Source organism: Clostridium sp. AF50-3, assembly GCF_003477445.1.
GTDB lineage: Bacteria > Bacillota > Clostridia > Lachnospirales > Lachnospiraceae > Otoolea > Otoolea fessa.
Window position 1 is genome coordinate 1 of the sequence record NZ_QUDH01000021.1, and the last position, 56718, is coordinate 56718.

The following is a 56718-nucleotide window of genomic DNA, read 5'->3' on the forward strand; positions in this document are numbered from 1 at the left end:
TGGAACCGAAAGTGCCGTAAGAAAACGTGGTGGCAGCAGGAATTTGCCGTATTTAAATGCGAAGCCACGGCAAATTCCGTTACTGGGCACGTATGCGTGAACAGTAACACAATTGAAACACGTTTTAGCGTACACTCCGCATTCCAATATTGACAAGAACAAAATCCCGGTGTTACGATATAGAAAACTGAAAAACTGCATGAAATGACGATATTCGACTGAAAATTTCATGCTTATGAAAAAGAGAAAGGAAGTCCGTGAAAATGATTCTAAGGGCGAAGTATTTAATTACCGGAGATGGCAGAACCTGTTTGCAGGATCAGGCGGTGTATCTGGATAAAGAGGGAAAAATCGGCTGGATAGGAGACGCTGCGGAAGCGGCGGGGCGCTACCCGGAAGAGATGGTAAAGGATTACGGCGAGGCGACGATCCTGCCGGGACTGTTTGATATGCATGTGCATTTCGGCTACTACTACAGCCAGCCGGATCTGGATAATTATGACGATTATATGGTGGCATACTATGCGCTGGAGCAGGCGAAACAGTCGCTGCGGCTCGGTATCACGACGGTGCGCGATCTGTCCTGTCCGCCCAATCTGATGAAGCAGCTGCGCCTGGCAGGTCAGAAGGGATATGTGACGGTCCCGCGGATCATCCATGCGGACGCAGGTATCTGCATGACCGGAGGACACGGACATCAGGATGGGGTCGAGGAGGCGGACAGCCCGTGGGGCGTGCGCGCCGCTATCCGAAGACAGCTGCGCGCGGGAGCTGACTGGGTCAAGATCCTGACGAGCAACCGCGGCGATATTCCGGAATTTACCCAGGAAGAACTGGATGCAGCGGTGGATGAGGCGCACCGCCAGGGGGTGAAGATCGCGGTTCATTCGGGTACGCAGCCGTCGATTCAGATGTGTATTGACGCGGGATTTGACACGATCGAGCACGGAACCTTTTTAACAGAGGCGCAGGCGCGCCAGATGGCGGAAAAAGGAATCGCGTGGACGCCGACGATCACGGCGTACACATATTTGTATGAGCAGACAAAGCAGATGATCGAGGCGGGTGTGGACATGGACAACCCGATCGCCGCCAGAGCCGTTCACGATCAGGCATTTTTCCAACCGGCGTTTGAGGCATACCGGGATAATTTTAAAAAGCTCTATGACACAGGGGTCACGGTGCTGGCAGGCAGCGATATGGTACTTTACAAGGCACCGCCGCTTCCGATTCATCAGGAACTCGGCTATATGGTAGACTATGGAATCACGCCGGTGGAGGCAGTGAGAACCGCAACATACAATGCGGCGAGCGTGCTTGGAATCGAGAAGGAGACGGGTAGCCTGAAAGAGGGCCTGGCGGGGGATCTGCTGGTTGTAAAGGGAGATGTCTCAAAGAATATTCGTGCGCTGGATGATGTGCTGGAAGTGTATCTGGCAGGAAAAATGGTGTATACGGTGTAAAAGATATGAAAAAGCTGTCTTTTTCAGAAGTGCAGGAGTTTTTGTTTCCTGAGATGGGAAAACCAAAAAGAAAATAAAAACATCTTGAAATTCTAAAAGAGACAGCTTTTATTATGTATCTATACCGCGCAGACTGTTTAAAATACGACTTCATTCCCATGAACAAACGGATTCGGCGTGTGTACGGTCAGAATCTTAACGACACGGTTTGTGTTGTTGACCCAGTCATGCGGGGTCTGGGAGTGGATCTGGATGCTGTCGCCCGGATTCAGGCAGTATTCGCTGCCGTCCAGATATACGGTCAGGATACCCTCCAGAACGTAGATAAATTCTTCACCGTCGTGCTGATTCATCTCAAGCTGGTTTTCAGAGCTTGTGGTGGCAGACGGCATCAGGTGGAAGATACGCGGAAGACAGGCAAATCCCTGTGCATTTCCATTGACCAGGTACTGTACGATCTGGGGGTTGATCTGGGAACAGTGCATGGCAAAACTCCGGCTGACCGGGGATTTCTCCTGATCGGCGGAGGAGTCAAAGAACGAAGACAGACTGACTCCGAGAATCGTAGCAAGCTTTGCCAGAGAGTCGATTGCAATCGAAGAGAGACCGCGCTCCAACTGGGAAAGAAAGCCGATGGACAGACCGGACTCTTCGCTGAGCTGTTTCAGTGTGTATTTTTTTGCGGTACGGAAGGCTTTTACCTTGGCACCGATGGTAACATTATGATCCATAGATATATCCCCCTTGCGGCATCATTCTTTAATATAATATATTCACTATACAGGATTTTTGTTGGAACGTCAACCAAAGGGGTAGTTTTGACGGGTAAATTTAATTCGAAATGGAACGATTTTTTGGGAAAAGACCAAAATGGGCGGCGGATTTGGAGAAGTGAATCAGTGAGCGGATAGATGGGGGAGAAAATGGGATAGAGAAAACAGGTGGACAGAAAATAAAAACAGGGGGAGAAACAGAATGAAGGAAATAGTACGTGCTTCGATCGAGGATTGTTCCCAGATCGAGCGCTTCCGTTTGGTGACTCGTCTGGGGAATGCGATTCTTTCCAATGGCGGGGAGGTATTCCGGGCGGAGCAGGCGATGGAGTATGCGGCGCGGGCGCTGCGTCTCGAAGCATTCAATGCGTATGTGATTGCAAATGGGATTTTTTCAAATGTGGTGATTGACGGGCGGTTTTATTCCAGCCGTATCTGCCATGTGCGCTGGCACCTACGATTCTATGCCGGGTGGATGCCTTGAACGATTTGTCGAGAAAGATTGCGGCGGGTAAATGTGGTCCTTATGAGATGCGGATGCGCCTTGAGCAGATTGAACAGATGAAAGTGATCGAAAATCGGGGAAAGGTTCTGGCGGCAGGAATTGGAAGCGCTGGATTTTGTTACCTGTTCCAGGGCAGCCTGCGCGATACGGCGGCGGCATTTGTGACGGGCGTGCTGCTGTATTTGTTCCTTTTATACGCAGCTCCGCGCTTTTCCTCGTCCCGGATGATGCAGACGATCATGACGAGCAGCGTGCTTGCATTGTGCTGTTGTTTTCTGTGCTGGATCGGGCTGGGAGAAAGCCTGGATCATGTCATGATCGGAGCTGTGTTCACGCTGGCGCCAGGGGTGCCGCTGACTAATTCGATCCGGAATTTTTTGGAAAATGATTATTTATCCGGTCTGATCCGTTTTGTAGACGCCTTTTTGACGGCGGGCTGTATCGCGATCGGAGTTGGTGTGGCACTGCGGTTCTGGATGTTTGCGATGGGAGGTATGCTCTGATGGAAATGGCAGGGGAAATTCTGGGGCAGCTTCTGGCGGCCTGTGTCGGAACTGCCGCCTTTTCGGCGCTGTTTGGAGTTCCGAAGAAGTATTGGCTGGATTGTGGTATCTGCGGGGCAGTCGGCTGGGGCGTGTATCTGGCGGTCATGGCAGCTTATCAGACGCCGATCATCGGGACCTTCGCGGCGAGCGCGGTTTTGACGATGCTGTCGCGCTGTCTGGCGGTACAGCGGAAAGCGCCGACGCTCCTCTTTCTGGTCTGCGGCATCTTCCCGCTTGTGCCCGGAGCGGCGATCTATTATACCGCCTACAACTTTTTTATGGGGCAGGAAGCGCTGGCGCTTCAGTATGGTATGGATACAATCAAGATGGCGGTCGCAATCGGGCTGGGGATCGGAGCGGCATATTCGCTTCCGGGACATCTGTTTGGATGGAAGTGGGAGATAGAGGTGTGGGAACCTGAGAAAGAGGGTAAAAAGTAGCCGCGGTTTACTTTTCCTTTAAAATATAGTAGAATACCCTCATACTATTAAGAAAAATATGATCAGCTGCGGCAGGCGTGGGGTGTTCTGCGGGCTTGATGGAGGGGACAGACATCGATATGGACAGTAAATTTTATGAGCCAGAAGTTCTGAAACAGCTGCAGGGAGAGATTCTGTCGATTCTGGATGATTTTATCCGGATCTGTGAAGACTATCATCTGGAATATTTCGGGATAGCCGGAACGGGAATTGGTGCGCTGCGGCACAAGGGATTTATTCCCTGGGACGACGATATCGATATTGCGATGCCGCGGCGGGATTTTGAGCGCCTGCTCCGGATCGTGGAAAAGAAGATGAGCGACCGGTATCTGGTTCTCAATGCAGAGCGATATCCCAATTATCCGCTGATGACGACCCGTCTGGTGAAGAAGGGGACGGTGTTTGTTGAGGAGGTTATGAAGGATGTGGACTGTCCGTTCGGCATCTTTCTGGATCTGTATGTGCTTGACAATGTGGCGGACAACCCGGTTCTATACCAGATTCAGTCGTGGACGGCATGGTTCTGGAGTAAGCTGATGATTCTGCGGGCGATTCCGCGTCCGACGCTGCAGCAGCGGGGCATCAAGGCGAAGCTTATCTGGGCGGTCTGCGGGATGGTCTACAAGGCGATGAAGCTGCTCCATATCTCGCCTCAGTGGCTGCGGATGCGCTGTGAGCGGGTCTGCCGTAAATACAATAAATACCGGACACGCCGGATGGCATTTCTGCCGGACACAAGCCCATACTGGAATGTCGTGGATCGGACGCGCTGTTATCCGCTCCGGAAGCTGGAATTTGAGGGCAGACGCATGAATTTCCCAGGAAATATCGAGGAAATGCTGACAAAAATGTATGGCGATTTCATGCAGCTTCCGCCGGTTGAAAAACGCAAAACACACACGCCGAGCCGGCTGGAATTTTCAAAGGAAGAGATACTGTAGTGGTAAAATATTTAGCGAACGCCCTGATCGGTGGAGACGGGCAGATTGAAAAACGAAATATGAGCTGGAATATGATAGGGAGCTTTCTCTATGCACTGGCGTCCATGGTGCTGACGATCGCGGTCATCCAGATTGTCGGCGAGGATGAGGGCGGTATCTTCTCCTTTGCGTATTCTACATTTGGTCAGCATATGTTTATGGTGGCCTATTTTGGCATCCGCCCGTTCCAGATCACGGATACGAGGCGGCGGTTTACGTTTGGCGAATATCTGCGGCTGCGCCTGATGACCTGCGGCGCGGCGCTGGTAGCCGGGCTTTTTTATGTGACGGTGATCAACCGGGACTATGCCTTTGTCAAGGCGGCGACGGTGTTTTTAATGGTCGCGTACAAGGTGATCGACGGTTTCGCGGACGCTTACGAGGCAGAATTTCAGCGTGATGGACGCCTGTATCTGACGGGCAAATCAAACGCATTCCGGACGGTTTTATCGGTCGGTGTCTTTTTAGGCAGTTTGAATGCGACCCACAACCTGGTTGGCTCCTGCCTGGCGGCGGTACTGGCGCAGCTGGCGGGCGTGTGCCTGTTTGATTTTTCGGTAATCGGTCATCTGCCGCAGGTGGACTGGGAGGTCCGCTCCGGGCGTGTCGGGCTGTTGTTTAAAGAAAATGTAGTCCTGTTTTTATCGGTTATTCTGGATTTTTATGTTTTTTCTGCCGCGAAATATGCGATCGAGGGCAATATGGCGGACAAGTATCAGGCGGTATTCGGTGCGATCTTTATGCCGACCAGCGTCATCAATCTGGTGGCAGGCTTCGTCATCCGCCCGTATATCACGAAACTCTCGGATCAGTGGGAGCGGAATGCGCTCCCGGAATTTGCCGGGACGGTAGGCCGGCTGGCGGCAATCATCGCGGCGCTTACGGCGCTGGCAGTCGGGGGTGCCTGGATTCTCGGAATCCCGGTTCTCTCAATGTTATATCCGAAGATTGCGTATATGCTGCGGGAATGCCGCCTGGCGCTGGCGTTTATCATTCTGGGCGGCGCGTTTAATGCGTATGTGAATCTGTTTTATTATGCACTCATCATTATGCAGGAGCAGAAACGAATTTTTCTGGGTTATGTCGGTGTGACGGCAGCGGCGCTCCTTATTTCTTCGCCCTGTGTACGGGCGGCGGGACTGCTGGGAGGATCGCTTTCGTATCTGCTTTTGATGGCGGCACTGACTGCCTGCTTTGGACTGACGTCGCTTGTGATGTACCGGAGACGGGTACGCGGGATATAGAACTTGTTTAGAATGTACTCTCGGAGTCTTTCTGCACTTGCTTTTGTGGCTGATTTTCCGCCAGCCGCACCCGAATTTCATCAACGTACGCACCGCGTACGCCTCAGAAATTTGGGCACAACTGACAAAAAATCATCTCACAAAATCGAGCACAGAAAGATTTCGAGAGTACATTAGATAGATTTGGAGGAAATGTATGATTAATTTTGCGGTAGGACCGGTTCAGATGGACGAGGAAATCCGGGCGATCGGGGCGGAAGAAGTGCCATATTTCCGCACACCGGAATTTTCTGCAATTATGAAGGAAAATGAGCGCCTGATGAAGCAGTTCACGGGGGCGCCGGAGGATGCGAGGGCGGTTTTCCTGACAGGTTCGGGCACGGCGGCGATGGAAGCGGCAGTCATGAACCTTTTTACAGAGCGCGACCGCGTGCTGGTCGTAAACGGCGGCAGTTTTGGCGCGCGGTTTGCGAAAATTTGTGAGATCCATGAAGTTCCTCATGAGGAGATCCAGCTGGAGAGCGGACGGGCGCTTCGGGCAGAAGACCTGGCACCGTATGAGGGAAAAGGATTTACCGGATTTTTAGTCAATGTCCATGAGACTTCCACGGGCGTTCTCTATGATATGGAGCTGATTTCGGACTTTTGCAGACGAAACCAGCTGATTCTGGCGGTTGACGCGGTCAGCTCGTTTCTTGCCGATCCATTTTGGATGGGAAAATGGGGCGTTGATCTGGTGCTGACCGGTTCTCAGAAAGCGCTGGCACTTCCGCCGGGACTCTCGATTCTGGTGCTGGGGGCGCGTGCGATCGCGAGAGTGCAGGAGACGGTGGTCCGCTCGATGTATTTTGATCTGCGCGACTATCTGAAAAATGGCGAGCGGGGGCAGACGCCGTTTACACCAGCGGTCGGAGTGCTTTTACAGCTTCATAAACGGCTGACGATGATCGAGGAAAAAGGGCTTGCGGCAGAACAGGCACGGATCCGCTGTCAGGCGGAGGATTTCCGAAGCAAAATAAAAGATCTTCCGTTTGAGATCGTTTCCAATTCTCTCTCGGCGGCATTGACGCCGCTTCACCCGACGGGCGTGGACAAAGAGGGGAAAACGGTCTCAGCGCATCGGATTTTTGAGATTTTGAAGGATGAATACGGCATCTGGATCTGCCCGAACGGCGGCGCGCTTGCCGACACGGTGTTCCGTGTCGGTCATATCGGCGCATTGACGCCGGAAGACAATGACAGCCTGATTGCGGCATGGAAAGATATGCAAAGGAGGGGACTTCTGTGAAAGTATTGATTCTGGCAGCGGGACGGGGAACCCGGATCTCGCGTTATCTGTCGGGAAAACCAAAATGTACGGTGGATATCGGCGGCGGGCAGTGCCTGATCGAGTACACGATTGACCTGCTTCATTCCCGCGGCATCCAGGATATCGGCATCGTGCTGGGCTATGAGGCGCAGGTGATCCGCGAGGTCTTGGCAGACAAGGGAGTTTCCTTTTTCTACAACCCGTTTTACGATGTGACAAACAGCATCGCGTCTGCATGGTTTGCGAAGGAGTTCCTGACAGGGGACGATCTGCTGATCATGAACGGTGACGTATACCTGGAGGAAAAATTGCTTGACCGGATCCTCGCGCAGGGCAGGAGCCCGGTGATGTTTGCGGACGAGAGCCGCCGGGAGACAGCGGATTATAAGTTCTTCTATGAAGATGGAATTTTGAAAAAATATGGAAAAGAGCTGACCGGGGATGATGTGACGGGCGAGTACATCGGAATCGGACGGTTTTCAGCGGCATTTATGCCGGAATTTATCTGCCGGATGGAGGAGATGATCGACCGCCAGGAGCACGGCGTCTGGTGGGAAAATGTTGTTTACAGCATGACCGGGCAGCAGCCGGTCTATGTCGAGGACGTCAGCGGGCATTTCTGGGCGGAGGTTGATTATATTGAGGATTATGAGCGCATCCTGGAACACAGGGGCGTGGAGAAGATAGTGCGCTAGAGCGCTTGATTTGAAAGACAAAACACGGTTCACGGGTAGGCGCTTTTGGAACCGAAAGTGCCGTAAGAAAACGTGGTGGCAGCAGAAATTTACCGAATGTAAACGGGAAAAATAAGGGAGAAGTACAGATGCAGTTTAACAGGCATTTTATCAATCGAATAGAGAAAAAAGATGTGCTGCGGCTGCTTCTGGCGCTTGTGGCAGTCTTTGTGATCGGTGTTCTGGGCGAGTTTGTCTGCAATTTCCCGGCGCTCCGGGCAAATGGATGGACGCGGCAGGCGACGCGGACGATCGCTCTGGACGAGGTGCAGGTGAGCGGATTTGAGCGGTTAGAGACAGAAAAAACAGAGGTGCTGCAGCTTTCGGATGCAAGCGGTTATCTTCACATTCCACTGGACGGTAGCTATGTCAGCCAGTTTCTCTACCACTATGATTACGATGGTCTGTTAAATGCCACCGTCCGCCTCGGTTACCGCAACATCTACGGCGAGCAGCGGGAGCACGACGCAAAGATGGTCATGGACCGCAACTGCCGGGTGCTGAAATTTTCTTCGGTTCCGGTGAATGGGAAGCTGGACTACGTGGATCTTCTGATTACGCGGGAGGATCTAGACGAAGAAGGGATTTCCTACATGAATTTTGGCGGGATGCCGCTTGCACTGACCGGGTTTGCGACGGTGGCGCGGGCAGGTATCAACTGGTACCGGCTGGGACTTTTCTGGTGTGCGGCGGCGGTTTTGATCGCACTTCTCTGTTTCCGGGATTTCGTGGCAAAGCGCATCGAGGTTGGATTTCTGCTGATCTCCCTGACGTTTGGAACAATATTTTCACTGTCGCTCCCGGCAAATAAGGTGAGCTGGGATGAGGAAGTGCATTTCGCGCAGGCATTCTGGATGGCAAATTACCGGACGCCGGTGCAGGCGGAACCGGCGCTTTTACAGGAGTTTACGACGGGCGTAGATACCTGGCCGTACAATCAGCCGGAGAGTCGGGACGAGCAGGCGGCGCTCACTTCGTATCTGAATCAGAATGCGGGTTACCGGCACGGTGAACATCTCTGGAGTACGGATCTCAACAAAACGACGATGACCGGATATGTGGGTTCGGCGCTGGCGCTGAAAGCGGGAGGGCTGCTTCATATCCCATTTGGAATCCTGTATAGCTGGGGAGGCTGGGAAATCTCTATGTCTATGCGGCAGTTTTGTATTTTGCCATCAAAAAGACACCGGTCGGCAAGGCGATCCTGGCATTTCTGGCGCTGATGCCCGAGCCGATGATGCTGGCGGGGGCATATTCCTATGACCCGACCGTCACGGCATTTTTGTGGCTGTCTTTCGCGGGCATTCTGGAAGCGGCGCTTGGCGGGCGGAAAATGGACTGGAAAGCGTATGCGCTTATCGTGCTTACCTTTGTCTGGGGCTGCCGCGTCAAGGCGGTATATGCGCCGCTAATTCTTCTGGGACTGATGATTCCGGCAGAAAAGTTCCGTTCTAAACGGGAAATATACCTGATGAAGGGTGGATTTATCGTGATCTGCGGTCTGATGATGTTATCCTTCATCCTGCCGGTTCTGATCGCGCCGCGCGATATCGGGGATACGAGAGGTGACAGCACCAGCGAGAAAGGGCAGATGGCGTACATTCTGGGACAGCCGCTTGCCTACGCGTGGGTGCTGATCTGCAACCTGTTCCGGACGCTTCCGTCCTATGTGCTGGGCGAAAATTCCCTGGGACTTCTGGGACACACGGGAACGATGTCATTTCCGTGGGCGCTGTACGCCGGTTCGGCGGCCGTTATCCTCACAGCCGGGCAGCCATTTTGTGGAAAACGTCTGTCAAAAAAACAGAAGCTGTGGATATTTATACTCTGCGCGGGAACGGCAGTGCTGGTCTGGACTTCGATGTACATCGCATTCACCAGACCGGGTAATACCTATATCGACGGCGTACAGGGGCGCTATTACCTGCCATTTCTGCCGCTTGTCTGGTTGGTTTTAAACCCGGATCGGGTAATGGTGCGGATGGAGAATAAAAACTATCATGCGCTGGTGTTAGGGGCGGCGGCGCTGATTCTGGCGGCAACGGTTTATCTGGATATCTGGATGAAGTTCTGCCGGTAAGCATAAGCAAGCTAGAAGAAGGCAAAGGTTACTGTATACGGGTAGGCACTTTTGGAACCGAAAGTGCCGTAAGAAAACGTGGTGGTAGCAGGAATTTGCCGTATTTAAATGCGAAGCCACGGCAAATTCCGTTACTGGGCACGTATGCGTGAACAGTAACAGGCAAAGATGTTTGAAACGTTAAAATCGATCATAAGTCTGGTAAAAATAAATTCAAGCAGGTACCGCTCTTGAAAAACGAGAAGGCAGAAGTGCGGCATGAAAGAGCGAGAGAGAAAGGGAACGAGATGCAGCAGGAAATCATTCATACATTTGCGGTCTGTGCATACAAGGATTCGCCGTATCTGGAAGAATGTCTGCGTTCGGTGACGAGACAGACGGTCAAATCGGAGGTGATCTGCTGTACCTCGACGCCGAGCAGCTATATCCGGGAGCTGGCAGCGCGGTATCAGGTGCCGCTCTATGTGCGGGACGGGGCGAGCAATATCCGTGAGGACTGGATGTTTGCCTATGGAAAGGCGCAGGGGCGTTTCGTCACGATCGCCCATCAGGACGACCGATACCGCAGCGATTATGCCGAAAAGCTTTTAAAGGCATGGAAGAAATATCCGGATCTGCTGCTGTTTGCGAGCGATTATCTCACGATCCGCATGACGGAGAAAGAGGGAAAAATGAAAGCCATTCCGGAGCCATTTAACATGGTCTGGCTGGTAAAAAAGATACTGCGCCTGCCGCTGCGGCTTCGTTTCCTGGCAAACCGCACATGGATCAAGCGGAGCAGTGTCTGGTTTGGCAATTCAATCTGCTGTCCGTCCTGCACGTACAATAAAGAACAGATTGGGGACGATATGTTCCATTCGGAGTATGATTTTGCGCTGGACTGGGACAACCTTTACGAGCTGGCGGGCAAAAAGGGACGTTTTATCTGTTCGGAAAAACCGTTGATTGCCTACCGCGTTCATGCGGCGGCGACGACGAAAGCCTGCATCGAGGACAACCGGCGCCCGGCGGATGAGATGGCGATGTTCCGGAAAATGTGGCCGGACTGGATGGTAAAGATTCTGATGCATTTTTACAGAAAAGCCTATAAGGAGTACGAAAAATGAGAAAAGCCGATGTGATTATACCTACGTTCAAACCGGGGGATAAGCTGGAAAAACTTCTGCGGCGGCTGTTGGAACAGAGTGTGCCGGTGGGCCGTGTGATCATCATGAATACGGAAGAAAAGTACTGGGATGCTGAGCGGTTTGAGTCCTTATTTGAGGGGGAAGATACAAAGCTGACCGTGTGCCATATCCGCCAGTCGGAATTTGACCATGGAAGGACGCGCCATGAGGGAATTTTGAAATCAGATGCGGATGTCTGCATCTGCATGACGCACGACTGCGTGCCGTATGACCGGAATCTGGTGAAAGAGCTTCTGGAGGCGCTGGATGCTTCGGAACGTGTGGCGGCAGCATATGCGAGACAGCTTCCGGCGGCGGACTGCGGTGTGATTGAACGGTATACGAGGGACTTTAATTATCCGGCGGTGAGCCGTCTGAAAGGGAAAGAGGACGAGGACGAGCTGGGAATCAAGACGTATTTCTGTTCCAATGTCTGCGCGGCATACCGGCGGGATATTTACCTGAAGCTTGGCGGATTTACGAAGAAAACCATTTTCAACGAGGATATGATTTTTGCCGGACACGCGGTGGAAGCCGGGTATCAGATTGCCTACGCGGCGGACGCGCAGGTCATCCATTCCCACAATTATACGGCGATGCAGCAGCTGCACCGGAATTTCGACCTTGGCGTATCGCAGGCGGATCACCCCGAGGTGTTTGGGCGCCTTCATTCGGAGGGCGAGGGAATCCGTCTGGTGAAGAAAACAGCGAAATGGCTGGTGGAAAATGGTCATGTGCTTCTTCTGCCGCAGCTTGTGATGGCGAGCGGAAGTAAATATGCCGGGTACTGGCTGGGAAAGCATTATAAAAAGCTGCCGGAGGGGCTGATTCGAAGCCTGACGATGAATCCGGCATACTGGGAAGGAGAAGTGGGCGATGGAAGATAAGGCGTTATTGTCCACAGAAGAAGCTTCTGGGGCGGAAAAAGCCGAACTTTTGATAGTCATACCGGCGTACAACGAAGCCGAAAATATAGAGCGGGTTGTGAACCATCTGACTGCCAATTTTCCGCAGTATGATTATGTGGTCGTCAATGACGGATCGCGCGATGAGACGGCGGCGATCTGCCAGAGAAATGGATATAATCTGTTGAACCTTCCGGTCAATCTGGGACTGGCGGGGGCATTTCAGGCGGGACTTAAATATGCCGACAAGTACGGATATCAATATGCGGTCCAGCTCGATGGAGACGGACAGCACCGTCCGGAGTATCTGGAATCCATGATCAAGAAAATGGAAGAAGGTTACGATATCGTCATCGGTTCCCGGTTTGTCGGGGAGAAAAAGCCATTTACGATGCGGATGCTTGGAAGTAATCTGATCGAGATGGCGATCCGCTTCACAACGGGTGTCAATATCAAGGATCCGACCTCGGGAATGCGGATGTTCAGCAAGCGCATGATCCGCGAATTTGCATCGGGGCTTAACTACGGTCCGGAGCCGGACACCGTTTCCTACCTGATCCGCCAGGGCGCGCGGGTGGCGGAGGTGCCGGTCATCATGGATGAACGGATTCTGGGAGTCAGTTACCTGACACCGGTCAATGCGATGCGGTATATGCTTAAAATGCTGATTTCGATTCTGTTAATCCAGAATTTCAGAAAGAGGAGGTAGCGCCATGACGCCAACACTCAGAGTTGTCCTGATCGTCGTGTCGATCCTGACAACCTTTATGATTATGCGGAAGATCCGGCAGTCAAAACTCCAGATCGAGGATTCGATTTTCTGGCTGGGATTCTCGTCCATTCTCATTGTGTTCAGTATCTTTCCGGGGCTGCCGGATCTTTTGGCGGAGCTGGCGGGAACGTACACGACTGCCAATTTTATCTATCTGGCGGTTATTTTCCTCCTGATTGTGAAAATGTTCCATATGTCGATCAAACAGTCGCAGCTGGAGACGAAGATCAAGGATCTGGCGCAGAAGATTGCGCTGGATGAAAATGAGCGAGGGAAAGAGGCACAAACATCTGTAAAAAAGGTTGTCAGCCAGAAAAACGAATGATATAGTTAAAGATGGCACAGCCGAAAAGGATGATGCCAGTTACGTATTGAAAAATGAATTGAAATACCTGCATAAGAAGGAGATAGAAAAATGGGAAAGATTAAAGTAACACCATGTGACATCAAGGGACTTTATGTAATTGAACCGACTGTTTTCAAGGACGAGCGCGGTTATTTTATGGAGACATACAATCAGAACGATTTCCATGAGGCGGGACTCGACATGGTATTTGTACAGGACAACCAGTCTATGTCTGTCAAGGGCGTTCTGCGCGGACTTCATTACCAGAAACAGTATCCGCAGGGCAAGCTGGTGCGTGCAGTGCGCGGTACCGTATTTGATGTGGCGGTAGACCTTCGTACTGGTTCTGAGACCTACGGAAAATGGTTTGGCGTGGTTCTTTCCGCGGAGAACAAGAAGCAGTTCTACATTCCGGAAGGATTTGCACACGGCTTCCTGGTACTGTCCGATGAGGCAGAATTTGCATACAAATGTACCGATTTTTATCATCCTGGCGATGAGGGCGGTATGGCATGGAACGATCCGGAGATTGGCGTTGAGTGGCCGATCGAGGAAGGCATGGAGTTGATTATTTCGGAGAAAGACCAGAAATGGGGCGGCTTCCGGGATGCATTCAAATTTTAAGAATGGAGTTAGGATAGAATGCGGGAACTGATTTCCCTGTTTCGGGAACTGATAGGAAAAAGAAAATTGGTCACCGAGCTTGCCAAGGCGGATTTCCGCAAGCGCTTTGTCGGCTCGTACTTTGGAATTGTCTGGATGTTTATCCAGCCGATGGTTACGATCGCGATCTATGCGTTCATCTTCGGTGAACATGGCATGAAAAATGCGCCGCCGGTTCCGGGGGCGACCTATGTCATCTGGCTGACGCCGGGTATCATCCCGTGGTTTTATTTCAGCGAGATTTTAAATACGGGCACAAACTGCCTGCAGGAGTACCATTATCTGGTTAAAAAGGTAGTATTCCAGGTGGAGATGCTTCCGGTTATCAAGCTTATCTCCTGTTTCCTGGTACATGCCTGCTTCCTGATCATTATGGCGGGGCTGTACCTGATTGACGGGCGTATGCCGTCTGCAACCTGGATTCAGGTGTTATACTATTCCTTTGCGGCGTCGATGCTTGGACTGGCGCTTACCTATTTTACCAGCGCCGTGCAGGTGTTCTTTAAAGATATGGCGCAGATCGTCGGCATCTGCCTCCAGTTCGGCATGTGGCTGACCCCGATCATGTACGACGAGGCAATCTTCACCAGCCGCGCATCCTGGCTGGAGTGGGTATTCAAGCTTAATCCATTCTACTACATCGCCGCAGGCTACCGCGACAGCATGCTTACGGGAAGCTGGTTCTTCGAGCGGCCGACGATGACGATTTATTTCTGGGTGGTAACATTTATTTTGATGATAATAGGACTGAAGGTATTCAAAAAACTTCGTCCCCATTTCTCAGACGTACTGTAGATGGGAAGGGAGCTGCTGTAGATGGTGTTGACAGCTATTGGATTATCGAGATGCGAACAACGATAATCTGAGAAGCTGCCAGTGCCGCCTCCGGCAGCTCCCTTCTGCGACAACTTATCAATAGGAGTTTACATAAAATGGTTTTCAGTTCAATCATCTTCCTATGGGTTCTTCTCCCCTGCATCCTGCTCCTCTACTACGTGAGCCCCAAACCGTTCAAAAACGGCATCCTGACCGTATTCAGCCTCTTTTTCTATGCCTGGGGCGAACCGCGGTATGTGGTGCTCATGATTTTTTCGGTTCTGCTCAACTACGGTTTCGGGCGTCTGGTGGAGAAATTCGGGAAAAAGAGATGGCTTTTGGCGCTCTGCGTGACGCTCAATCTTCTGCTCCTCGGCTATTTTAAATATTACAATTTCCTCGCCGAGGTGCTGAATCCGCTGCTTCGCGGGTTTGATATAGCGCTTCCGGCGATTCAGGTGACGCTGCCGATCGGAATTTCCTTCTATACCTTCCAGGCGCTTTCCTACGTGGTGGATGTGTACCGGGGCGAAAATCAGGCGCAGAAAAATCCGCTCAACATGATGCTTTATATTTCCTTCTTCCCGCAGCTCATAGCGGGACCCATCGTGAAATACCATGACATCGAGGAGCAGATCGAAAACCGGACCGTCACGCTGGAGGGCTTTTCTTACGGCGTGAAACGCTTTATTTTCGGTCTGGGAAAGAAGGTCATCCTGCAAATACCTTTGCCGAGGTGGTGGACGCGGTCTACGCGTATCAGGCGGCGGATGTGAGCCAGGCGATGCTCTGGCTGACGGCGCTTCTCTATATGCTGCAGATTTATTTCGATTTTTCCGGCTATTCGGACATGGCGATTGGGCTTGGAAAAATGTTTGGCTTTACATTTATTGAAAACTTCCGGCTGCCGTACACAGCGACTTCGATCCAGGATTTCTGGCGGAAATGGCATATTTCCCTCTCCAGCTGGTTTAAAGAGTACGTGTACATTCCGCTCGGCGGAAACAGGAGGGGCACGGCGCGGACGTATGTCAACCTTTGGACGGTCTTTCTGCTGACCGGCATCTGGCACGGAGCGGGCTGGACGTTCATTTTCTGGGGCATTTACCATGGCTTTTTCAACGTGCTGGAGCGCTGTTTTCTGGGAAAATGGCTGAAGCAGGAGAAATTCCGGCCGTTGGCGCATATCTATGCGGTGTTTGTCGTGCTGATCGGCTGGATTTTCTTCCGCGCGGACACGATCGGGCAGGCATTTTCCTTTATCCGGTATATGTTTGTGCCGCACAGCGCAGTCGTTTTGATGGAACGCTACATGAACCGGAAACTCTGGATGTTTCTGGCGGCGGCGCTGCTGGCATGTGGTCCGGTGCAGTGGTTTTGGATGAAATGGAAAGGGCGCGTGCTGGCGCAGGATGGCTCGGTGACGGTCGCAAGCTGGATCGGCTACATGGCGATCCTGTGGTTTTCCATTTTGCTGCTTGTCAACAATACATACAATCCATTTATTTATTTCCGTTTTTAAAAGCGCTGTAGAAAGCATGCTTGCCTGTGCAATGAGAACATAAAAATGAAAGCATGGGCGGCAGGGCGTGAAAGTACAGAAAGATGGATTCATGCAGGGAGAAGAAAACGAGAGATATGAATCGAGAGACAGGGACAAAAATACTTCTGATTGGTTCCTTTGCGGCGAGCCTGGTGTTGCCGACGCTTGTCTATCCGGCGGTTAGGAGCCATCTGGACCAGCAGAATTATGAAAACAGGGAATTGGCATCCTTTCCGGAACTGTCGGCTGCCAATTTTGACAATATTCCGACGGAATTTGAAGCGTATTACAACGACCATGTTCCGTTTAAAAATCTGTTTGTCAAGGCGAAGACAAAGCTGGATCTGGAGCTTTTAAATGAAAGCTCGATTTCGGATGTGACGGTCGGAAAAGAAAACTGGCTGTTTTACACCGTTTCGGAGGACGGCGAGGATGCGCTGGCGGATTATCAGCGGACAAATCTCTATACGGCGGATGAGAAAACAGCGCTGGCGGACGCGATTACCTCGGTAAACGAGAAAATGAAAGAGCGCGGCATCCGGTTTGTGATGTTTGAGGCACCCAACAAGGAAAGTGTCTATGCGGAATATATGCCGGATTCGGTCCGGGTATACGGAAGTGAGTCGCGTCTGGATGCGGCGCTCCCGGAGCTTGCGGCGCAGGGACTTCCGGTGTATGACATGAAGCCGGAGCTTCTGAAAGAGGCGGACACGTATCAGCTTTATTACAAATATGATACGCACTGGAACCAGATCGGCTCTTTTATCGGAAGCCAGCAGATTGCACAGACTTTGCTTGGAACCTCTACACCGCTCAGTGCAGTCTCGATTGAGGCGGCAGGACCGGCGTCCGGAGACCTGGCGCGGATGCTTAACATGGCAGCAGAGTACAGCGACGATACCGAATATGTGATTCAGAATTATCTGCCGGAGGTGACGGCTACGACGGTGGATATGAACGAGGACAACAGCTTTGCAGTATTTGAGTCGGATTCGCCGAATGATAAAACACTTCTGGTGGTAGGCGATTCCTTTAGCCAGAACCTTAAATATTTTATGCCGAAGCTATACCGGAAAACGGTGTTTGCGACCTTTGACACATACACGGAGGCGTTTCTGGATGAATACCAGCCGGATGATTTTGTCTATCTGACGGTCGAGCGCAACCAGGAGCTGTTTGAGGATGTGGAGACGGTTGTCTGGCGGGATGAGGTGCCGGAGAAGGACGGGTAAGGTGCCGGATGTCCGGGCGGAAGGGGGATGCAAAGTTTTTTTAAAACTAAATAAAAAGAATCACTCGTAAAGTGCTAGTTCGGGTGATTCTTTTTTTATGCCTCTTGATTCCATATTTTGTTGCGCGAGGGTTATTATAAAAAAATGGAAGAGGATGTAAAGAGGGAAATTTTGAAAAGCGAAGGTAGAAGGCTTGAAAATCAGGGGTGGATAGATTAAAATAAATGGATAATATATTATACAAAACAAATAAAAAATAGCATTAATGGATAATATATTATCCATGATTTAAATGGAAAAAATTAAAATAGAATTTCCCTAAAGTTTGTGTTTATGGGATAATAAAGGAGAAAGGATAGGGCGGATGGAGACAGGAAAGAAACTTCAGGTTATGTATGAAGACAGACTGGTAGGAACTCTTGCATTAACAGCGAATCACAAGGTGGCATTTGAGTATGATGATGCATGGCTGGAAGAGGGATTTTCGATCAGTCCGTTTTCACTGCCTTTGAAAAAGCAGGTGTTTATTCCAAATAAGGATTATTTTGAAGGTTTGTTTGGGGTGTTTGCGGATAGCCTGCCAGATGCGTGGGGGCGCCTGCTTTTGCGGCGTCTTTTGCTGGCGCATAAGCAGCAGCCAGACGATTGGACAGTGTTAGACCGGCTGGCGGTTGTGGGAAGATCTGGGATGGGGGCGTTGACCTATCGTCCGCAGCGGGAACTTTCGGTTGAGGAGAAAAATGATAATCTGGACGAACTTGCGGAGGCCTGCCAGAAAATATTAAATACCGAATACTCGGACAAATTGGATGAACTGTACCGGCTGGGCGGTACAAGCGGAGGTGCGCGCCCAAAAATCATGACGCAGATTCAGGGAGAGGACTGGCTGATTAAATTTCCGGCACATATAGATGGAAAAGATGCAGGGAAGATGGAGTATGACTATGCGTGCTGTGCAAAACAGTGCGGAATTGTCATTAGTGAATCGAGATTGTTTCCCTCAAGGCGATGCAAAGGATATTTTGGAACCAGACGATTTGATCGGGAAATAGAAAATGGGATGGTAAAGCGGGTTCATATGCTGACGGCAGCGGCGTTATTAGAACTGGATTTTGAACAGCCAAGTCTGGATTACCATCAATTGATGAAATTAACGAAAATATTGACGAACGGGAAGGCAGAAGATATAGAAAACATGTTCCGCCGTATGTGTTTTAATGTGTTTGCCCACAACCGGGATGATCATTCAAAGAATTTTACTTATATATATCGGGAGGAGGAAGAGCAATGGCGCCTGGGACCAGCGTATGATCTGACGTACAGCAACACATATTATGGGGAACATACGACCAGCGTAGATGGCAATGGACGAAATCCGGGTGAGAAGGAGCTGCTTGCAGTTGGGCTTGCAGCCGGAATGAAAAAAACGAGATGCATGGAAATGATAAAACAGATTCGTACATGTGTGCAGGACATGTTAGGTCATTATCTTTAGAGAGGCAGGAGAGCAATATGGAAGCACTTATCTGGGAAACTGCAGATGAACTGGATCAGAAACTGGCATCACGGCTGCGTAACATCCGGAAACGCCGCGCTATTTCACAGCAGAGACTGGCGGACATGAGTGGGGTGAGTTATGGCTCAATTAAGCGATTTGAGGCGACGGGGCAGATTTCCCTTTTGTCACTCACAAAAATCGCGATGGCACTGGATTTGGCGGAAGAGCTGCGGGGGCTTTTTACGCGGGTTCCGTACAAAAATATTGAGGAGGTAATCCGCGAATCCCGTTAAGCCACCGTTCACGCATTGTGTAGGCAGCACCCATCCGAGTAGCCCTGCCAGAACCGTTCGCAGGCGACCGCGCGAGACGCCCGAATGAGCCAAGGTACATTCTTTTTTAGGCGGGGTGCACAAATCCGCAAATCGCCGCCGGACGTTTTTTGTTTATATTTCAAGTATGGCTGTTTTTGTAACTTTTGTACATAGTCAGGGTGTCAAAATTGGTACTTATTACATATATTAACTTATGTTTATATAATTGCAAATGACTTATAAGTTTATACACTTCCGGGATGGTACTTTTTGTTTGACAGTGTTATATTATTGCCATCGAAAGAAACAAGAGATTTTCACAGACGGATATCGTAATAGTATCATAAGAATATTGCAATGGATTTCCGCCTATCATATGAAAAAATATAATTTTATTTGATGGAGGTAATTATCATGATGAAAGCAACAAGAACATTCAATAACGGTTTATATCAGGAGAATTTATATCAGGCATATTACAACACACCAGCAGAAAAGCATGTAGTTTCCGAGTCCTTAGAGCAGGAAGCAATGCCGGTACTGGTACATCGTTTAGCTGCACAGTTAGGTTATACCGAGTCTGAGGCAGAAGTAGAAAAAGAGTTTCTGTGCGAAATGTAATGGATAATCTGCTCGCAAGCTTATAACCATCCGGCAGAATTGGATGAGTTACCACCAACCTAAAGCATTTACGACAGAACAAGGCTTCTGAAGCCAGAAAAAGAAAACCGTCTGAGAAAGAATGAAAGATTCTTTTACAGACGGTTTTCTTTTTTTACCGAATCGCATTTTTCATGGATTTCACGTATTCTGCCACATACGGCACACGGGATATCGCTTTCTTCTTTTATCAGATTTACCATCGCGCGATATCGGTCGGGATCTCACTCCGGACGCCGGTGACACCTTGATTCATGGAGTGATTCCATGCGCTTTGCGAGATACCTGCATATCTCCGGCAACTAACGTATGCCCTACGTCGCAGAGTACTAGGCTGAAAATATATCCAGCTTTTGGCTGCGCCCTCAGCGGTCCATTTGGCAGCCTGCATCTCGACCCGGTTCTCAGCCTCCCGGACTCTCTGTGCGCGCATATGCTGCTTTGATCTCCGCTTCAACGGTTTTGGTGTGTTCGATTTTTCGTCAATATACTACGCATGGTATAAAATATCAAATATTTTTTGAAAAAAATTAATTTTTTTTAAAATTATGTGATTCTTTGGAAGTATGTTCCAACCTTGCCAGCAGCAAAATAGCGAAGAAAGTGATCATTTCCGACGCCAGGAAAGACAGCCAGACACCGTTCAGCCCAAACAGGCGCGCCAGTGTGACAGCGCAGGGGATGATAGCGACGGCCCCGCGCAGCAGAGAACCGGCGATGGCTGGTTTTGGCTGCGCGACGGCGGAAAAATAGGCAACCAGCAGGATGTTGATGCCAGCAAAGAGAAAGCCCAGGAAATACAGCCGGAGCCCGCTGTGGGCGTAATGCAGAAGTTCGGCGTTCTGCTCCTGGTTGAAGATCTGGATCAGTGGATCGGTCATGCTCCAGGTCAGCACCAGAATGATCGCTTCCACGATCAGGCAGGCGATGACGCCCCAGGTCAGGAACTGGCGGCTCTGCGTGTGATCGCCTTTTCCGTAGCTTTCGCTGATGAGCGGCTGCGTGCCCTGCGCGAGTCCGTTGAACAGGCACATGGCAACGACGGAGAGATTGGCAGTGACGCCGTAAGCGGCGACACCGATATTTCCGGCGAGTCCAGAAGCAGGAAATTAAAGACGATCGCGATCACGGCGGAGGATATTTCGCCGACAAAGGCGGATACGCCGAGCTGGCAGCAGGCGATCAGGTGGCGCAGGGATGGAGCGCGAAAACGGAATCCGACCTGATTGTGTTTTCCCAGGTAGTGCGTGCCGCAGATGCTCATCGTCACAAGCGGGCAGAATGCCGTCGCTAACGCCGCGCCGGTCAGTCCCAGACCTGCCGGAAACATGAAGATGTAGTCAAACACGATGTTGAACATACTTCCGGCGATGGAGCCGAGCATCGCGATCGCCGGAGCGCTGTCATTGCGCGCAAACGCCGTGAATGCGTAGTTGGACATAAAAAAAGGCGAGGCAGCCAGAATAATGCGGAGATACTGCTTTCCGAGCGCGGTCAGCCCCGCGTCTGCGCCGAGAAGCTGCAAGATTTTATCCGGGATGAAAATGCCTGCCAGCACCAGCGGAATGCTGATGAGAATATCCCAGGTTACGGCGGAGAGAAAATAGAAGCTGGCGTTTTTGCCCTGCGCACGGTCGATCGCATAACGGGTCGCCGATCCGATCCCGATCATTGCTCCAATCGCATAGATCAGTCCGTAAACCGGTAAAATCAGATTTAAGACCGCCAGACCATCTGCACCGGAGTAGACCGAGATAAAATAGGTGTCTGCGAGGATGTAGACGGAAATTCCCAGCATGCCCGCCATGCTTTGGAAAATGTATTTAAAAAATTTCTGTAACATAAAAAATCTCCCTTGTATGTATTCTCATAAACGGTAACGACCATTGTACCGAAGAATGGAAATAAATACAAGGGAGAATGTGTTTTTTTACAGCTTCTTGGCCCGCTCTTTAATATTCTGATGGAAGTTGATGATGTCATGCTCATACTCCTCATCCATCAGCGGCGAGGTAATCATAAAATCGGCAGTCGCTTTATTGTTGGCGATCGGGATATCGTAAACCTGGGCGATTCGAAGAAGCGCCTTGACATCCGGATCGTGCGGCTGGGCGGTCAGGGGATCGGAGAAGAAGATGATAAAATCAACCTGTCCCTCGACGACTTTTGCACCGATCTGCTGGTCGCCGCCCAGAGGACCGCTGTTATAGCCCTTGACCGGAAGCCCGGTATATTCCGTAATCATGCGGGCGGTTGTGCCGGTTCCGCATAAGAAATGTTTTTTGAGGATCTCTTTGTTCGCCTCACACCAGTCGATGAGTTCACGTTTTTTATTGTCGTGTGCGATGAGTGCAATATTTTTTTGTTTTCGAATTGTCATTGTTAAAAAATCCATAGAATCATCCTCCTTTGCCATGATTTTTGCATAGCATCTGGATATTGTCAAGAAAATACAAAACATTTCACAAAAAAATACGAATGTTTTTCGTGAGTACATAGAAAGAGGTGTGTTTTTCTGCGTACAGGAATTGCAAGAAACATAGAAAACATGCTATACTACGAGAATAGTGGAACAGGAGGAACGAAAAAGATATATGTCTGCTGAAAATACAACAAACACAGGGGCACAAGAGGCGGAGAACGCAGAGAAGTACGCGGTCGAAGTGAAAAATGTGACCAAGATATACAGGCTGTATGATAAACCGATCGACCGGCTGAAAGAATCGCTGAGCGTCAGCCATAAAGAATACCACAAGGATTTCTACGCGTTGAGCGATCTTTCCTTTACGGTTGAAAAAGGTCAGACGGTCGGCATCATCGGTACGAATGGTTCGGGTAAATCGACGATCCTTAAGATCATTACCGGCGTTCTCACGCCGACGACCGGCGAGGTGACGGTGCGCGGCAAAATTTCGGCGCTGCTGGAGCTGGGAGCCGGATTTAACCAGGACTACACCGGTATCGAAAATATCTATATGAACGGTACTATGATGGGATATACCAAAAAAGAGATGGATGCAAAGCTGCCGGAGATTCTCGATTTTGCCGAGATTGGCGATTTCGTCTATCAGCCGGTCAAGACGTACTCGAGCGGTATGTTCGTGCGTCTGGCATTTGCGCTTGCGATCAACGTCGAGCCGGAGATCCTGATCGTTGATGAGGCGCTCTCGGTCGGGGATGTCTTTTTCCAGTCCAAGTGCTACCGCCGCATGGAGGAGATCCGCAAAAACGGCACGACGATCATCATGGTAACCCATGATATGGGAAGTATCATCAAATACTGCGATAAGGTAGTGCTGCTCAATAAGGGAGAATTTATCGCACAGGGTTCGGCGGGCAAGATGGTCGATCTCTACAAAAAGATTCTGGCAGGACAGATGGACGCGCTGCGCGCCGAGCTGGAAGTGATGAACGATTTTTCCGGGGACAAGGTAGTAAAAGCGGAGAAAGCAGGAGCCGGAAGTGCGGAGAATGGTGCATCTGGAAATGAGGCTGGAAATAACGATGCCGGAAATATAAACGGCTCCGGGGCAGTGGATGGCACCGCAGAAAATGGAGTCGCTTCAGCATCGGACGGCACCGGAAATCCGGCTGCTTTGAACGGAGAAACGGCGAAAAAGCCGGGCTTAATGCGCGACAAGCTGACGATCAACGCAAACCGCGAGGAGTACGGCGACGGAAGGGCGCAGATCTTCGATCTGGGACTGGTGGACGCGCGCGGCAATATCACTAACCTGCTCTTAAAAGGCGAAGAGTTTACCATCCGCGAGCGCATCCGTTTCAATGCACCGATTCAGGCACCGATCTTTACTTATACGATCAAGGATAAGAAAGGAACCGACCTGACCGGCACGAACACCCTGTTTGAGGGAACGGATGTCCATCCGGTCAAGGAGGGCGATATTTACGATGTCGCGTTTACGCAGAAGATGACTCTGCAGGGCGGCGAATACCTGCTGTCCATGAGCTGTACCGGATTTGAAGGCGGCGAGCACGTGGTGTACCACCGTCTCTACGATGTGGCAAATATTACCGTTATTTCTAATAAGAACACGGTCGGTGTCTACGACATGGAGCCGGATGTAGCGGTCAGGTTATCGCCGGCCGGAGAGGCAGCGAAGCAGGCGGAGTCGCTTAGTGCGGATGAGGCGGCACAGGAAGATCTGCAGGCATGATAAAAGGAGAAATAAGATGAAAAAAATCAATCAGGAGCTGATTGCTCTGTTTGATAAATACGGCAGTGACCGGCGCCAGGCGCTGCGGGAAAATAAGAAGCTTTCCTATCTGTACGCACTGGCAGATTTGCGGGAAAACCTGTTGGACTGGTGCCAATTTGACCCGGAACAGCAGGCGCTGCAGATCGGGGCGGACGCGGGCGCGCTGACAGGGCTGCTTGCCAGGCGTTTATCGTCGGTAACGGTGCTGGATGCTTCCGAAGAAAATCTGGAGGTAGTACGCCGCCGCTTCCAGACAGAGCCCGAGCTGGCGGCGAAGATCCGCTATGTCTGTGCGGATGTGGAGACGTATGCGATGAAAGCGGAAAAGCGTGGCGGGACATATGGATATGTAATGCTGATCGGGGGGTTGACGGCGGCAGATAAAGCGGGACGCGCGGCACAGATGACAGCCGCAAAACAGCTTCTTTCTGCTCATGGAACCTTGATTGCGGCGGCTTCCAACTGGTTTGGCGTGAAATACATGGCAGGCGCAGAGCGGGAGACGGGCGCACTTTCCTGGAACGAAATGAAGCAGCTGCTTCCGGGCGGGGAATTTTACTATCCGATGCCGGATTACCGGACGGCGGGAGAGATTTTTTCAGATGCCTATCTGCCGAAAAAAGGCGATCTGACCGGTGTGTTACCGGTCTATGACTGTCCGCAGTATATGCTGATGGATATGGGGGCGGCGCTCGATGCAGCCTGCGAAGACGGACGGTTCCCGGAATTTGCGAATGCATTTCTGGTTTTTTGGCAGAGACAGGCTGCGCCGGAAGCTGAGAATGCTTCACAGGACGTTATCTATGTGAAATACAACCGCACCCGCGAAGACCGCTTCCAGATCCGGACAGAGATCCGTGAAAAGAATGGAACCCGCGAGGTCTGGAAGACGGCGCTCTATCCGGAGGGAAAGGCGCACATCCAGTCCTTCGAAGAAAAATATCAGGTGCTTGACCGTCAGAATCCGTCCCTGAAACTGGCAAAACCGGAGCTTCAGGACGAGGGAATGACAGCGGTATTTCCGTATTTAGAGGGAAAAACGCGGGCGGAACTTCTGGGAGAAATTCTGACTGCCCAGGGCGCGGATGCGGAGGTTTCCGCGATCCGGGCTGCGATGGATGAGATCTACAGCATCCGCCCGGAGGAACGCAAACCATTTGCGGTGACACCGGAATTTATCAAGGTATTTAATGCGCTGGGCGAGCTGGATTCCTATCGGGATAAAGAGACAGAAAATGGCGGCGGATGGGCTTCTTTAGGGGCAGTTCTTGCGGACGAGAGCTGCAGCGCCTCCAACATTGACGCCCTTTTTGAAAATATGCTGGTGACGGCGGACGGAACTTATGCGATCGACTATGAGTGGGTCTTCTTATTCCCGGTTCCGGCTGGTTTTGTGAAATACAGGACACTGGTTTATTTCTACCGCCGTTATAAGAGTCTGTTGGGCGGTCAGGCCGAGCGGGAATTTATCGGACAGTTCCCGGAGTATGTGAAGGCGGATGAGAAGCTGCTTTCGCTTTACGAGGCGATGGAACGCGGCTTCCAGGAGTACGTGCACGGGGAAAACCAGCGCACTTACCAGGAAGATTACATGGTAAAGACGAAGACATTAGCCGATCTTTCCCATGTGGACGGAGAACTTGCAAGGGCAAACGAACGTCTGGATGCGCTCCGGGCAGAAAATTCGGAAAAAGATACGGCACTCCGCAAAGTGCAGGAGGTACAGCGCCTGACGAATAACCACGTGGCGAATCTGGACGTTATCATTTCTGATCTGCGCCATGAAAATGCAGAGCTTGGCAAGACGCTGACCTACTTAAATGGTCATGAGGCGGTCATTTTCAAGGTGCGCCGCAAGCTCGGACAGGCATTTAACCGGTGCTATCCAAAGGGCACGGTACGCCGCAAGAAGCTCGGCTACTGGAAACGGACGATTCTCCATCCGGGTAAAATGATGAAGATGTACACCACAGAGGAAGGAAAGAACCTTATCAAAGGTGATTTTGAGATCGGTGAGGAGTATCTGACCTACGGAAAAATCCACCTTCCGAAGGAAGAAAATCCGACGGTTTCCATCGTAATTCCGGTATACAACCAGATTCACTATACCTATCTGTGCCTGCAGTCGATTCTGGAGCATACGAAGGATGTGAGTTATGAGGTTATCATCGCAGATGACGTTTCAACCGATGCCACCGAGCATCTGGCGGAGTTTGCCGATAACCTGGTGATCTGCCGCAATCAGACCAATCAGGGATTCTTGCGCAACTGCAACCAGGCGGCGAAGGCGGCGCGCGGCAAATATGTGATGTTTTTAAACAACGATACCCAGGTAACAGAAGGCTGGCTCAGCTCCCTGGTAAATCTCATTGAATCTGACTCCACCATCGGTATGGTAGGATCTAAGCTGGTATATCCGGATGGACGTTTACAGGAGGCAGGCGGCATCATCTGGAGCGATGGTTCCGGCTGGAATTACGGCCGCCTCGACGATCCGGACAAGGCAGAATATAACTACGTCAAGGATGTAGACTATATTTCCGGCGCAGCGATCCTTTTATCCACCGCACTCTGGAAGCAGATCGGCGGTTTCGACGAGCGGTTTGCCCCGGCGTACTGCGAAGATTCGGATCTGGCATTTGAGGTGCGGAAAGCGGGCTACCGCGTCGTTTACCAGCCAAAATCCAAGGTCATCCATTTCGAAGGCATTTCGAACGGAACGGATGTCAACGGAACCGGTCTGAAACGGTATCAGGTGGAAAACAGCGAGAAACTCAAAGAAAAATGGAAAGAAGAGTTCAAGAATCAGTGCGTCAACAACGGCAATCCGAATCCATTCCGCGCACGCGAGCGCAGCATGGGCAAAAAGATCATTGTCGTGATCGATCACTATGTGCCGACCTTTGACAAAGACGCCGGTTCCAAGACAACGTTCCAGTACCTGAAAATGTTCCTGAAAAAGGGGTATGTTGTTAAATTTATCGGAGATAATTACCTCCATGAGGAACCGTATACGTCTACGCTGCAGCAGATGGGAATCGAGGTCCTCTACGGACAGGAATACCTGACCGGTATCTGGGACTGGCTGGTGAAAAATGGAAAAGATATCCACGTGGCATATCTGAACCGTCCGCATATCGCGACAAAATATGTGGATTTTATCAAAGAACACACGGATATCAAGATGATTTATTACGGTCACGACCTTCATTTTATGCGTGAGTTCCGCGAGTATGAGCTGACCGGCGATGTGAAGAAGCGTCAGGAATCCGAATATTGGAAATCGATCGAGTTTTCACTCTTCCACAAAGTGGCGGTGTCCTACTATCCGTCCTACGTTGAGGAAGAGGCGATCCACGCCGTTGATGAGACGATTCCGGTCAAGGCGATCACGGCATATGTCTATGAGGAGTTTTTACAGAATCTGAACAAAGACTTCGCCAAACGGGAAGGACTTCTGTTTGTCGGCGGCTTTGCGCATCCGCCGAACGCAGACGCGGTGCTCTGGTTCGCGAAAGAAGTATTCCCGAAGATCCGGGAACAGATCAAGGTCAACTTCTACATCGTCGGTTCCAAAGTGACCGACGAGATCAAAGCGCTGGAACAGCCTGGAAATGGCATCATCGTCAAAGGCTTTGTAAGTGAAGAAGAACTGGCAGACCTGTACCGGAACTGCCGGATTGTAGTGGTACCGCTCCGCTACGGCGCAGGGGTTAAGGGCAAGGTGGTAGAAGCTATCTATAACGGTGCCCCCATCGTCACCACCTCCGTCGGCAGCGAGGGAATCCCGGATGTAGAAAAAGTTCTCCTCGTCAAGGATCAGCCGGACGAATTTGCCGAGACAGTCGTAGAACTCTACAAAGACGAAAAACGCCTGGAAGACCTGGCAGAGAAAACGCAGGTTTATATCCGCGAGCATTTCAGTATTGATGCGGCTTGGGATGTGATTAAGGAAGATTTTGAATAAAAAATAGTAAAAGATAGAAAATTATATATAAAAGAAAACGATCAGGGGGAATGTGCTTCTGATCGTTTTCTTGCGTAAGGATAATTTAAAGTTATCCAAGGAAGGAAAGAGCCAGCTACGCCGGCATGCTGCAGGCTCTTTCCTGTACTACCGGGTAGAGCACTCTATATTACCGATCGTTCTTCCGCAGCGCTTCCACCCGTCCATACCTCCGATACATCAAAAGCTCAAATACCACCATACAAGCCCATCCAATCGTCGTACCAATCGCTACAGCCTGAATTCCCAGCCGTCCAAACAGCGCATAACTGATCACAACGCGGATCGGAATCTGCACCAGAGTCGCGAACAGGGTGATCATCAGGTGCCCGATTCCCCGGTAATATCCCTGAAAGGTATTGGTGATACCACTGATGAAGTAAAAACCAGCCATCGGCGCCAGATAGGACATGCCCTGACGCAGCGCTTCCGTTTCGTTTGGTTTTAAGAAAATACCGAGCAGCGGGTGACGGCAGAACAGCACGACCACCGCTGTCAAAATAATATAAATTTCTGCAATCACCAGCATTTTCCGAAGCCCTTTCGGAATCCGGTCATACTCTTTCGCGCCGAGGTTCTGTGCGGAGAACGTCGTGATAGATGCTGCAAGGCTGTCGCCCGGGGCGAGCACATAGCTGTCGATGATGGAGACGGCATTAAAAGCGGCAACTGCATCGACGCCGAGTGCATTGACGCCGGACTGGACGAGCAGGCGGCCGACGTAGAGAATCGTCTGCTGGACGGCGGAAATGGAGCTGAAATCTATCGTTTTTTTGAGCATCGAGGTTTTCAGTTTCAGATCCCGGATGCCGAGGCGTAAGAGGGGCACTTTCGCCCAGATATAGACGAAGAGGGCGAGCGCAGAGACCGCTTGCGAGATGATCGTAGCGATTGCCGCACCGGAAACACCGAGGCGGCAGATGCCAACCAGGAATACATCCAGGAATACATTGACAACGGTCGTCAGGATCAGGACATAGAGCGGCGCTCTGGAATCTCCGATTGCGCGCAGGGCGGCGGAGAAAATATTGTAAAAAAAGGTAAAAATAAGACCCAGTGAGATAATCTGCAAATACAAGGACGCCGGTGCCGATATCTCTTCCGGTGTCTGGGTAAGGCGGATAAACAGGCGGCTTCCTGCCAGTGAAATACCGGAGAGGACAATGGTTAAAAGCAGCCCGGAGAGCACCGAGGTCGCAAATTCATCCTTTAAATCCTGATAGTCTTTCGCACCAAAATAGCTTGCCATCAGAATTGATGCGCCGAGCGACAGCCCGACAATCAGAAAGGTCAGAATATTCATGATCGGACCCGCCGCACCGACTGCCGCCAGCGCCTCTTTTCCGTAAAACTGTCCGACGACTACCGAATCGACCGTGTGGTAGAGCTGCTGGAAGAGGTTGCCGAACACCAGCGGAACCGCGTAGGCGATCAGGTGTCCGGTTATATTCCCTTTTGTCATATCACGAGCCATAAGCATTTCCTCCAAATCCCAATTTATAACTAAGATTGTAGCACGGAACAGAGTGCCTGCCAAATAAAAAAATCTGTCGCATTATGCCAAAAAATCAACAAATTGTTGCGATTTCCGCAAGGAAACGCTGCGGATCCGATGGGAAAGTGGTAACAGCATAAAACCGTCCTATTTAGTGGAAATCACTAGGGAAATGTGGTAAGATATATAAGTTAAACTGGACTTAATAGCATTTGACAGATTGACAAGAGTAAAAAATGGATCTTTCGTAACTGTGAAGGAACTGAACAGTTACAAAACAGTAAAAATTGAGTTGGAAATAACAGACAGAAAGGAAATACAGTATGCAGGCAATCATTCTGGCTGGCGGATTGGGGACGCGGCTTCGCAGTGTGGTAAGCGACCGTCCGAAACCGATGGCGCTGGTTGCGGGTAAGCCGTTTCTGGAGTATGTGCTTCAGGGGCTGAAAAAAAGCGGAATTGACGATGTTATTTTTGCCGTCGGTTATAAGGGCGGCATGGTGGAAGAATATTTTGGAGACGGATCGCAGTTTGGCATCCGGGCGCGGTATGCGTATGAGGAAGAGCTGCTCGGCACGGCGGGCGCGATCAAGAATGCCGGGAATTATGTGACGGACGAGCAGTTTTTTGTCCTGAATGGCGATACATTTTATCAGATGGATTTCGGCGATTTAAGCCGGATTCAGCAGGAAAAAAATCTGGAGATGGCGCTGGTTCTGCGCGGTGTGCCGGATATTTCCCGCTATGGGGCGGCGCGCCTGACCGACGGGCTGCTGACCGCTTTTAATGAGAAAAATGGCAATACTGGGGCGGGCACGATCAACGGCGGTGTGTACCTGATGAAGCGGGCGCTGCTGGATGAGATTCCGGAGGGAAAAGTTTCGCTGGAAAATGAGTGCATTCCCAGGTGGATGCAGGAGGGAAGACGTCTCGGCGGCATCGTAAATGACGGCTATTTTATTGATATTGGTGTGCCGGAGGATTATTTCCGGTTTCAGGAGGACGTAAGAAAAGGAGACATTACATGGTAATCAGAGGAAGAGCGCCGCTGCGCGTGAGCTTTGGCGGCGGCGGTACGGATGTAGAACCATTCTGTGTAGAACAGGGCGGTGCCATTATCGGAAGTACTATCAATAAATATGCATATTGTTCGATCATCCGAGGAATGATGACCAGATCACGGTTCATTCCCTGGATTTTGATATGACAGTCAAGTACAATGCGAAGGAAAATTACGTCTGCGATGGACGGCTGGATCTTGTCACGGCAGCGCTGCGGGCGATGGATATCAAGCAGGGATGCGAGGTTTATTTACAGTGTGATGCTCCGGCTGGTTCGGGACTTGGAACCTCCTCGACTGTCATGGTAAGTCTTCTGACCGCGATGGCGCGCTGGAAAGGAATTACGATGGATAATTATGCGATGGCGGATCTGGCTTACGGCGTGGAGCGGATCGATCTGGGAATTTCCGGCGGTTATCAGGATCAGTATGCGGCGACCTTCGGTGGCTTTAACTTTATCGAATTTCACGGACGCAACAACGTCGTGGTAAACCCGCTCCGCATCCGCCGCGATATTATCAATGAGCTGCAGTATAACCTGTTGTTATGCTACACGGGCAATATCCATGTATCCGCGAATATTATCAAGGATCAGGTAAGCAACTATAAGAAACCAGACGCATTTCAGGCGATGTGCGAGGTAAAGGCGCTTTCCTATGCGATGAAGGACGAGCTTTTAAAGGGAAATCTCCACAATTTTGGCCGCCTCCTGGATTACGGCTGGGAGAGCAAGAAGCGGATGAGCAGCAAGATCACAAATCCGCAGATTGATATGCTCTATGACGAGGCGAAAAAAGCGGGCGCCCTCGGCGGAAAGCTTTTAGGTGCTGGCGGCGGCGGCTTCCTTCTTGTGTACTGCCCATACAACGTTAAACATCAGGTGGCGCGCCGTCTGGAAGCGGCAGGCGGACAGCTGATGGATTGGAATTTCGAACTGCGCGGCGCTCAGAGCTGGATCTGCGATGAGGACCGCTGGGACTACCGCGATATTCAGGTGCAGATGCCGGATAAGGAGTATACATTCCATGTGTAAAAATAGCTGTAAAGTAGTATTCCTCGACCGTGATGGCACGATGAACGTGGAGGTCAATTATCTTCACCGAAAAGAAGATTTGAAGCTGATTGACGGTACCGCAGAGGCAGTCCGTCTCCTGAACGAGGCCGGATATAAGGTGATCGTCATTACCAACCAGGCGGGCGTGGCGAGAGGTTACTATACCGAGGCGGATGTAAAAATCCTTCATGATTATATGAATGAGGTGCTGGAGCGTGACGGAGCACACGTAGATGCGTTCTACTATTGCCCGCACCACCCGGAGCATGGGATCGGGATTTATAAGAAAAAATGCCATTGCCGCAAGCCGGAGACGGGAATGTTTGAGATGGCAGAGCGGGATCTGCCGGAGGGCATTGATAAGGTGCATTCCTATATGATCGGGGACAAGCGCATCGACGCGCAGGCAGGAAAAAACTTTGGCGTGACCGGAGTCCTTGTCGGAACCGGCTATGGGGCAAAAGAACACGCGGAAGATAGGGCGGCTGGACTTATAAAAGAGGACGGAAGCTGTCCGGCGGGCGGTTATGACGCGTATGCAGATACGCTGCTGGATGCGGTGCGCGGGATTTTAGGCGGGCGTATATAGAATGCGGCTCACAAAAAGATTCCGGGAGTACATAAACTAGAAAGAGAGGAACCATTGACATGCAGAATCAGAGACAAAACGGACGACCAGACGCAGCCGTGCGCATGGCTGGTCTTTTTCTGGTGCTGTTCTGTGTGGCGGCGGTTCTGATTCCGGTGAAAACGCTGTTTACGGGAAATGGTTTTTTTGCAGATTACATTCATTTCACGGAATCGAAACGGATGTATGTGGAGATTGCGATTCTGGCAGTCTTGATCTTTGGGGGGCTGGCGCTTTTGAAGCGCGGACGCAGCCGGATGTACTGGCTGACGGCGGTTGTGCTGGTGTTTTCCTGGATTCATGTGGTATTTCTGCCGATGGTGGTGTCGGCGGTGTATCTGATTAGCCTGTTGGCGATCGGGCGGTTTTTGAGAAAACTGGTGTTTTTCAGGGGAACGGTCTGGGAGCGGTCTTATTTTTCTTTTTATATGGACTTCCTTTTTGGCGCCTCCTTTGCAATCGTTGTGTATTGCCTCCTTTCTGCCCTTGGCGTTGGAAAAATCGCCTGGATGCGCCTGAGCGTCTATGCTCTGGGTGTGGCGGCGCTGGGCTTTGATTTTTCCTCGATTTCCTGCCAGTGCATCATGGGATGGCAGACGCTTTCCTGGATGCTGGATGGCAGGGACAAGGTGTCGGTTCATGTGATTGAGGCAGGGAAACAGGCGTTACTGTTCACAGGTAGGCACTTTTGGAACCGAAAGTGCCGTAAGAAAACGTGGTGGCAGCAGGAATTTGCCGTATTTAAATGCGAAGCCACGGCAAATTCCGTTACTGGGCACGTATGCGTGAACAGTAACAAACCGGCTGGCAGCGGGGGATCGAGGGAAATACCGCGCCGGGTGCGCCGGGCATGGACGCTGGCGGCTGGCTGGTGTGTCCTGATGTTCCTGATTCAGGTGGGACGCCTGAATATCGCACTCGACTTTGATACACTCTGGTATGGTGTGCGTTCCCAGTACATTGTGGCAGGCGGAACCGGGCTGTATGAGAATCCGGGGCTGGTCGGCATGGTCTATGTGTATTCGAAGGGCTTTGAGGTGCTGACTCTGCCGCTCTGCGATCTGGCGAGTCACAGCTACCTGACGTTCTTTAACCTCTGGCTGGCAGTTCTGGGAATCGGGGCGATGGTCTGGAATGCGGTGCTGCTGACGGGCAATCGAAAGCAGGAGACAGAAAAGAAACTAACGTATCACAGCGTCTTGCCGGGAATTATGGCAGCTGTTTTGACGGTTTCGGTGCCGGGCATCATGAATATGGCGCTCACAGCCAAGGCGGATTTGATTACGTGGCTGCTGCAGCTTATTATGCTGGGATGTTTCTTTCAGTATATTCATGTGTATGAAAATCATTGGATATTCCTCTCCGGGGCAGCCGGTTCCTATTTCCTGTCCCTCACGATGAAGCCGACCTCCCTGGTCTTTTCCACTGCCGTATTTGGTATGATGGGGCTGTACCTTCTGTGGTTCTGGTTCCATGAGCGAGGGGCGGCGGCTGACCTGCTTCACCACATGGTCCGCCGGACTGGCTCATTATGCCTGCCATTTGGGGCATTGGTCGGTATCTGGGCGCGGACGATGAAGATCACGGGAATGCCGGTCACTTCGGTGTTTACTTCGATTTTTGCATGGTTTGGTTTTAAAATGAAATACCCATTTGCCACCTCGGAGTTGCCGCAGAATTATCAGGAGGAATCAACGCTTCATGTGCTGGCGCGGCGTATCTGGCAGATGCTGATGCAGCCGCAGGGTGAAGATATGGGGCATGTGATTCTGGCGTGGGGGACTTCGCTGATGGCGGTGCTGATTGTGATGCTGGTGCTTTATGGGATTTGTCCAAAAGGGGAGAGGGGCAGTCCCATATCTGGAACGCGGCATTGGTAATTTTTTTTCCGTTTGTGATCGTCAGCCTGATCAGCCTGTCGATGCTTTACCAGATCGACGGAAATTATTTCATGCTTCTGTATTCTATGCTGATTCTGGGGGCATGCCGGGCGATGGAGTATTTTAAGAAAATCGGCTTTTATCCGGTCGCGTCGAAGTGCCTGGCGCCGCTGCTGGTATTAAATCTGATTGTCACGGCGATCAGCAGCTGGGCGTGGACGGCCGGATTTTCGGAGATCCATTTTCTGAATAAAGGGCGTGTCAACCACCGGGCGCAGGAACAGGCGCGGATGGAGGAAAAGGGAAATACGCTGATCTGGCAGGAAGTGTCGCAGAATCCGGAAAACCGGGTGATCGCATTTGGAACGCATCCGTATTGTTTGCAGTTCCCGTGCAATGTGGAGTCGTATAAGGACATTACATCGCCGTGGGGCAACGTCGAACTTGTCAACTCGCCGGAGGCGTTTGAAACCTATATGGCGTATGCGAAGACAGATTACGTCTACGCGGAAGCGGGCTATCTGGGACCGGGAAGCTGGGAGTGGAGTCTGGATCTCCTGCGGGAGCTGATCCACAGCGGCAGCCTGACCGATCTGTTTTTTGAAAATGGAAATATGCTTGCGCGGGTATCCGACACAGCGGTGCCGGAGGAAGAAGCGCAGAGCAATCTGGAAATGTTTGAGCGGGAGTATTTATTTTATGATGCAGAAGCTCAATAGACATCGAAAAACCTGACAGGAGGAAATAGAAATCATGAAGGAATACGAGTACCTGGACGAACTGATCAGCCGCTATCCGGTTCTTGCACCGGTGAAAGCGGATATTCGCACTGCGTATGAGACGATGAAGGAGTGCTATGAGCGCGGCGGAAAACTTCTGATTGCCGGAAATGGCGGAAGCTGTGCGGATTCGGAGCACATCGTGGGCGAGCTGATGAAGGGGTTTGTGAAGAAACGCCTGGTTTCGGCGGAGATAGAGGCGGCGCTTAAAACGGTAGACCCGCAGATGGGAGCGGAACTTTCTGAAAAGCTGCAGCAGGGACTTCCGGCGATCGCGCTGACTGGTCATGCAGGACTGACCACCGCATTTATGAATGATGTGGACGGCAGCATGACTTATGCGGAACAGGTGCTTGGATATGGAAAAGAGGGGGATGTGTTCCTCGGAATCTCAACCTCGGGCAATTCAAAAAATGTCCTGTATGCAGCCGTGACGGCAAAGGCAAAGGGGCTTAAGGTTATCGGGCTTCTGGGACGCGACGGCGGGCGGATCCGTGGGTACAGCGACACTGCGATTGTCGTGCCGGAGCAGGAGACATTTAAGATTCAGGAGCTGCATCTTCCGGTGTACCATGCACTGTGCCTGATGCTGGAAGAATATTTCTTTTAAGATATATTTTGTTTCATGGAAAGGAAGTAATGATTCAGCAGGTTCATGAAAAAAACTGGATGATTACAAGGGAAAAGTATGTTATTTGGAAACAGGCCGGCGGACAAAACGGCAAAATGGAGAGTCAGTACCCGCAGTTTTGCAGTGCTGCTTGCCTATACGCTTTTTATCTGGTGGCTGGAAGTGCTGGATCTTCTGGCATGGCTTTTACATGTACCACAGGGAACGATTTTGTCGCGGGCGGCAGCGCTCGTTTTATGCGGTGCAGTCATGGCGGCAATCGGAAGATTTGAACGGGACCATGCGGGAGTGAGTCCGTTTTTTATAGCGGGAAGTTTGTTCATCCTGGCATTTTTTTCGGTCAAGGGATTTGCCCCGGATCAGAGCTATGATACGCAGAACTATCACCTGCTGTCGCAGATTCCCGGATTTGTGGACAACCTTCATTATCATGTGATACCGGGACGGTTCCAGATGTTCGGTTTCCGGCTGGGCGACCGGATGTTTTATCCATTCCGGGCGCTTCTGGGGCTTCGGATGGGGACATTGTTAAATGCGCTGGCGATGCTTGTGATTTATCGGCAGGTAACGGTGTTCCTGAGCATGGAGGCAGGCCGGCTGGAAAGAACATGCAGCTGGTTGAAGCATCTTGCGCCGGTACTTGCATTTCTGATTGTCAGCCGTCTGGAGCTGATTCAGGAGAGTGGCAGCTACATGGTCGAGCTTCTGGCACTGCCGTTTCTGCTGGAAATGGTATTTCTGCTTCTGCGCGGTCTGGATGAGGCGAAGTGGGAGCGCGAGGCGGTTTTATTCTGCCTGTTTGGCGGAATCCTGTTCTGCCTCAAGATGACGAATATCGTGTATCTGGTACCGCTGGTGCTTCTGTATCTGTGGAAAATCCGGAAGTATCTGACGCCGAAGCTGTTTCTGGGATGCCTGGTGACGGGGATGATTCCCGTCAGTGTGTACCTGATTTACAATGGGATAGCGATGAAAAATCCGGTTTATCCTTATTACAACAGCCTGTTTCATTCGCCATATTTTGGGGAAATGGACTTTAAGGATCCGAGATGGGGACCCAGCAACATAAAAGAGTTCCTTTTGTGGGCATATTCGATGATCCGGCATCCAGATTACCGCCTGAGTGAGCTCCCGGCGAAATACAACCTGGATCTGGCGCTGATGTATCTGGGAGCGGCGGGAGCCGGGCTCTGCTGGATTTGGAAGCGGGTCAGCAGCAGGACGGGAACCCTATTTCTGCTGTATGCCGCATCCTTTATTCTCTGGGCGGCAACGACGGGACACAGCCGCTATTTTATGGGCGGAATCTTATTTGCCGGAATGCTTTGCGGGTGCCTGGTGCTGCAGGGAATGGCTTCCATTTCTCCCAGGCTGACAGGCGGCGTTGTATTTGCGATTATGTTTATAGTTGTTTACGCCGGGCGCGCTTACGATGCTTACACCCGTGTCTGGAACGGCGGGGAATGGGCGATGCGGGCGGTGAGCCGTGAGAGTATCCACAGCAACCTGCCTTACGTATTTCACGATCATCAGCTGTTTACACCGGAAGAACGTTCCAAGATTGACCGCATTTTCCTGACCTGGTCGGATGTGGGAAGTTATGCGCGGCTTGCGGGCGAAGATGTGCCGGTCTGGAACCGATATTCGATCGTCAATGAGCTTTCGGAGCAGAAAGACGCCTATATCGATGAAATCGAGGAGGCGATGGAGGCAGGCGAGGGCGTCTATGACATGATCCCGCAGGGACTTGAGACGTTGGAAAGCTATCTGGAATGGATGAATGAGGCGGATGGTACGTGCATGATATGGAGTATCAGGAAACAATCCTGCAGGGCAGCCAGTCCTTTACACTGGCAGGGCTTGAGATGGCGCATGGACGCGAAAACTGCTGGTACCGCACACAGGAGATTTTCATGGATGCACAGGAAACGGAAAAAGAAGTACCAGAATGGCGCTGGGAGAATACCAGCGGGGACGATCATCCGACTATCCGGGCGGTTCTGTGTGATCCGGACTACTGGGTGCTGAAGCAGCCATTTGAAGTGGAAATCATCGCCTCGGATGGGACAAACAGCCGGACGGCTGCTGTGATCCAGGCGGGACAGAAGGAATATGAACCGATGGAAGTACAGCTTGATCTGACAGGGCTTCAGAGAGAGATAAAATTGGAATTGGTAAGTACAGCTGAGACAAAACGGGCTGTTGTGATCAATCCGGAATGGTCCGCCAAAACGGTGGAAGAGTGAAAACGGGAGGAGAAAAATGGACAAGATAGCGGTATTAATTCCGTGTTATAATGAAGGTCAGACGATTGCCAAGGTGGTCAAGGACTACCGCGAGGCATTGCCGGAGGCAACGATCTATGTATATGACAATAATTCATCGGATCACACGGATGAGATTGCCAGGGAGGCAGGCGCGGTTGTGCGCTATGAATACCAGCAGGGCAAGGGAAATGTCATCCGCAGCATGTTCCGCGACATTGACGCGGAGTGCTATGTCATGACGGACGGCGATGACACCTACCCGGCGGAGGACGCGAGAAAGCTGGCAGACCAGATTTTACAGGGAAAAGCGGATATGGTCATCGGCGACCGCCTTTCTTCGACGTATTTTACCGAAAATAAGCGTCCGTTCCACAATACGGGAAATCGTCTGGTGCGTGGGCTTATCAACCTGATTTTCAAGAGTAATATCAAGGATATCATGACAGGCGCGCGCGCATTTAACTATGAATTTGTCAAGAGCTTCCCGATTCTTTCGACCGGATTTGAGATTGAGACGGAGATGAGCATCCATGCGCTGGACAAGAACTTTAAGCTGGTGGAGATCCCGGTTGGATACCGTGACCGCCCGGAGGGAAGTGTGTCAAAGTTAAATACATTTTCGGATGGATTTAAGGTGCTACGCACGATCGCGAGACTCTTCCGGGATTACAAGCCATTTGCGTTCTTTGGATGGCTGGGACTCATTTGTTTTGCGATTGCAACGGCATTTTTCGCGCCGGTGCTCAGCGGCTATCTGGCAACCGGCATGGTGCCGAAGTTCCCGACCCTGATCGCGTGTTCCGGGCTTTATGTGATTTCGTTCCTGCTGTGGATCAGCGGTGTGATTCTGGAGGTTATCACGAAGAAACACCGTCAGTTATTTGAACTTTACTTGAACCAGCTGAGCATTTTAAAGAGGAGAGACGGATGAAACGCCGTGTATTTTTAGGGCTTCCGGTTATTTTGGGGATTTTGTTTTATATCTGGTATATATTTCATGCCTCGGACAATGTGGCGTATTCGGATTATATCCGGCTGGTCAATTCGTATCTGCCGGATGTGACAAATCCGGCGAAATTCTTTGTACCGGATATCCTGACGCGCGTTCCGATCACGTATCTGGGGCGCATCATCAATGTGAAACTATTTGGCTATAATACGTATTTTGACATGATTCTGGGTGTTTTGAGCCTGGGTGCGGGCGCGGCGGTGCTGGCGCTCTACGCAGAGCGGAACCGCTCGGTCGGCTATCTTTCCTTCCTGTTGATTCAGTTTGTATATTTCAGCCTGAATAAATGGGAAATGATGACGAACGGGACCGGCTGGGTCTGCACTCTGTCGATCTCCGGATTTTTATTCCATTTTGCAGTCCTCGACCATGCAGCGGCGACCCGGTGCCGGAATATGTCTGACCGGGTGCTTCTGGCAATTCTGCCGATCCTGCTGGTCGTGCTGGTGGCAGGACCGTACAGCGGCGGCTATGCGGTGATTCTGGTGCTGGCATACGGCGCACTGTGGCTGGCGGATCGGCGCGGGGATGCTGAAACAAGCAGCCGCTCCTGGAGCCGAAAGTGCCGGAGAACCTGGTGCATCGGGGCATTGACAACGGTTCTTGCGATGGTATTATATCTTTGGAGCAATTCACAGGCAGTTTACGTACACCGTGGAGCAGTGACTGATGTTTCAATCGCTCAGGAATTTGCCGCCCAGCCGCTCTTTTTCCTGCGGTTTCTGCTGAAATCGGTGGCATCGTCGGTGATCGGCGTGGCGCAGATTCAGGAGCTGGAGGCAGGAAGCCCCTGGTTTGTCCGGCTGCATCTTGTGTATCTGCTGGGGCTGGCAGTGTTTGTTTCGTATCTGCTGGCACTGTATCTGAATGTGCGGTTTCAGCTTTATAAAAAGACTATTTTTCCGCTTCTGCTGGTTCTCAGCGGCGGCTGTAACCATCTGCTGGTGCTGGCGGCGCGGTGGATTTTCCTGAAGGACGAGTACGGGATGTCCTCGCGGTACGAGATACAGTATCAGATGGGAATTGTAGGAATTCTGCTTACGTTTGCACTCGTCTGGAGTATGTGCCGGGAAAAGGCGCAGGAAACAGAGGCAGATAAGGCGAAAACACGCGTGCCGGAGAAACGGGCAGCCCGCACACTTTTAAAGGTCTGTATGCTGGCATTTACCGTGCTGACGGTCTTTGGAAATGCATGGACAACCCGGGCAGAAATCCGGACAGCGCCGTACCGGAAAGCATATTTACAGGTATCAAGGGAGCTGGGACGGAATTACCGGACGGCGAGCGATGAGGATCTGGAAACCTACTTGCATAACGACCCGGATGCAGTGCGGGATGCGATGAGAATTTTGGAAGAAAACCATTTGAACATATTTCGATAAAAACGATGGACGGAAGGAGAAGTGCAATGAAAGTTGTAATATTAGCGGGTGGATTCGGCACACGAATCAGCGAGGAAAGCCATTTAAAACCAAAGCCAATGATCGAGATCGGAGAACAGCCGATTCTCTGGCATATCATGAAGCACTATTCCCAGTATGGATTCAATGATTTTGTGATCTGTCTGGGCTACAAACAGTATGTAGTAAAAGAGTATTTTGCCGATTATTTCCTGCATACGTCGGATGTGACCTTCGATCTGGCGAAGAACGAGATGCAGGTGCATAACAACTATTCCGAGCCGTGGCGCGTGACGCTGGTCGATACCGGACTGCACACGATGACGGGCGGTCGTATCAAACGTATCCGCGATTACATTGGGGATGAGACGTTCATGCTGACCTACGGCGACGGCGTTTCCAACGTGGATTTGGACGCGCTGGTGGCATTCCACAAGCAGCACGGCAAGATCGCGACCCTGACCGGCGTCAACATCGGACAGCGTTTCGGTGTCATGGATGTTGACAGCGACGGACACATCCGCGAGTTCCGTGAGAAGAACGATGATGACGGCAAGATCGTCAACGGCGGCTTCATGGTACTCGAACCGGGCGTCTTTGACTATATCGAGGGCGATGATACCGTCTTTGAGAAAGCGCCGTTGGAGCAGCTTGCCAAGGACGGACAGCTGATGGTATACCGCCACGACGGTTTCTGGAAATGTATGGATACCCAGCGTGACAAGATGCAGCTGGAACAGATGTGGCAGGAAGGCAATGCGCCCTGGAAGCTGTGGAAATAATATACTGTAAGGGAAAATTCAAGGAATATACACAAATCCTGTAAGAAAGTATGATATAATGAGCGCAGAAGGAAAGAATGCGGCTGCGAAGCAGACATATTCTTTTCTTGCGCCATTAACGAACGAACAGCCATGCGAAGCAGGGCGGTAGAGCGCGATAGCGCGGGTTCGTGAGTGGACGGGTGAGAAATATAATAAGAGCACTCAGCAAAGATAATGGAGTGATGAAATCACGAAATTAATTAAAAAGAGGAAAACCATGGAACTTCTTGATTTTTATAAAGGAAAACGGGTCCTTGTGACCGGTGACACAGGCTTTAAGGGAAGCTGGCTGGTCCGCATCCTACATCTGGCGGGGGCGGAGGTGACCGGCTATGCGCTGAAAGCGCCGACCGAGCCGTCGATGTTTGAGATCCTGCATCTGGGGGAGACGATTCACCATGTGGATGGGGATGTGCGCGATTTCGCCCATTTAAAACAGGTGTTTGATGAGACGAAGCCAGAGATTGTACTCCATCTGGCAGCGCAGCCGATCGTGCGCGAGTCGTACCGGGATCCGGTCGGCACGTATGCGGCGAATGTCATGGGTACGGTTCATGTGCTGGAATGCGCCAGACAGTGTGAATCCGTCCGCTCTCTCGTCAATGTGACGACGGACAAGGTTTATGAAAATAAGGAATGGGAGTACGGTTACCGCGAAAATGACCCGCTGGACGGCTACGATCCGTATTCCAATAGCAAATCCTGTTCGGAGCTGGTGACACACAGCTATAAGCAGTCGTTCTTCACGGACGGCCGCTGCGCCGTCTCAACCTGTCGTGCTGGCAATGTGATCGGCGGCGGTGATTTTGCGGCGGACCGGATCGTGCCGGACTGCGTGCGCGCAGCGGAAAAGAAAGAGCCGATCATCGTGCGGAATCCGCATTCGACGCGCCCGTTCCAGCATGTGTTAGAGCCGCTGTTTTTGTATCTGACGGTGGCAAAGGCGCAGTGGGAAAATGCGGAGCTGGCGGGCTGCTATAACGTCGGACCGGATGACTGTGACTGCGTCAATACAGGACGTCTGGCGGATCTGTTCTGTGAAACATGGGGCGGCGGGATGCATTGGATCAACCGCTATGATGGAGGTCCGCATGAGGCGAATTTTCTGAAACTGGATTGTTCCAAAGTGAAAAAGGTATTTGGCTGGAAGCCGCACTTCCATGTAGAAGAGGCGATGGCTGCGACGGTGGAATGGTCGAAGAAGTGGCTTGCCGGAGCGGATATGCGCGAGGTGACGGATGAGCAGATCCGGGCGTATGCGGCTCGGTTTGAAGAAAAACAGATAGATGCAGGCGGCTGCACGAAAGGTGTGTCTGGCAGCAGGCAGATCTGATACGGCTGCGGCAGAGAACGGTAGCAAAAGCAGGAGGAGAAACATGGCAGAAGAAAAAGTAACCCTGTCGGACGGAAAAGAGGCTGCGCGTCAGCAGATTCTCGATCTGGTGGCAGAGTATTGCGATAAATATCATAATCAAAAAAAAGAATTTACCGAGGGACAGCGGATTCCGTATGCGTCCCGCGTTTACGATAACCATGAGATGGTCAATCTGGTAGACAGTGCGCTGGAGTTCTGGCTGACCTCCGGACGTTACACCGATCAGTTTGAGGCGGGGCTTGCGAAGTACCTGGGGGTCAAATACTGTTCCCTTGTAAACTCCGGTTCCTCCGCGAACCTGATCGCATTTATGGCGCTGACTTCCCCATTGCTGGGAGAGCGCCGGGTGTGCCGCGGCGATGAGATTATCACGGTTGCGGCAGGTTTCCCGACGACGGTAACCCCGGCGATCCAGTATGGCGCAGTTCCAGTGTTTGTGGATGTGACGATTCCACAATACAACATCGACGCCGATAAGCTGGAGGCGGCGCTTTCAGAGAAGACGAAAGCGGTTATGATCGCCCATACACTGGGAAATCCGTTTGATTTACAGAAGGTAAAAGAATTCTGTGACCGTCATAACCTGTGGTTGGTGGAGGACAACTGTGATGCCCTCGGAAGCCGCTATGAGCTGAACGGCGAGTGGCATTTTACCGGTACGATCGGAGATATCGGAACGTCCAGCTTTTATCCGCCGCACCACATGACGATGGGCGAGGGCGGCGCCGTGTACACGGACAATCCGCTTTTAAACAAGATTATCCGTTCCTTCCGCGACTGGGGACGCGACTGTGTCTGCCCGTCCGGCTGCGATAACCTCTGCGGTCACCGATTTGACCGCCAGTATGGTGAGCTGCCGCTTGGCTACGACCATAAATATGTATACTCCCATTTTGGATATAATTTAAAGGCGACCGATCTACAGGCGTCGATCGGCTGCGCGCAGCTTGAAAAGTTTCCATCCTTCGTGGAGCGCAGAAAACACAATTTCGCCCGTCTGAAAGCGGGACTTGCCGGAACCGAGGACGCATATATCCTGCCGGTTGCCTGTGAGCATTCCGATCCGAGCTGGTTTGGTTTCCTTCTGACCTGCCAAGAGGGCGTGGATCGGAACAAGGTAGTCAAATATGTCGAGGAAAAGGGCGTGCAGACGCGTATGCTCTTTGCCGGAAACCTGATCAAGCATCCGTGCTTTGATGAGATGCGGAAAGAAAACTGCGGCTACCGCGTAGCCGGAACTCTGGAAAATACCGACCGTATCATGCGCGATACCTTCTGGGTCGGCGTTTATCCGGGCATGACAGATGAAATGATTGATTATATGGCAAAGACACTTCGTGAGGCATGCCGTCAGTAGGGACGGGGACCGCGGCAATTCACAGGTGGGGAGATACTCTGCCTGTAAGAAAATGCCTGTGAAAATGAGCAGCTGTGACAGAGAAAGAACAGTTACAGGAGAAAATGAGGGGACAACCATCATGAATGAGGAAAAATCAGAGAGCCGCAGGGCGGTCAAACTGCCGCCGTGTCCGGGGCTTGAGAAGGTTCACCGGGCGAATCTGCGCCTTTTGAAGGAGATAGACCGGATCTGCCGGAAATACAAGATTTCCTATATGCTGGATTCCGGGACACTTTTGGGCGCGGTGCGTCATGAGGGATTTATCCCGTGGGATGATGATGTCGATCTGGCATTTACACGTGCCAATTATGAGATGTTTTTGAAGGTAGCGCCGCGGGAGCTGCCGGAGGGAATGTCCCTGCTGCGCCCGGAGGAGATCCGGGGTGGCAAGGTGTTTTATGATTTTACAACGCGTGTCATCTATGACAACAGCCGCGTCCATGAGGACAATGAGCAGATGCAGTTTTATGAGGGAAAATTAAACCATCTCTGGGTGGATCTGTTCGTCCTTGACCGCCTGCCGGATAGTAAGGTGGGCGCGTGGAGCGCAAAATTTCTTCAGAAGGTTATTTATGGAATGGCGATCGCACACCGTGATCAGATTGATTTCAGCAAATACAGCCTGATGGATAAGCTGCGGGTTGGTGTGCTGGCAGGTGTGGGGCACCTTGTCCCGATGCCGGTTTTATTTAAGCTGCAGAGACTTGCAGCGGCGAAGGATCGCAAAAAGAAGACGAAACACTGGTATTACAGCAATTACCAGCCGGATTATCTCTATGTAACGCTGGAGGGCGCATGGTGCGAGCGCGCGGTGGATCTGCCGTTTGAGGACACAAAGCTGATGGTGCCGGCGGGCTATGAGCATGTGCTGGAGTGGATTTACGGCGACTATATGACGCTGCCGCCGGTGGAAAAACGGGTTCCGGCACATTCTTCGATAGCGATCGAAATTTTGGATGACCCGGATGCTTAATTGAAAGATGAAATATGAGTAAGAAAGATAAGAAAAAACGGACAGACAGCATGGAAGATAAGAAGAAAAATGAAACCAGACAGTCGACCATGCAGAACAGGATGGAAAATATGAACGGACAGAAACCAAAGACGATCTCGATCGTGATTTCTGTTTACAACGAGGAAAAGGCGCTGCATGAGTTCTATCGGGAGGCAACTCCGATTTTTGAGGCGCTGCCGTGGAATTACGAACTGATTTTTGTCAACGACGGAAGTGCGGACGCCTCGGGGCAGATTCTGGCAGAACTGGCGGCAGCGGATCCGCGGGTACGTGTGATCAACTTTTCCCGCAACTTTGGCCATGAGGCGGCGATGCTTGCGGGGCTGGATCACAGCATCGGGGAGGGCATCGTGTGTATGGATGCCGATCTGCAGCATCCGCCGGAATGTGTGGCGCAGATAATCGAAAGATTCGAAGAGGGCTATGAGGTTATCAACATGGTCCGGACGAAAAATAAATCGGCTGGATTCATCAAAAACCTGACGTCTTCTGCTTTTTATAAATTTTTGAACAAGATTTCAGATGTGAAGCTGGAAAATAACGCATCCGATTTCTTTGCGCTGACTGCCAATGCGGCGCAGGTGTTAAAGACCAATTACCGGGAAAAAGTGCGTTTCCTGCGCGGCTATGTGCAGAATATCGGATTTAACCGGACGACCATCGAGTATGAGGCGAGAGCCAGGGTGGCGGGCGAGAGCAAGTACAGCATCCGGAAATTATTTAAATTTTCGATCAATACGATTCTCTGCTTTTCGGATCTGCCGCTAAAGCTCGGCATTTACTCGGGAATTATTGTGGGCTTTCTGGGGCTGCTCGTGATGCTGGAAACGATTTATGAGTGGGCGGTCAAAGGAACGCCCAATGGTTACGCGACGATCGTAGTGCTTTTATGCTTTATGTTCGCGATGCTGTTCGTGATTGTGGGAATTATCGGGGAGTATATCGCGATCCTGTTTACAGAATTGAAGGATCGTCCAATTTATATCGTTCATGATACAAAAGGATTTCCGGAAAAGGAAAGCTGACAGGAAGGAATCGTATGAAGAGATTAAGACGTTTACTGATAAGTTTGATGATTACGGCACTGATGGCTGCCGGAATGCCGATGACGGCATTTGCAAAGCCGGACTGGCCCTCGGATACGGGGATCGAGTCGGAGGCAGGCATTGTCATGGATGCGGACTCCGGGGCGGTTTTATTTGGGCAGAACATCCATGTGCAGAAGGCGCCGGCAAGTATCACGAAAATATTGACGGCGCTCGTAGTCATTGAGAACAGCAGTCTGGATGATACGGTCACATTTTCCCACGATGCCGTTTACAACGTGGAAGATGGCAGCGGAAACAAGAACGCCATCGAGGAGGGCGACACGCTTTCGGTGCGCGATTGTCTCTACCTGCTGCTGATGCGTTCTTCCAACCAGGCGGCGAATGCGCTGGCGGAGCATGTGGGCGGAAGCCGCGACGGTTTTGTGAAGATGATGAACGAGAAGACGGCGGAGCTTGGCTGTGAGAACAGCCATTTTGCGAATCCGTCCGGTCTGAATGACGACACACAGCTCACTTCGGTGTATGATATGGCGCTGATCGCATCGGCGGCGTATAAAAATGACACGCTTTTAACGATCAGTAAGGATAAGAGCTACCGATTACCGGCGACGAAGAACAATCCGGACGGTGTGACCATCCAGCCGGAGCACAAGCTTCTTATCACGACTGACACAGAGAGTCCGAACTATTATCCATATGCGGTAGCCGGAAAGACCGGTTACACATCCGTTGCGGGGCAGACGCTTGTTACCTATGCGATCAAGGATGACAGACGCCAGATTGCGGTCACGATGAAGAGTACGCAGGCGACCCATTATCAGGATACGATTGCATTGCTGGATTTCGGCTTTCTACGGTTTGAAAATGTAAATATTTCGGAAAATGAGACGGCATACACAAGCGGCGATCAGCCGGTGCAGATCGGAGACAATAGCTATCAGCCGTCCGATTTATCGATGGATACGTCGGCAGTCATCACGATCCCGAAGGATGCTTCGTTTGCGGATGCGGAGAAGACGGTGGTAACGGATCTGCCGGAGGATGCACCGCTGGGCGCGGTGGCACTGCTTTCTTACAAATACAACGACCGCAAGATCGGACAGGTGTATCTGATCAGCGCATCGGCGGCAGAAGCGGCAGCAAACGGGGAGACGGCTCCGGATGACGGAAATACGGCATCGGATCCGGCAGCATCCAATACAGGCGCGTCCGGAAAACCGAAGCAGGCGAAATCTTCGTTCCACCTGACCCTGCCGAAACTTCCGAAAGTATCGGTGAGAACGGTGCTGATTGTGGTCGTCAGTGTGCTTCTGGCAGCGGCGTGTGCGGCGCTTGTATGGTTGTTCTACCAGCGTCATCAGGAAGAAAAGAGACGCCAGGAGGAGCGGAGAAAACGGAGAAGACAGCGTCTGCAGGAGATCGGCTGTTCGCAGGAAGAGTTTGAAAAACTGCTTGAAAAGCGGATGGGCGCGTCCTACTGGGCGTCTGGCACAGCGGAGGCAGATGAGAGCACAGAGCAGGCGGAGTCTGACATGGATGTGCGATCTGGTTCAGGACAGGTTCCGGCGGCAGATGCAGCCGCGCCCCGGCTGGCAGAGAGTGGAAAAGCAAGAACTGGTTCCACGGAAAAGAAGCCGCTGAAAGAAAAACTTGCACAGAAAGAGGCAGAGGATGCCAAAACACAGCAGGGTGTGCAGGAGGATGACACAGAGCTTACGGTTGAGGATTTGGATTGACAACCTGGATGCGCTAAATGGCGGTAAAATGGTCCAGATGGATTGTTTACGGGAAATTTTGGAAAGTATGAAGATTTTTTGAATTTTTCTAAAATGACTACAAAAACAAAAGGCGATATTATATAATAGCCATGCGGTTCGGGCTGGTTCCGGCTGTGAATGAGTGAATGAAGGGATAGAAGAACACGATGAAAAAACTTCTGATAATGATGGTTGCGTGTATGGCGCTGCTCAGCGGATGCACGGAGAGTACGATTGTAAAACCGACTTCTGAGACGGTAGTCGGAGATCCGAATTTTGAGACCCAGGAAAATGTTGAGATCGACTGGACACAGGTCAGCACGGACGCGGAAGACATGTTCAAGGATACAAGTACCTACGAGTACGGCCGCGATTTCCATTTCTATATGGAGCCGAACAAGAAACAGATCATGCTGATCTGGGTAGTGGCAGATGATCTGCCGGATGATCAGATAGGAACCTATGCGGAAGATTTAATCAAGGGATTCAACGACGTTGTCCACACCCAGGACTTTTCGATTGAGATGTCCGGTAAAGATTCCTACGGCGGACTGTGGAAACAGTATGCACTGTCCTACAGCATCATTCCGGAGAGCGACCAGGATAACGAGGACGCATGGTTTATCAGCGGTTCCTATGAGGCTGGCGCAGATTTCAAACTTCCGGATACCAAAGAGCTGATTTCCAAGGTGAAAGAGAAAGAAGCAGCAGGCGAGTACGATACGACTGAGGCGGAGGAAGAGACAGAAAACGCAGAATAAGAGGGTGTTTGCGGAGATACGGGATATTTTCTGTGTATAATTAAGAGAAAAGTGATCAAAAAAGCTGTCATATGAGAAACAGATGAGTGTTTTTCATGTGACAGCTTTTATTTACCAGGAACTGGAGTGCGTGTTTTTAATCAACAGGTAGTCCGCTGTGATAAGACTCATTCCCCAGTTCTGTCAGAAGCGGCGATAGATCCTGTTTATCTAACGGCACGTTGTCTGTGACGGCGCTGTTTAAAAGTGCATAGACACGGCTGCATTTGTCCAATGTTTCATGGAAGAGATCGACAAATGAGGCGGTTGAGACGCGGGTCGGATCCCACGGGTTGCCCCATGCTTCGTGGTTTAGGTTACAGCTGCTCCGATAGTCGGTTACGGAGTCCGTTACCATTTTCGCGGAAGCAACTGGGTGGTTGACGAAGATGGATTCGACCTGTGCAATGCCGAATTTTTTCTTGCCGTTCTTGTCCGAGAGTGTCCGGCAGCCGAAGCGCAGCGCCCAGATGGAGCGGTGCACCATCGCCGGAGTAACCTGGAAGTTGTTGCGGTAGGTGATAGGATAATAGGTTTCGTTGATGCAGGAAGCCAGAAAATGGGAAATGAACTGGATTTCCTGTCCATTTAGACAGATCGTGGCGGTCTGGTTAAATTCGGACGGCTTCTTTTTTTTTATATTTCCAGAGCAGGATCGCGTCGAGCTCATTTTCCAGATGTGCGTGCATCCCGTGATGCATGGAGGTCGGGGCATCCACCGGATAGCCGATGCGCCCGTACACGTAAGGATGACAGATCGAATCGGCAATGTAATGGTTTATAAATCCGGCCAGATAGGAGATGGCTTCCTCCTGCTGCTGGCGCGAGCGGATGGTTCCAATACGGCGCAGACAGCACTCAAAAAAGGCGTTTACCTTGTGTTCGTGCATATAGGAACCGACGTTGCGGTAATCGCGGTGGCGCAGGATCGGGATATTATAGAAAAACATATCCGGTCCCTGCAGACCGAGCTGGTAGAGCCAGCGGTATTTGGCGATCGTGTGTTTTAAGGGTGTGAACGGCATATCGTTGTATGCTTTCATGCCGAATATATAGTGCGTGGTAAAACCTGGCATATTGTTTTCATCCTTTCCAGAAGGACAGAGATTTGGAAATTTGTCCGCCTGTCCGATATGCTTATTGTAGCACTGCCGGTCTGGTTTGTCATGGGGTTTGCGGATGTTTACAGAAAGTGTAAGAAAACGTGGTTACTGGACACGTATGCGTGTACAGTAACAAAACGTGGATGGAAAGAGAGTTCTCGGAAGGCAATATCACGGCTTGGAGAATGAAATATCATAGTAAATCATAAGATTGGTTTGATAGAGTGAAAATAGATATAGAAAGGTGCTCGGATGGAAGCGCTCAGAATCGTACAGAAAATGGTGTGGGGACCGTGGCTTCTGGGACTGTTTCTGGCGGTTGGAGTCCTCTGCATGGTGCGTCTGCGGGGATTTCCGATCCGTCATATCAGAGTCTGGTGGGGAGAGACGGTTGGGAGCGGCGGGAAAGGACAGCTTTTGACGACCTGCACCGCGCTGGCGGCGACGGTCGGAACGGGAAATATCACGGGCGTGGCAGCCGCGTTGGCGATCGGTGGTCCGGGTGCTGTGTTCTGGATGTGGGCGGCGGCATTTCTGGGGATGGCGCTGGCATATACGGAGGTTTATCTGGGAATTTTGTATGGGGGCGGACCTTATGTCTATCTGGAAAATGGGGTTGGAGCTGTTTCGCTGGAAAATGCTATGCCCTGTTTTGCGTGCTGGCGTCGCTTGGAATGGGATGTATGGTACAGGCGGGGGCTCTGGCGGATAGTCTGCGCTATGCAACATCCCTGCCGCCGCTTGGAACCGGTATCATACTGGCAGTTTTGACTGCCGTGGTGCTCTTTGGTGGGGCAAAACGCATCGGATGGACGGCTTCGGTGCTGGTACCGGTATCGGCGGGGCTGTATCTGCTGGCAGGTGGAATCGCCGTGTTCAGCTTTTATGATCAGATACCAGAAATATTGGGGAACATTGTGGGCGGGGCATTTGGACTGGCAGATAATGCAGGACAGACGGATGGAAGCAGTATTTTGAATTTTTCAGGAATTTCGGGCGGGATGACCGGGTACGGAATGGCAGCGGCGATCCGGAGCGGGGTATCGCGCGGTGTGTTTTCCAATGAGGCGGGCCTGGGGAGTCTGGCGGTGCTGCATGGGATGAGTGAGGGAAAGGGGAGGCTAAGACAGAGGCAGGAAGCGCAGAAACAGGGAATGTGGGCGATTTTCGAGGTGTTTTTCGATACGATCATAGGGTGCAGCCTGACCGCTTTTTTACTGCTCTGTGTATTTCCACACAATCTGACCGAGAAGATCGATTCCCTGGGCGGCAGCGGCGCGGTGGCGGCGGCTCTGACAGCCCGTTTTGGAAATGCGGGCGGCATAGTGACGGCGGCGTGCATGGTGCTGTTTGCCTTTGCCACGATCCTTGCCTGGTTTTACATCGGCGATCAGGCACTTGGATGGCTGATGCGGGATGTTCCACAGAAGCGTGCCGACAAAATATGTATTTTGTATCACGGAGGTTATCTTGCCTCGGTCTTTCTCGGCTGCGTCAGCCGGATGGAAGCCGTCTGGGCGGTATCTGATATTTTCAATGGGCTGATGGCGGTGCCAAATCTTGCAGCGCTGGTGCTGCTTGGCAGGAAGGTACGAAGACCGGAACGGTGAGAGAGTTGAGAAATTCAGATACAACAAAAGACCTCTCCAGCAGTGAGAGTCTTTTGGTATTGAAAAAGGGAGGAGAGCTGATATAAACTCAGCTCGGTATTATGAAAAAAATTTGTAAGCATTGCTTGTTGCTATGGTTATAGTATAGGGAAAAATCGTGAAGAAACCATGTTAATTGTGTAAAAGGTTTTTTAATGAAGTGTGAACGAAATATGAACGCGGAACATGGATTCCATGATTACGATAAATATATCTTATGTTCGGAGGAGCGAAAATGGCAGCCTGGGCAGGAAACACAGATATTTTGCGTGCTTCGTCTGTCAAGACTGCCATAAAAAATACGGGTATAAAGTGTGTCAACAATCCTTATTCCGCTTTTTTGACGGATAAAACGGTTCCGCTGAATGCATCCACTTCACTGACGGTTCCCGTATACGTTACGGTAACTTTATCCCCATCTTTTACATCAGAAAGCCCGTCCGGTTTCTGATCCTGCTCGAAGCTGAATTCATAATCGGTTCCGTCGGCGGTGATCGTAAACATAAAGTCTTTGATGTCGCTGATCGTACCAGTCATTGTGGACTGTTTTGCATCGGCAGTTCCTTCGGATGGAAGAACGGCGTCTTTGGCGTCTTCTTTTAAATCATCCATCGGGCTGCTTTCGTCCATGCCATTCGAGCTGGACTCGGAGGAGGCGGACTGGGACGATTCATTAGCAGTCGGTTCATTCACGTTTTTGGAAGAGCAGGCGGTTGCGAGCGAGAGGATCGCAGCCGCGCCCAGGATAGCAAAATATGTTTTTTTCATAGTACATTACCAACCTTTCTTTTGACTTAGTTTGCTCACAGATGTATGATGCAGGACAGATGATGATTCCTGAGCGCAACATTCATCTTTTCGCATAGAATGTCCATTTCGACATTGTGCTATACATCTTAAGCCATAAATGTGAACGAATTGTGAGGAGAAACTTACGAAATGTAAAGAAAATGGACAAATATGGAACGAAAAACAGTCGATTTTCGAACGTTCTTATGGTATAATGTGACCACTTAATGAGGTATTTTTTAAAATTCAGGAGGAAACATACATGAAAAATCCAGTTGTTACCATTGAGATGGAAAATGGTGATATCATGAAGGCAGAGCTCTACCCAGAGATTGCGCCGAACACAGTCAACAACTTTATCAGCCTGATCAAGAAGGGCTTTTATGATGGCCTGATCTTCCACCGTGTCATCAAGGGCTTTATGATTCAGGGCGGATGCCCGAATGGAAATGGTATGGGCGGTCCAGGGTATACCATCAAGGGTGAGTTCAGCCAGAATGGTTTTACGAACAATTTCAAGCACACCAAGGGCGTTCTCTCTATGGCGCGTGCGATGGACCCGAACTCCGCAGGTTCCCAGTTCTTCATCATGCATGAGACTTCCCCGCATCTGGATGGTCAGTATGCATCCTCGGGAAGATAGTTGAAGGTCTGGATATCGTGGACAAGATTGCCGGCGTCCGCACCGACTGGGGCGATCGTCCGCTGAAAGAGCAGAAGATCAAAAAGATGACCGTTGACACCTTCGGCGAGGAGTACCCGGAGCCGGAAAAAGGAAAAGAAAGATAATCTATGACAATCGAACGAGAAGTAACCATTGCGGGACAGACATACCCGGTGATTCTCTCCGATGAAAACGAAGCTCTTCAGGCTGCGAAAGCAGCCGGGAGAGCTATTGTTGGCTTATGGAGGGAAAACGAGGAAAAACAGCCAGCCGACTATTCATCTTGCCTTTACCTTATTACAGACCCTGAAGACGCCGATGAAACATTCCTGGAACGCGTCGTCCGCCGCCACCTGGCTCTCCCGTGGCTCATTGCTGAAACTGACCGCCTCATCATCCGTGAATTTTCCCAGGACGATCCGTTGGAACCGGCATCCGCTGAGGATGCCGACGGAACTTTTTCTGATTGGAACAAGCGCGAGGAATACCGGAAACACCAGTACCGCTTTGCCGAGTGCGGTTTGTGGGCGCTGGAACGCGCGCGGACGGTGTGCTGGTTGGAAAGGCGGGGCTGACGGACGGAGAGCTGGGATATCATATTTATGAACCGTTCCGCCGTCAGGGCTATGCGCTGGAAGCCTGCCGGGCGATTGTGAAATATGGGTTTGAAACGCTGGAGCTGGATAAGATCCGGCTTTGCACGAAGCGTTCCAACACGGCTTCACGGATATTGGCGGAAAAAATGGGATTCATTCAGGTACCTTCATCTTGCAAGGATTCTATTGTATTTTGTATGCAAAAAGGATATAATAGCTTGTATACAAAATAATGAAAAAATACAATCTAGTGTGATTACACTAAGGGAACGATGGGAGGAATGACCGATGATCAGGCATCTGGAGCTGAAAGCATATGGAAAGATCAATCTCGGTCTGGATGTAGTCCGCCGGAGAGAAGACGGCTACCACGAAGTGCGGATGATCATGCAGACGGTGCGCGTGTACGACGCGATCGAACTGAACCGGACGGAGGAAGAGGGAATCCGTCTTTCAACGAACCTTTATTATCTGCCGGACAATGAAAATAACTTAGGTTACCGCGCGGCGAAACTTCTGATGGATGAGTTTGGAATCCGAGACGGTGTGGAGATCAAGATGAAGAAATTTATCCCGGTGGCAGCCGGGATGGCAGGCGGCAGCAGCGATGCGGCCGCAGTCCTGTTTGGTGTCAACAAGATGTTCGGACTGGGGCTTTCGAAACAGGAGCTGATGGAGCGCGGCGTCCGTCTGGGGGCGGATGTGCCGTACTGTATCATGCGGGGAACGGCTCTTTCGGAGGGAATCGGGGAGATCCTGACACCGCTTCCGCCGATGCCGCAGTGCCGCGTGCTGATTGCCAAACCGGCGGTTAGCGTTTCAACGAAGCATGTGTACGAGAGCTTAAACCTGCCGTCTCTGGGTGCAGAGGCGCATCCGGATATTGATGCGATGCGGGCGGCGATCGAGAAAAAAGACCTCTCCGGCGTCGTTTCACAGCTTGGAAACGTGCTGGAAACGGTGACGATCCCGGAAAATCCGGTGATTCAGACACTCAAAGATAAGATGATGGAGATGGGCGCGGACGGCTCTTTGATGAGCGGAAGCGGTCCAACCGTATTTGGCTTGTTTACGAACCAGACGGCGGCGCAGGCGGCGTATGAGGAACTCCGCTATGGCAGCAGCCAGGATCTGGCGAAACAGGTATACCTGACTAGTTTTTACAACAGGAAGGGGCACGCAGATGGGGAACAATTTTGAGGTTAAAATGAATGAATATCTCCCACTCAGGGATGTGGTATTCAACACACTCCGGCAGGCAATCTTAAAGGGAGAGCTGGCACCGGGCGAGCGCCTGATGGAGATTCAGCTGGCACAGAAGCTGGGCGTCAGCCGCACCCCGATCCGTGAGGCGATCCGCAAGCTGGAGCTGGAAGGACTCGTTCTGATGATTCCGCGGCGCGGCGCGGAGGTGGCGCGAATTTCGGAAAAAAGCCTGAAAGATGTGCTGGAAGTGCGCCGTTCGCTGGAGGAACTGGCGATTGAGCTGGCGTGCCAGCGCATGACGGAAGAAGATATGCAGGCATTGGAAGAAGCACAGAAAGCATTTAAAGCGGCGATTGATCAGGGCGATGCGATGAAGATCGCGGAGACGGATGAGGCATACCATGACGTGATCTACCATTCGACCCGCAACAAGCGTCTGGTGCAGATTTTGAACAACCTGCGTGAGCAGATGTACCGGTTCCGTCTGGAATACATCAAGGACGAGGATAAACGGCAGATTCTGCAGTTAGAGCATGAAAAAATATTGGCGGCATTGCGTCTGCGCCATATGGCGGAGGCAAAGGCGGTAGCAGGGGGCACATAGATAACCAGGAAATCACGGTACTTAAGAATTTAAAGGAGCGGAAGGAAGTATGACATTTAAAGAATTGTACCTGTCCGGACAGATTCCATTTGAGGAAATCGATCGCTATATTTCCCGTTGGAACCGGTCGGATGATGAGCGGACACTGGCAAAATATCTCGGTCTCAACGCCGATGAGGAGGATGTCTGGATCGATGACAGCGACGAGGCGCTGAAAGAGATGCTGGACGCAAGAGAAAGGGTAGCCGGTACGCCGGTTACCCTTGGAAAGACGGATATTATCGTCAATAAAAATGGATTTGGCGCGCTGCCAATCCAGCGTATTTCTTTTGATGATGCGAAGGTACTGCTTCGCAAGGCGTATGATGCGGGTGTCCGTTTCTTTGATACGGCGCGCTTTTATACGGACAGTGAGGAGAAGATCGGCTATGCGCTGAGCGACGTGCGCGAGCATATCTATATTGCGACCAAGACAGCGGCAACGACGGCGGAAGGCTTCTGGAAGGATCTGGAGACGAGTTTACATAATTTAAAAACAGACTACGTGGACATTTACCAGTTCCACAATCCGGCAGTCTGTCCGAAGCCGGGAGACGGAAGCGGTCTTTATGAGGCGATGCTCGAGGCAAAAGAGCAGGGGAAAATCCGTTTCATCGGCATCACGAACCACCGCATGAGCATTGCGGAGGAGGCGATCGAGTCGGGGCTTTACGATACCCTGCAGTTCCCATTTAATTATCTTTCCACCGAGCGGGAGATCGCGTTGGCGAAGGCCTGTGCGGAGCACGAAATGGGATTTATCGCAATGAAGGGTCTGTCGGGCGGTCTGCTGACCAATTCGGCTGCGATCTATGCCTATATGGCACAGTTTGAGAATGTACTGCCGATCTGGGGTGTACAGAAGGAAAGCGAGCTGGACGAATTTTTAAGCTACATCGGCAATCCACCGGAACTGACGGACGAGCTGAAAGCTGTTATCGAAAAAGACCAGAAAGAGCTGGCAGGTGAATTCTGCCGGGGCTGCGGCTACTGTATGCCGTGTCCGGCAGGAATCGAGATCAACAACTGTGCGCGTATGTCCCTGCTTCTGCGCCGTTCTCCGTCAGCGAGATACCTCTCCCCGGAGGGACAGGCGAAGATGAAGAAGATAGAGGACTGCCTGCACTGCGGACACTGCAAGTCGATGTGCCCGTATGGTCTGGATACGCCGAAGCTTTTGGAGGAGAATTATAAGGATTATAAAGAGGTTCTTGCAGGGAAGAGACTGTAAAGAGAGGATAAATGCAAGAGGCATTTTTCCGTAACTGTTCACGGATAGGCACTTTTGGAACCGAAAGTGCCGTAAGAAAACGTGGTGGCAGCAGGAATTTGCCGTATTTAAATGCGAAGCCACGGCAAATTCCGTTACTGGGCACGTATGCGTGAACAGTAACA

The 56718-nt window shown here is 51.2% G+C and carries 51 protein-coding genes and 5 pseudogenes; 48 read left to right on the forward strand and 8 right to left on the reverse strand.

The window, feature by feature from the left end:
* The first annotated feature begins 263 nt into the window (after positions 1-263).
* Complete coding sequence (locus DW085_RS16580; protein ID WP_107000716.1) at positions 264-1463, forward strand: amidohydrolase family protein; 1200 nt, start codon at positions 264-266, stop codon at positions 1461-1463.
* 137 nt (positions 1464-1600) lie between these two features.
* Here DW085_RS16580 and DW085_RS16585 read toward each other — a convergent pair whose 3' ends face one another.
* Complete coding sequence (locus tag DW085_RS16585; protein ID WP_022360036.1) at positions 1601-2194, reverse strand: cupin domain-containing protein; 594 nt, start codon at positions 2192-2194, stop codon at positions 1601-1603.
* Positions 2195-2438: 244 nt separating this feature from the next.
* On the opposite strand from DW085_RS16585, the gene DW085_RS20260 reads away from it, so the two are divergent.
* The 21 genes from DW085_RS20260 (at position 2439) to DW085_RS16675 (ending at position 19988) form a co-directional block, all read left to right on the forward strand.
* The gene (locus DW085_RS20260) at positions 2439-2720 is read left to right on the forward strand and encodes a threonine/serine exporter family protein (RefSeq protein ID WP_284525765.1); all 282 of its coding nucleotides are present in this window, start codon (positions 2439-2441) and stop codon (positions 2718-2720) included.
* Positions 2717-3244 carry a threonine/serine exporter family protein gene (locus tag DW085_RS16590; protein WP_284525766.1) on the forward strand — a complete coding sequence of 176 codons (528 nt, stop codon included), beginning with the start codon at positions 2717-2719 and terminating at the stop codon, positions 3242-3244. The genes DW085_RS20260 and DW085_RS16590 overlap by 4 nt, the downstream gene beginning before the upstream one ends.
* Positions 3244-3726: a threonine/serine exporter family protein gene (locus DW085_RS16595; protein WP_233430212.1), complete on the forward strand. Its 483-nt coding sequence runs from the start codon at positions 3244-3246 to the stop codon at positions 3724-3726. Before DW085_RS16590 ends, DW085_RS16595 begins: the two co-directional genes overlap by 1 nt.
* A gap of 119 nt (positions 3727-3845) precedes the next feature.
* On the forward strand, positions 3846-4706 hold the full coding sequence (locus tag DW085_RS16600; RefSeq protein ID WP_233430211.1) for a LicD family protein: 861 nt from the start codon (positions 3846-3848) through the stop codon (positions 4704-4706).
* Positions 4706-5989, forward strand: coding sequence for a lipopolysaccharide biosynthesis protein (locus DW085_RS16605; RefSeq protein WP_338108855.1), 1284 nt, complete (start codon positions 4706-4708; stop codon positions 5987-5989). Before DW085_RS16600 ends, DW085_RS16605 begins: the two co-directional genes overlap by 1 nt.
* Positions 5990-6185: 196 nt before the next feature.
* On the forward strand, positions 6186-7277 hold the full coding sequence (locus tag DW085_RS16610; RefSeq protein ID WP_118493855.1) for an aminotransferase class V-fold PLP-dependent enzyme: 1092 nt from the start codon (positions 6186-6188) through the stop codon (positions 7275-7277).
* Complete coding sequence (locus tag DW085_RS16615; protein WP_022360042.1) at positions 7274-7993, forward strand: phosphocholine cytidylyltransferase family protein; 720 nt, start codon at positions 7274-7276, stop codon at positions 7991-7993. The genes DW085_RS16610 and DW085_RS16615 overlap by 4 nt, the downstream gene beginning before the upstream one ends.
* A gap of 128 nt (positions 7994-8121) precedes the next feature.
* Positions 8122-9255, forward strand: a complete 1134-nt coding sequence (locus DW085_RS20015; RefSeq protein WP_243034072.1) for a hypothetical protein — start codon at positions 8122-8124, stop codon at positions 9253-9255.
* Positions 9195-10112, forward strand: a complete 918-nt coding sequence (locus DW085_RS20020) for a DUF2142 domain-containing protein (protein WP_243034073.1) — start codon at positions 9195-9197, stop codon at positions 10110-10112. The genes DW085_RS20015 and DW085_RS20020 overlap by 61 nt, the downstream gene beginning before the upstream one ends.
* 230 nt (positions 10113-10342) lie before the next feature.
* The gene (locus DW085_RS16625; RefSeq protein ID WP_338108854.1) at positions 10343-11218 is read left to right on the forward strand and encodes a glycosyltransferase family A protein; all 876 of its coding nucleotides are present in this window, start codon (positions 10343-10345) and stop codon (positions 11216-11218) included.
* The gene (locus tag DW085_RS16630; protein WP_118493858.1) at positions 11215-12165 is read left to right on the forward strand and encodes a glycosyltransferase; all 951 of its coding nucleotides are present in this window, start codon (positions 11215-11217) and stop codon (positions 12163-12165) included. The genes DW085_RS16625 and DW085_RS16630 overlap by 4 nt, the downstream gene beginning before the upstream one ends.
* Positions 12155-12892, forward strand: a complete 738-nt coding sequence (locus DW085_RS16635; RefSeq protein ID WP_107000710.1) for a glycosyltransferase family 2 protein — start codon at positions 12155-12157, stop codon at positions 12890-12892. Before DW085_RS16630 ends, DW085_RS16635 begins: the two co-directional genes overlap by 11 nt.
* A 4-nt stretch (positions 12893-12896) precedes the next feature.
* Positions 12897-13280: a DUF2304 domain-containing protein gene (locus DW085_RS16640; RefSeq protein ID WP_022360047.1), complete on the forward strand. Its 384-nt coding sequence runs from the start codon at positions 12897-12899 to the stop codon at positions 13278-13280.
* Positions 13281-13370: 90 nt separating this feature from the next.
* Positions 13371-13925: a dTDP-4-dehydrorhamnose 3,5-epimerase gene (gene rfbC / locus DW085_RS16645; protein ID WP_022360048.1), complete on the forward strand. Its 555-nt coding sequence runs from the start codon at positions 13371-13373 to the stop codon at positions 13923-13925.
* Positions 13926-13943: 18 nt separating this feature from the next.
* Positions 13944-14759 (forward strand): ABC transporter permease, encoded by an 816-nt coding sequence (locus DW085_RS16650; protein ID WP_022360049.1) that lies wholly within the window; start codon positions 13944-13946, stop codon positions 14757-14759.
* Positions 14760-14896: 137 nt separating this feature from the next.
* Positions 14897-15556 (forward strand): MBOAT family O-acyltransferase, encoded by a 660-nt coding sequence (locus DW085_RS20265; RefSeq protein ID WP_284525767.1) that lies wholly within the window; start codon positions 14897-14899, stop codon positions 15554-15556.
* A complete protein-coding gene (locus DW085_RS16655) occupies positions 15520-16302 on the forward strand; it encodes an MBOAT family O-acyltransferase (RefSeq protein ID WP_284525768.1) in 783 nt (260 codons plus the stop codon). Before DW085_RS20265 ends, DW085_RS16655 begins: the two co-directional genes overlap by 37 nt.
* Before the next feature lie 116 nt (positions 16303-16418).
* Complete coding sequence (locus DW085_RS16660) at positions 16419-17555, forward strand: hypothetical protein (protein ID WP_182430925.1); 1137 nt, start codon at positions 16419-16421, stop codon at positions 17553-17555.
* 364 nt (positions 17556-17919) lie between these two features.
* Positions 17920-19050 (forward strand): type II toxin-antitoxin system HipA family toxin, encoded by a 1131-nt coding sequence (locus tag DW085_RS16665; protein WP_118493864.1) that lies wholly within the window; start codon positions 17920-17922, stop codon positions 19048-19050.
* A gap of 17 nt (positions 19051-19067) precedes the next feature.
* Complete coding sequence (locus tag DW085_RS16670) at positions 19068-19346, forward strand: helix-turn-helix transcriptional regulator (protein ID WP_107000705.1); 279 nt, start codon at positions 19068-19070, stop codon at positions 19344-19346.
* 435 nt (positions 19347-19781) lie between these two features.
* Positions 19782-19988, forward strand: a complete 207-nt coding sequence (locus tag DW085_RS16675) for a hypothetical protein (RefSeq protein ID WP_107000704.1) — start codon at positions 19782-19784, stop codon at positions 19986-19988.
* Positions 19989-20557: 569 nt separating this feature from the next.
* Here DW085_RS16675 and DW085_RS20705 read toward each other — a convergent pair.
* From DW085_RS20705 to DW085_RS16690, 3 genes and pseudogenes are all read right to left on the reverse strand, one after another.
* Positions 20558-21109 (reverse strand): MATE family efflux transporter, encoded by a 552-nt coding sequence (locus DW085_RS20705; RefSeq protein ID WP_347475132.1) that lies wholly within the window; start codon positions 21107-21109, stop codon positions 20558-20560.
* Between the two features lie 311 nt (positions 21110-21420).
* Positions 21421-21870: pseudogene (locus tag DW085_RS20710) on the reverse strand (MATE family efflux transporter); the annotation flags it as partial.
* Between the two features lie 87 nt (positions 21871-21957).
* Positions 21958-22422, reverse strand: coding sequence for a methylglyoxal synthase (locus DW085_RS16690; protein ID WP_117796860.1), 465 nt, complete (start codon positions 22420-22422; stop codon positions 21958-21960).
* A 199-nt stretch (positions 22423-22621) separates the two neighbouring features.
* Here DW085_RS16690 and DW085_RS16695 point away from each other — a divergent pair, with 199 nt between their 5' ends.
* Entirely contained in the window at positions 22622-24202 is a 1581-nt protein-coding gene (locus DW085_RS16695; protein ID WP_117796861.1) for an ABC transporter ATP-binding protein, read from the forward strand.
* A 16-nt stretch (positions 24203-24218) separates the two neighbouring features.
* Complete coding sequence (locus DW085_RS16700) at positions 24219-28211, forward strand: glycosyltransferase (RefSeq protein ID WP_117796862.1); 3993 nt, start codon at positions 24219-24221, stop codon at positions 28209-28211.
* A gap of 169 nt (positions 28212-28380) precedes the next feature.
* Here DW085_RS16700 and DW085_RS16705 read toward each other — a convergent pair whose 3' ends face one another.
* On the reverse strand, positions 28381-29724 hold the full coding sequence (locus DW085_RS16705; protein ID WP_118493867.1) for an MATE family efflux transporter: 1344 nt from the start codon (positions 29722-29724) through the stop codon (positions 28381-28383).
* A 344-nt stretch (positions 29725-30068) separates the two neighbouring features.
* Between DW085_RS16705 and DW085_RS16710 the strand changes: the two genes are divergently transcribed.
* The 17 genes and pseudogenes from DW085_RS16710 (at position 30069) to DW085_RS16785 (ending at position 48634) form a co-directional block, all read left to right on the forward strand.
* Positions 30069-30776, forward strand: coding sequence for a nucleotidyltransferase family protein (locus DW085_RS16710; protein ID WP_117796298.1), 708 nt, complete (start codon positions 30069-30071; stop codon positions 30774-30776).
* Positions 30770-31839: pseudogene (locus DW085_RS16715) on the forward strand (GHMP kinase). Before DW085_RS16710 ends, DW085_RS16715 begins: the two are co-directional and overlap by 7 nt.
* On the forward strand, positions 31832-32449 hold the full coding sequence (locus DW085_RS16720) for an HAD family hydrolase (protein ID WP_118493870.1): 618 nt from the start codon (positions 31832-31834) through the stop codon (positions 32447-32449). Before DW085_RS16715 ends, DW085_RS16720 begins: the two are co-directional and overlap by 8 nt.
* Before the next feature lie 59 nt (positions 32450-32508).
* On the forward strand, positions 32509-34368 hold the full coding sequence (locus DW085_RS16725) for a hypothetical protein (RefSeq protein ID WP_118493873.1): 1860 nt from the start codon (positions 32509-32511) through the stop codon (positions 34366-34368).
* A complete protein-coding gene (locus DW085_RS16730; RefSeq protein ID WP_118493876.1) occupies positions 34362-35087 on the forward strand; it encodes a hypothetical protein in 726 nt (241 codons plus the stop codon). The genes DW085_RS16725 and DW085_RS16730 overlap by 7 nt, the downstream gene beginning before the upstream one ends.
* Before the next feature lie 34 nt (positions 35088-35121).
* On the forward strand, positions 35122-35757 hold the full coding sequence (locus DW085_RS16735) for an SIS domain-containing protein (RefSeq protein ID WP_117796295.1): 636 nt from the start codon (positions 35122-35124) through the stop codon (positions 35755-35757).
* Between the two features lie 78 nt (positions 35758-35835).
* The gene (locus DW085_RS16740; protein WP_243034074.1) at positions 35836-37806 is read left to right on the forward strand and encodes a hypothetical protein; all 1971 of its coding nucleotides are present in this window, start codon (positions 35836-35838) and stop codon (positions 37804-37806) included.
* On the forward strand, positions 37692-38024 hold the full coding sequence (locus DW085_RS20025) for a hypothetical protein (protein ID WP_243034075.1): 333 nt from the start codon (positions 37692-37694) through the stop codon (positions 38022-38024). Before DW085_RS16740 ends, DW085_RS20025 begins: the two co-directional genes overlap by 115 nt.
* 16 nt (positions 38025-38040) lie before the next feature.
* Complete coding sequence (locus DW085_RS16745; RefSeq protein WP_117796293.1) at positions 38041-38976, forward strand: glycosyltransferase family 2 protein; 936 nt, start codon at positions 38041-38043, stop codon at positions 38974-38976.
* A complete protein-coding gene (locus DW085_RS16750) occupies positions 38973-40436 on the forward strand; it encodes a hypothetical protein (protein ID WP_118493878.1) in 1464 nt (487 codons plus the stop codon). Before DW085_RS16745 ends, DW085_RS16750 begins: the two co-directional genes overlap by 4 nt.
* Positions 40437-40462: 26 nt before the next feature.
* Entirely contained in the window at positions 40463-41236 is a 774-nt protein-coding gene (rfbF, locus tag DW085_RS16755; protein ID WP_022360069.1) for a glucose-1-phosphate cytidylyltransferase, read from the forward strand.
* Between the two features lie 259 nt (positions 41237-41495).
* Complete coding sequence (rfbG, locus tag DW085_RS16760) at positions 41496-42611, forward strand: CDP-glucose 4,6-dehydratase (protein WP_117796322.1); 1116 nt, start codon at positions 41496-41498, stop codon at positions 42609-42611.
* A 43-nt stretch (positions 42612-42654) separates the two neighbouring features.
* The gene (gene rfbH / locus DW085_RS16765; RefSeq protein WP_118493881.1) at positions 42655-44010 is read left to right on the forward strand and encodes a lipopolysaccharide biosynthesis protein RfbH; all 1356 of its coding nucleotides are present in this window, start codon (positions 42655-42657) and stop codon (positions 44008-44010) included.
* Positions 44011-44131: 121 nt separating this feature from the next.
* Positions 44132-45025 carry a LicD family protein gene (locus DW085_RS16770; RefSeq protein ID WP_118493895.1) on the forward strand — a complete coding sequence of 298 codons (894 nt, stop codon included), beginning with the start codon at positions 44132-44134 and terminating at the stop codon, positions 45023-45025.
* 110 nt (positions 45026-45135) lie between these two features.
* The gene (locus DW085_RS16775; RefSeq protein WP_118471767.1) at positions 45136-46092 is read left to right on the forward strand and encodes a glycosyltransferase family 2 protein; all 957 of its coding nucleotides are present in this window, start codon (positions 45136-45138) and stop codon (positions 46090-46092) included.
* Between the two features lie 14 nt (positions 46093-46106).
* Complete coding sequence (locus DW085_RS16780) at positions 46107-47852, forward strand: D-alanyl-D-alanine carboxypeptidase family protein (protein ID WP_118493884.1); 1746 nt, start codon at positions 46107-46109, stop codon at positions 47850-47852.
* Positions 47853-48040: 188 nt separating this feature from the next.
* Positions 48041-48634 (forward strand): hypothetical protein, encoded by a 594-nt coding sequence (locus DW085_RS16785; RefSeq protein ID WP_182430926.1) that lies wholly within the window; start codon positions 48041-48043, stop codon positions 48632-48634.
* 136 nt (positions 48635-48770) lie between these two features.
* On the opposite strand, the gene DW085_RS20715 is transcribed toward DW085_RS16785, so the two are convergent.
* Positions 48771-49343 carry a hypothetical protein gene (locus DW085_RS20715; protein WP_347475130.1) on the reverse strand — a complete coding sequence of 191 codons (573 nt, stop codon included), beginning with the start codon at positions 49341-49343 and terminating at the stop codon, positions 48771-48773.
* On the reverse strand, positions 49285-49749 hold the full coding sequence (locus DW085_RS20720; protein WP_347475131.1) for a zinc dependent phospholipase C family protein: 465 nt from the start codon (positions 49747-49749) through the stop codon (positions 49285-49287). The genes DW085_RS20715 and DW085_RS20720 overlap by 59 nt, the downstream gene beginning before the upstream one ends.
* Positions 49750-50109: 360 nt before the next feature.
* Here DW085_RS20720 and DW085_RS16800 point away from each other — a divergent pair.
* A pseudogene (locus tag DW085_RS16800) lies at positions 50110-51386 on the forward strand (amino acid carrier protein).
* Between the two features lie 366 nt (positions 51387-51752).
* Here the strand turns inward: DW085_RS16800 and DW085_RS16805 are convergent.
* Complete coding sequence (locus DW085_RS16805) at positions 51753-52193, reverse strand: hypothetical protein (RefSeq protein ID WP_107000687.1); 441 nt, start codon at positions 52191-52193, stop codon at positions 51753-51755.
* Between the two features lie 283 nt (positions 52194-52476).
* Between DW085_RS16805 and DW085_RS16810 the strand changes: the two are divergent.
* The 6 genes and pseudogenes from DW085_RS16810 to DW085_RS16830 all read left to right on the forward strand — a co-directional run bounded on the left by DW085_RS16810 (position 52477) and on the right by DW085_RS16830 (position 56554).
* Positions 52477-53003 (forward strand): annotated as a pseudogene (locus tag DW085_RS16810) (peptidylprolyl isomerase).
* A gap of 3 nt (positions 53004-53006) precedes the next feature.
* On the forward strand, positions 53007-53453 hold the full coding sequence (locus DW085_RS18925; protein ID WP_147353979.1) for a hypothetical protein: 447 nt from the start codon (positions 53007-53009) through the stop codon (positions 53451-53453).
* A complete protein-coding gene (locus DW085_RS16815; protein ID WP_182430927.1) occupies positions 53402-53707 on the forward strand; it encodes a GNAT family N-acetyltransferase in 306 nt (101 codons plus the stop codon). Before DW085_RS18925 ends, DW085_RS16815 begins: the two co-directional genes overlap by 52 nt.
* 55 nt (positions 53708-53762) lie before the next feature.
* Entirely contained in the window at positions 53763-54674 is a 912-nt protein-coding gene (gene ispE / locus DW085_RS16820) for a 4-(cytidine 5'-diphospho)-2-C-methyl-D-erythritol kinase (RefSeq protein ID WP_022360083.1), read from the forward strand.
* A pseudogene (locus DW085_RS16825) lies at positions 54658-55337 on the forward strand (GntR family transcriptional regulator). Before ispE ends, DW085_RS16825 begins: the two are co-directional and overlap by 17 nt.
* Positions 55334-56554 carry an aldo/keto reductase gene (locus tag DW085_RS16830; protein WP_118493892.1) on the forward strand — a complete coding sequence of 407 codons (1221 nt, stop codon included), beginning with the start codon at positions 55334-55336 and terminating at the stop codon, positions 56552-56554. Before DW085_RS16825 ends, DW085_RS16830 begins: the two are co-directional and overlap by 4 nt.
* Positions 56555-56718: the final 164 nt, after the last annotated feature.

What these genes read in the sequence shown, in the direction of transcription:
- DW085_RS16750 (WP_118493878.1), top strand. Translation starts at nt 38,973, where the DNA reads ATGAAACGCCGTGTATTTTTAGGGCTTCCGGTTATTTTGGGGATTTTG.
- DW085_RS16775 (WP_118471767.1), top strand. Translation starts at nt 45,136, where the DNA reads ATGAACGGACAGAAACCAAAGACGATCTCGATCGTGATTTCTGTTTAC.
- DW085_RS16710 (WP_117796298.1), top strand. Translation starts at nt 30,069, where the DNA reads ATGCAGGCAATCATTCTGGCTGGCGGATTGGGGACGCGGCTTCGCAGT.
- rfbG (WP_117796322.1), top strand. Translation starts at nt 41,496, where the DNA reads ATGGAACTTCTTGATTTTTATAAAGGAAAACGGGTCCTTGTGACCGGT.
- DW085_RS18925 (WP_147353979.1), top strand. Translation starts at nt 53,007, where the DNA reads ATGACAATCGAACGAGAAGTAACCATTGCGGGACAGACATACCCGGTG.
- DW085_RS20265 (WP_284525767.1), top strand. Translation starts at nt 14,897, where the DNA reads ATGGTTTTCAGTTCAATCATCTTCCTATGGGTTCTTCTCCCCTGCATC.
- ispE (WP_022360083.1), top strand. Translation starts at nt 53,763, where the DNA reads ATGATCAGGCATCTGGAGCTGAAAGCATATGGAAAGATCAATCTCGGT.
- DW085_RS16770 (WP_118493895.1), top strand. Translation starts at nt 44,132, where the DNA reads ATGAATGAGGAAAAATCAGAGAGCCGCAGGGCGGTCAAACTGCCGCCG.
- DW085_RS16735 (WP_117796295.1), top strand. Translation starts at nt 35,122, where the DNA reads ATGAAGGAATACGAGTACCTGGACGAACTGATCAGCCGCTATCCGGTT.
- DW085_RS20720 (WP_347475131.1), bottom strand. Translation starts at nt 49,749, where the DNA reads ATGCCAGGTTTTACCACGCACTATATATTCGGCATGAAAGCATACAAC.
- rfbF (WP_022360069.1), top strand. Translation starts at nt 40,463, where the DNA reads ATGAAAGTTGTAATATTAGCGGGTGGATTCGGCACACGAATCAGCGAG.
- DW085_RS16720 (WP_118493870.1), top strand. Translation starts at nt 31,832, where the DNA reads ATGTGTAAAAATAGCTGTAAAGTAGTATTCCTCGACCGTGATGGCACG.
- DW085_RS20015 (WP_243034072.1), top strand. Translation starts at nt 8,122, where the DNA reads ATGCAGTTTAACAGGCATTTTATCAATCGAATAGAGAAAAAAGATGTG.
- DW085_RS16635 (WP_107000710.1), top strand. Translation starts at nt 12,155, where the DNA reads ATGGAAGATAAGGCGTTATTGTCCACAGAAGAAGCTTCTGGGGCGGAA.
- DW085_RS16695 (WP_117796861.1), top strand. Translation starts at nt 22,622, where the DNA reads ATGTCTGCTGAAAATACAACAAACACAGGGGCACAAGAGGCGGAGAAC.
- DW085_RS16660 (WP_182430925.1), top strand. Translation starts at nt 16,419, where the DNA reads ATGAATCGAGAGACAGGGACAAAAATACTTCTGATTGGTTCCTTTGCG.
- DW085_RS16580 (WP_107000716.1), top strand. Translation starts at nt 264, where the DNA reads ATGATTCTAAGGGCGAAGTATTTAATTACCGGAGATGGCAGAACCTGT.
- DW085_RS16600 (WP_233430211.1), top strand. Translation starts at nt 3,846, where the DNA reads ATGGACAGTAAATTTTATGAGCCAGAAGTTCTGAAACAGCTGCAGGGA.
- DW085_RS16830 (WP_118493892.1), top strand. Translation starts at nt 55,334, where the DNA reads ATGACATTTAAAGAATTGTACCTGTCCGGACAGATTCCATTTGAGGAA.
- DW085_RS16670 (WP_107000705.1), top strand. Translation starts at nt 19,068, where the DNA reads ATGGAAGCACTTATCTGGGAAACTGCAGATGAACTGGATCAGAAACTG.
- rfbC (WP_022360048.1), top strand. Translation starts at nt 13,371, where the DNA reads ATGGGAAAGATTAAAGTAACACCATGTGACATCAAGGGACTTTATGTA.
- DW085_RS16805 (WP_107000687.1), bottom strand. Translation starts at nt 52,193, where the DNA reads ATGAAAAAAACATATTTTGCTATCCTGGGCGCGGCTGCGATCCTCTCG.
- DW085_RS16610 (WP_118493855.1), top strand. Translation starts at nt 6,186, where the DNA reads ATGATTAATTTTGCGGTAGGACCGGTTCAGATGGACGAGGAAATCCGG.
- DW085_RS16665 (WP_118493864.1), top strand. Translation starts at nt 17,920, where the DNA reads ATGGAGACAGGAAAGAAACTTCAGGTTATGTATGAAGACAGACTGGTA.
- DW085_RS16585 (WP_022360036.1), bottom strand. Translation starts at nt 2,194, where the DNA reads ATGGATCATAATGTTACCATCGGTGCCAAGGTAAAAGCCTTCCGTACC.
- DW085_RS16595 (WP_233430212.1), top strand. Translation starts at nt 3,244, where the DNA reads ATGGAAATGGCAGGGGAAATTCTGGGGCAGCTTCTGGCGGCCTGTGTC.
- DW085_RS20260 (WP_284525765.1), top strand. Translation starts at nt 2,439, where the DNA reads ATGAAGGAAATAGTACGTGCTTCGATCGAGGATTGTTCCCAGATCGAG.
- DW085_RS16650 (WP_022360049.1), top strand. Translation starts at nt 13,944, where the DNA reads ATGCGGGAACTGATTTCCCTGTTTCGGGAACTGATAGGAAAAAGAAAA.
- DW085_RS20025 (WP_243034075.1), top strand. Translation starts at nt 37,692, where the DNA reads ATGGATGCACAGGAAACGGAAAAAGAAGTACCAGAATGGCGCTGGGAG.
- DW085_RS16640 (WP_022360047.1), top strand. Translation starts at nt 12,897, where the DNA reads ATGACGCCAACACTCAGAGTTGTCCTGATCGTCGTGTCGATCCTGACA.
- DW085_RS16630 (WP_118493858.1), top strand. Translation starts at nt 11,215, where the DNA reads ATGAGAAAAGCCGATGTGATTATACCTACGTTCAAACCGGGGGATAAG.
- rfbH (WP_118493881.1), top strand. Translation starts at nt 42,655, where the DNA reads ATGGCAGAAGAAAAAGTAACCCTGTCGGACGGAAAAGAGGCTGCGCGT.
- DW085_RS16785 (WP_182430926.1), top strand. Translation starts at nt 48,041, where the DNA reads ATGAAAAAACTTCTGATAATGATGGTTGCGTGTATGGCGCTGCTCAGC.
- DW085_RS16725 (WP_118493873.1), top strand. Translation starts at nt 32,509, where the DNA reads ATGCAGAATCAGAGACAAAACGGACGACCAGACGCAGCCGTGCGCATG.
- DW085_RS16700 (WP_117796862.1), top strand. Translation starts at nt 24,219, where the DNA reads ATGAAAAAAATCAATCAGGAGCTGATTGCTCTGTTTGATAAATACGGC.
- DW085_RS16780 (WP_118493884.1), top strand. Translation starts at nt 46,107, where the DNA reads ATGAAGAGATTAAGACGTTTACTGATAAGTTTGATGATTACGGCACTG.
- DW085_RS16690 (WP_117796860.1), bottom strand. Translation starts at nt 22,422, where the DNA reads ATGGATTTTTTAACAATGACAATTCGAAAACAAAAAAATATTGCACTC.
- DW085_RS16745 (WP_117796293.1), top strand. Translation starts at nt 38,041, where the DNA reads ATGGACAAGATAGCGGTATTAATTCCGTGTTATAATGAAGGTCAGACG.
- DW085_RS16675 (WP_107000704.1), top strand. Translation starts at nt 19,782, where the DNA reads ATGATGAAAGCAACAAGAACATTCAATAACGGTTTATATCAGGAGAAT.
- DW085_RS16740 (WP_243034074.1), top strand. Translation starts at nt 35,836, where the DNA reads ATGTTATTTGGAAACAGGCCGGCGGACAAAACGGCAAAATGGAGAGTC.
- DW085_RS20715 (WP_347475130.1), bottom strand. Translation starts at nt 49,343, where the DNA reads ATGAGCTCGACGCGATCCTGCTCTGGAAATATAAAAAAAAAGAAGCCG.
- DW085_RS16705 (WP_118493867.1), bottom strand. Translation starts at nt 29,724, where the DNA reads ATGGCTCGTGATATGACAAAAGGGAATATAACCGGACACCTGATCGCC.